55 protein-coding genes, 1 tRNA gene, 1 pseudogene and 1 riboswitch (1 of these 58 only partly in view) are annotated in these 55,722 nt (G+C 70.1%); of the genes and pseudogenes, 44 read left to right on the top strand and 13 right to left on the bottom strand.

Translation table 11 applies throughout. The annotated features are described in order from the left end of the window. The 5 genes from E4F61_RS00285 to metK form a co-directional block, all read left to right on the top strand. Positions 1 to 770 carry the 3' portion of a nucleoside permease gene (locus E4F61_RS00285; RefSeq protein WP_133477335.1) on the top strand. 511 nt of this gene lie to the left of the window's left edge, so 770 of the gene's 1,281 nt are visible here — the last part of the coding sequence; the start codon falls outside the window, past its left edge; it ends in the stop codon at positions 768 to 770. Position 771: 1 nt separating this feature from the next. Beyond that, positions 772 to 1,740 (top strand): ribokinase, encoded by a 969-nt coding sequence (locus tag E4F61_RS00280; RefSeq protein ID WP_133477334.1) that lies wholly within the window; start codon positions 772 to 774, stop codon positions 1,738 to 1,740. 36 nt (positions 1,741 to 1,776) lie between these two features. Further along, positions 1,777 to 2,772, top strand: coding sequence for a tRNA dihydrouridine synthase DusB (dusB, locus tag E4F61_RS00275; RefSeq protein ID WP_133477333.1), 996 nt, complete (start codon positions 1,777 to 1,779; stop codon positions 2,770 to 2,772). A gap of 81 nt (positions 2,773 to 2,853) precedes the next feature. Beyond that, a complete protein-coding gene (locus E4F61_RS00270; RefSeq protein ID WP_133477332.1) occupies positions 2,854 to 3,684 on the top strand; it encodes a class I SAM-dependent methyltransferase in 831 nt (276 codons plus the stop codon). Between the two features lie 106 nt (positions 3,685 to 3,790). Further along, positions 3,791 to 5,002 (top strand): methionine adenosyltransferase, encoded by a 1,212-nt coding sequence (gene metK, locus E4F61_RS00265; protein WP_133477331.1) that lies wholly within the window; start codon positions 3,791 to 3,793, stop codon positions 5,000 to 5,002. Between the two features lie 141 nt (positions 5,003 to 5,143). On the opposite strand, the gene E4F61_RS00260 is transcribed toward metK, so the two are convergent. Next, entirely contained in the window at positions 5,144 to 7,582 is a 2,439-nt protein-coding gene (locus E4F61_RS00260; protein WP_133477384.1) for a S9 family peptidase, read from the bottom strand. A 270-nt stretch (positions 7,583 to 7,852) separates the two neighbouring features. Continuing rightward, a riboswitch (S-adenosyl-L-homocysteine riboswitch) is annotated at positions 7,853 to 7,959 on the top strand. Positions 7,960 to 8,005: 46 nt separating this feature from the next. Between E4F61_RS00260 and ahcY the strand changes: the two genes are divergently transcribed. From ahcY to E4F61_RS00230, 6 genes are all read left to right on the top strand, one after another. After that, a complete protein-coding gene (gene ahcY, locus E4F61_RS00255; protein ID WP_133477330.1) occupies positions 8,006 to 9,436 on the top strand; it encodes an adenosylhomocysteinase in 1,431 nt (476 codons plus the stop codon). 219 nt (positions 9,437 to 9,655) lie between these two features. Further along, complete coding sequence (locus E4F61_RS00250; RefSeq protein ID WP_133477329.1) at positions 9,656 to 10,315, top strand: hypothetical protein; 660 nt, start codon at positions 9,656 to 9,658, stop codon at positions 10,313 to 10,315. 113 nt (positions 10,316 to 10,428) lie between these two features. Beyond that, positions 10,429 to 11,250 carry a methylenetetrahydrofolate reductase [NAD(P)H] gene (gene metF / locus E4F61_RS00245; RefSeq protein WP_133477328.1) on the top strand — a complete coding sequence of 274 codons (822 nt, stop codon included), beginning with the start codon at positions 10,429 to 10,431 and terminating at the stop codon, positions 11,248 to 11,250. 108 nt (positions 11,251 to 11,358) lie between these two features. Then, the gene (locus E4F61_RS00240; protein ID WP_133477327.1) at positions 11,359 to 11,994 is read left to right on the top strand and encodes a hypothetical protein; all 636 of its coding nucleotides are present in this window, start codon (positions 11,359 to 11,361) and stop codon (positions 11,992 to 11,994) included. A gap of 45 nt (positions 11,995 to 12,039) precedes the next feature. Beyond that, positions 12,040 to 12,621 carry a hypothetical protein gene (locus E4F61_RS00235; protein ID WP_133477326.1) on the top strand — a complete coding sequence of 194 codons (582 nt, stop codon included), beginning with the start codon at positions 12,040 to 12,042 and terminating at the stop codon, positions 12,619 to 12,621. A gap of 57 nt (positions 12,622 to 12,678) precedes the next feature. Further along, on the top strand, positions 12,679 to 13,596 hold the full coding sequence (locus E4F61_RS00230; protein WP_133477325.1) for a branched-chain amino acid transaminase: 918 nt from the start codon (positions 12,679 to 12,681) through the stop codon (positions 13,594 to 13,596). Between the two features lie 68 nt (positions 13,597 to 13,664). Here the strand turns inward: E4F61_RS00230 and E4F61_RS00225 are convergent, their stop codons facing one another. The 6 genes from E4F61_RS00225 to E4F61_RS00200 all read right to left on the bottom strand — a co-directional run bounded on the left by E4F61_RS00225 (position 13,665) and on the right by E4F61_RS00200 (position 19,465). After that, the gene (locus tag E4F61_RS00225; RefSeq protein ID WP_133477324.1) at positions 13,665 to 14,987 is read right to left on the bottom strand and encodes a sensor histidine kinase; all 1,323 of its coding nucleotides are present in this window, start codon (positions 14,985 to 14,987) and stop codon (positions 13,665 to 13,667) included. 74 nt (positions 14,988 to 15,061) lie between these two features. Beyond that, complete coding sequence (locus E4F61_RS00220; RefSeq protein WP_133477323.1) at positions 15,062 to 15,748, bottom strand: response regulator transcription factor; 687 nt, start codon at positions 15,746 to 15,748, stop codon at positions 15,062 to 15,064. 308 nt (positions 15,749 to 16,056) lie between these two features. Then, positions 16,057 to 16,965, bottom strand: coding sequence for a 30S ribosomal protein S6--L-glutamate ligase (rimK, locus tag E4F61_RS00215; RefSeq protein ID WP_133477322.1), 909 nt, complete (start codon positions 16,963 to 16,965; stop codon positions 16,057 to 16,059). Continuing rightward, the gene (locus E4F61_RS00210) at positions 16,962 to 17,426 is read right to left on the bottom strand and encodes an ATP-dependent zinc protease family protein (RefSeq protein ID WP_202908916.1); all 465 of its coding nucleotides are present in this window, start codon (positions 17,424 to 17,426) and stop codon (positions 16,962 to 16,964) included. Before E4F61_RS00210 ends, rimK begins: the two co-directional genes overlap by 4 nt. A gap of 65 nt (positions 17,427 to 17,491) precedes the next feature. Continuing rightward, positions 17,492 to 17,565 (bottom strand) — tRNA-Gly (locus tag E4F61_RS00205). A 55-nt stretch (positions 17,566 to 17,620) separates the two neighbouring features. Further along, positions 17,621 to 19,465, bottom strand: coding sequence for an autotransporter domain-containing protein (locus tag E4F61_RS00200; protein WP_133477321.1), 1,845 nt, complete (start codon positions 19,463 to 19,465; stop codon positions 17,621 to 17,623). 148 nt (positions 19,466 to 19,613) lie between these two features. On the opposite strand from E4F61_RS00200, the gene thiS reads away from it, so the two are divergent. From thiS to E4F61_RS00180, 4 genes are all read left to right on the top strand, one after another. Then, positions 19,614 to 19,826, top strand: coding sequence for a sulfur carrier protein ThiS (thiS, locus tag E4F61_RS00195; RefSeq protein WP_133477320.1), 213 nt, complete (start codon positions 19,614 to 19,616; stop codon positions 19,824 to 19,826). Positions 19,827 to 19,962: 136 nt separating this feature from the next. Then, positions 19,963 to 20,757, top strand: coding sequence for a thiazole synthase (locus E4F61_RS00190; RefSeq protein WP_133477319.1), 795 nt, complete (start codon positions 19,963 to 19,965; stop codon positions 20,755 to 20,757). Continuing rightward, positions 20,757 to 21,479 (top strand): tRNA (guanosine(46)-N7)-methyltransferase TrmB, encoded by a 723-nt coding sequence (gene trmB, locus E4F61_RS00185; RefSeq protein ID WP_133477318.1) that lies wholly within the window; start codon positions 20,757 to 20,759, stop codon positions 21,477 to 21,479. Before E4F61_RS00190 ends, trmB begins: the two co-directional genes overlap by 1 nt. A 65-nt stretch (positions 21,480 to 21,544) precedes the next feature. Next, a complete protein-coding gene (locus E4F61_RS00180) occupies positions 21,545 to 23,386 on the top strand; it encodes an SLC13 family permease (RefSeq protein ID WP_133477317.1) in 1,842 nt (613 codons plus the stop codon). Here E4F61_RS00180 and E4F61_RS00175 read toward each other — a convergent pair whose 3' ends face one another. After that, entirely contained in the window at positions 23,387 to 23,719 is a 333-nt protein-coding gene (locus E4F61_RS00175) for a Rieske (2Fe-2S) protein (RefSeq protein WP_133477316.1), read from the bottom strand. A 77-nt stretch (positions 23,720 to 23,796) separates the two neighbouring features. Between E4F61_RS00175 and E4F61_RS00170 the strand changes: the two genes are divergently transcribed. The 5 genes from E4F61_RS00170 (at position 23,797) to E4F61_RS00150 (ending at position 28,554) form a co-directional block, all read left to right on the top strand. Beyond that, entirely contained in the window at positions 23,797 to 24,105 is a 309-nt protein-coding gene (locus E4F61_RS00170; RefSeq protein WP_238382737.1) for a hypothetical protein, read from the top strand. A 1-nt stretch (position 24,106) separates the two neighbouring features. Beyond that, positions 24,107 to 24,829 (top strand): fumarylacetoacetate hydrolase family protein, encoded by a 723-nt coding sequence (locus tag E4F61_RS00165; protein ID WP_133477315.1) that lies wholly within the window; start codon positions 24,107 to 24,109, stop codon positions 24,827 to 24,829. A gap of 9 nt (positions 24,830 to 24,838) precedes the next feature. Further along, positions 24,839 to 25,261, top strand: coding sequence for a large-conductance mechanosensitive channel protein MscL (mscL, locus tag E4F61_RS00160; RefSeq protein ID WP_133477314.1), 423 nt, complete (start codon positions 24,839 to 24,841; stop codon positions 25,259 to 25,261). Positions 25,262 to 25,327: 66 nt separating this feature from the next. Next, positions 25,328 to 26,758 (top strand): M28 family peptidase, encoded by a 1,431-nt coding sequence (locus E4F61_RS00155; protein WP_133477313.1) that lies wholly within the window; start codon positions 25,328 to 25,330, stop codon positions 26,756 to 26,758. Between the two features lie 56 nt (positions 26,759 to 26,814). After that, positions 26,815 to 28,554 (top strand): EAL domain-containing protein, encoded by a 1,740-nt coding sequence (locus tag E4F61_RS00150; RefSeq protein ID WP_133477312.1) that lies wholly within the window; start codon positions 26,815 to 26,817, stop codon positions 28,552 to 28,554. A gap of 76 nt (positions 28,555 to 28,630) precedes the next feature. Here the strand turns inward: E4F61_RS00150 and E4F61_RS00145 are convergent, their stop codons facing one another. The 4 genes from E4F61_RS00145 to flgA form a co-directional block, all read right to left on the bottom strand. Beyond that, positions 28,631 to 29,830: an ATP-binding protein gene (locus tag E4F61_RS00145; protein WP_162301347.1), complete on the bottom strand. Its 1,200-nt coding sequence runs from the start codon at positions 29,828 to 29,830 to the stop codon at positions 28,631 to 28,633. 53 nt (positions 29,831 to 29,883) lie between these two features. Beyond that, positions 29,884 to 30,252 carry a flagellar protein FlgN gene (locus E4F61_RS00140; RefSeq protein ID WP_425480081.1) on the bottom strand — a complete coding sequence of 123 codons (369 nt, stop codon included), beginning with the start codon at positions 30,250 to 30,252 and terminating at the stop codon, positions 29,884 to 29,886. Between the two features lie 4 nt (positions 30,253 to 30,256). After that, positions 30,257 to 30,571 carry a flagellar biosynthesis anti-sigma factor FlgM gene (gene flgM, locus E4F61_RS00135; RefSeq protein ID WP_133477310.1) on the bottom strand — a complete coding sequence of 105 codons (315 nt, stop codon included), beginning with the start codon at positions 30,569 to 30,571 and terminating at the stop codon, positions 30,257 to 30,259. A 99-nt stretch (positions 30,572 to 30,670) separates the two neighbouring features. Next, positions 30,671 to 31,357: a flagellar basal body P-ring formation chaperone FlgA gene (gene flgA / locus E4F61_RS00130; protein ID WP_238382736.1), complete on the bottom strand. Its 687-nt coding sequence runs from the start codon at positions 31,355 to 31,357 to the stop codon at positions 30,671 to 30,673. A gap of 91 nt (positions 31,358 to 31,448) precedes the next feature. On the opposite strand from flgA, the gene E4F61_RS00125 reads away from it, so the two are divergent. The 23 genes and pseudogenes from E4F61_RS00125 to E4F61_RS00015 all read left to right on the top strand — a co-directional run bounded on the left by E4F61_RS00125 (position 31,449) and on the right by E4F61_RS00015 (position 53,133). Then, on the top strand, positions 31,449 to 32,390 hold the full coding sequence (locus E4F61_RS00125; protein ID WP_133477309.1) for a chemotaxis protein: 942 nt from the start codon (positions 31,449 to 31,451) through the stop codon (positions 32,388 to 32,390). 168 nt (positions 32,391 to 32,558) lie between these two features. Beyond that, positions 32,559 to 32,927, top strand: a complete 369-nt coding sequence (flgB, locus tag E4F61_RS00120) for a flagellar basal body rod protein FlgB (RefSeq protein ID WP_133477308.1) — start codon at positions 32,559 to 32,561, stop codon at positions 32,925 to 32,927. Between the two features lie 13 nt (positions 32,928 to 32,940). Further along, a complete protein-coding gene (flgC, locus tag E4F61_RS00115) occupies positions 32,941 to 33,348 on the top strand; it encodes a flagellar basal body rod protein FlgC (RefSeq protein ID WP_133477307.1) in 408 nt (135 codons plus the stop codon). A 20-nt stretch (positions 33,349 to 33,368) separates the two neighbouring features. Continuing rightward, complete coding sequence (locus E4F61_RS00110; protein ID WP_133477306.1) at positions 33,369 to 34,025, top strand: flagellar hook assembly protein FlgD; 657 nt, start codon at positions 33,369 to 33,371, stop codon at positions 34,023 to 34,025. A 38-nt stretch (positions 34,026 to 34,063) separates the two neighbouring features. After that, on the top strand, positions 34,064 to 35,284 hold the full coding sequence (flgE, locus tag E4F61_RS00105) for a flagellar hook protein FlgE (protein WP_133477305.1): 1,221 nt from the start codon (positions 34,064 to 34,066) through the stop codon (positions 35,282 to 35,284). 142 nt (positions 35,285 to 35,426) lie between these two features. Further along, positions 35,427 to 36,173: a flagellar basal body rod protein FlgF gene (locus tag E4F61_RS00100; protein ID WP_133477379.1), complete on the top strand. Its 747-nt coding sequence runs from the start codon at positions 35,427 to 35,429 to the stop codon at positions 36,171 to 36,173. A 12-nt stretch (positions 36,174 to 36,185) separates the two neighbouring features. Next, positions 36,186 to 36,971, top strand: a complete 786-nt coding sequence (flgG, locus tag E4F61_RS00095) for a flagellar basal-body rod protein FlgG (protein ID WP_133477304.1) — start codon at positions 36,186 to 36,188, stop codon at positions 36,969 to 36,971. Between the two features lie 9 nt (positions 36,972 to 36,980). Beyond that, positions 36,981 to 37,748: a flagellar basal body L-ring protein FlgH gene (locus tag E4F61_RS00090; protein WP_238382735.1), complete on the top strand. Its 768-nt coding sequence runs from the start codon at positions 36,981 to 36,983 to the stop codon at positions 37,746 to 37,748. Between the two features lie 115 nt (positions 37,749 to 37,863). Then, positions 37,864 to 38,961, top strand: a complete 1,098-nt coding sequence (locus E4F61_RS00085; RefSeq protein WP_133477377.1) for a flagellar basal body P-ring protein FlgI — start codon at positions 37,864 to 37,866, stop codon at positions 38,959 to 38,961. Between the two features lie 168 nt (positions 38,962 to 39,129). Then, positions 39,130 to 40,074: pseudogene (gene flgJ / locus E4F61_RS00080) on the top strand (flagellar assembly peptidoglycan hydrolase FlgJ); the annotation flags it as partial. A 6-nt stretch (positions 40,075 to 40,080) separates the two neighbouring features. After that, complete coding sequence (flgK, locus tag E4F61_RS00075) at positions 40,081 to 41,955, top strand: flagellar hook-associated protein FlgK (protein ID WP_133477302.1); 1,875 nt, start codon at positions 40,081 to 40,083, stop codon at positions 41,953 to 41,955. 13 nt (positions 41,956 to 41,968) lie between these two features. Further along, complete coding sequence (gene flgL / locus E4F61_RS00070; protein ID WP_133477301.1) at positions 41,969 to 43,159, top strand: flagellar hook-associated protein FlgL; 1,191 nt, start codon at positions 41,969 to 41,971, stop codon at positions 43,157 to 43,159. A 64-nt stretch (positions 43,160 to 43,223) separates the two neighbouring features. Then, entirely contained in the window at positions 43,224 to 43,970 is a 747-nt protein-coding gene (locus tag E4F61_RS00065; RefSeq protein WP_133477300.1) for a flagellar brake protein, read from the top strand. 607 nt (positions 43,971 to 44,577) lie between these two features. After that, the gene (locus E4F61_RS00060; RefSeq protein ID WP_133477299.1) at positions 44,578 to 45,786 is read left to right on the top strand and encodes a flagellin; all 1,209 of its coding nucleotides are present in this window, start codon (positions 44,578 to 44,580) and stop codon (positions 45,784 to 45,786) included. 70 nt (positions 45,787 to 45,856) lie between these two features. Further along, a complete protein-coding gene (locus tag E4F61_RS00055; RefSeq protein ID WP_133477298.1) occupies positions 45,857 to 46,171 on the top strand; it encodes a flagellar protein FlaG in 315 nt (104 codons plus the stop codon). A gap of 79 nt (positions 46,172 to 46,250) precedes the next feature. Then, positions 46,251 to 47,582: a flagellar filament capping protein FliD gene (fliD, locus tag E4F61_RS00050; RefSeq protein ID WP_133477297.1), complete on the top strand. Its 1,332-nt coding sequence runs from the start codon at positions 46,251 to 46,253 to the stop codon at positions 47,580 to 47,582. 20 nt (positions 47,583 to 47,602) lie between these two features. Continuing rightward, entirely contained in the window at positions 47,603 to 48,022 is a 420-nt protein-coding gene (fliS, locus tag E4F61_RS00045) for a flagellar export chaperone FliS (protein ID WP_133477296.1), read from the top strand. Then, positions 48,019 to 48,312 carry a hypothetical protein gene (locus tag E4F61_RS00040; RefSeq protein WP_133477295.1) on the top strand — a complete coding sequence of 98 codons (294 nt, stop codon included), beginning with the start codon at positions 48,019 to 48,021 and terminating at the stop codon, positions 48,310 to 48,312. The genes fliS and E4F61_RS00040 overlap by 4 nt, the downstream gene beginning before the upstream one ends. Continuing rightward, a complete protein-coding gene (locus E4F61_RS00035; protein WP_133477294.1) occupies positions 48,309 to 48,872 on the top strand; it encodes a PilZ domain-containing protein in 564 nt (187 codons plus the stop codon). Before E4F61_RS00040 ends, E4F61_RS00035 begins: the two co-directional genes overlap by 4 nt. A 71-nt stretch (positions 48,873 to 48,943) precedes the next feature. Next, positions 48,944 to 49,609: a response regulator transcription factor gene (locus E4F61_RS00030; protein WP_133477293.1), complete on the top strand. Its 666-nt coding sequence runs from the start codon at positions 48,944 to 48,946 to the stop codon at positions 49,607 to 49,609. Between the two features lie 250 nt (positions 49,610 to 49,859). Then, a complete protein-coding gene (rpoN, locus tag E4F61_RS00025) occupies positions 49,860 to 51,266 on the top strand; it encodes an RNA polymerase factor sigma-54 (protein ID WP_133477292.1) in 1,407 nt (468 codons plus the stop codon). A 14-nt stretch (positions 51,267 to 51,280) separates the two neighbouring features. Beyond that, entirely contained in the window at positions 51,281 to 51,676 is a 396-nt protein-coding gene (locus E4F61_RS00020; RefSeq protein WP_133477376.1) for a response regulator, read from the top strand. Continuing rightward, positions 51,673 to 53,133: a sigma-54 dependent transcriptional regulator gene (locus E4F61_RS00015; RefSeq protein ID WP_133477291.1), complete on the top strand. Its 1,461-nt coding sequence runs from the start codon at positions 51,673 to 51,675 to the stop codon at positions 53,131 to 53,133. The genes E4F61_RS00020 and E4F61_RS00015 overlap by 4 nt, the downstream gene beginning before the upstream one ends. 24 nt (positions 53,134 to 53,157) lie before the next feature. On the opposite strand, the gene E4F61_RS00010 is transcribed toward E4F61_RS00015, so the two are convergent. Beyond that, the gene (locus tag E4F61_RS00010; RefSeq protein ID WP_238382739.1) at positions 53,158 to 54,108 is read right to left on the bottom strand and encodes an integron integrase; all 951 of its coding nucleotides are present in this window, start codon (positions 54,106 to 54,108) and stop codon (positions 53,158 to 53,160) included. Between the two features lie 599 nt (positions 54,109 to 54,707). On the opposite strand from E4F61_RS00010, the gene E4F61_RS00005 reads away from it, so the two are divergent. Continuing rightward, a complete protein-coding gene (locus E4F61_RS00005; RefSeq protein ID WP_133477289.1) occupies positions 54,708 to 55,181 on the top strand; it encodes a hypothetical protein in 474 nt (157 codons plus the stop codon). Positions 55,182 to 55,722 lie beyond the last annotated feature (541 nt).

The raw sequence follows: 55,722 nt of genomic DNA, 5'->3' as shown, positions 1-55,722 counted from the left end.
CGCTCGGCCTCTATTCGTTCACGCTGCCGCCCTGCCCGCCCAAGCTGCGCGCCGGCGACAACCGCTCGCTGGTCGACGTGCTCGGGCTGTCGTCGTTCCGCCTGTTCCGCAACCGCAACATGGCCGTGTTCTTCATCTTCGCGATGCTGTTGGGCGCCGCGCTGCAGCTCACCAATGCCTACGGCGGCACGTTCCTCGGCGAGTTCAGCAACAACCCGGCGTTCGCCGATCGGCTCGCGGTGAAGTACCCCGCGATCATCATGTCGATCTCGCAGATCAGCGAAACGCTGTTCATCCTGACCATCCCGTTCTTCCTGCGCCGGTTCGGCATCAAGACGGTGATGACGATCTCGATGATCGCGTGGTTCCTGCGCTTCGGCCTGTTCGCCTATGGCGATCCGGGCGCCGGCCTGTGGATGATCGTGCTGAGCTGCATCGTCTACGGCATGGCCTTCGATTTCTTCAACATCTCCGGCAGCCTGTTCGTCGAGCAGCAGAGCGATCCGGCGATCCGCGCCAGCGCGCAGGGCCTCTTCATGGTGATGACCAACGGCATCGGCGCCGTGCTGGGCAGCCTCGTGTCGGGCTACGTCATCGACGCGTTCTTCACCGCCCCGGGTGGCGCCAAGGACTGGCACGGCATCTGGTCCGCGTTCGCCCTGTACGCGCTCGCGATGGCAGCGCTGTTCGTGCCGCTGTTCCGCCATCGCCACGATGCCGGCGCCGTCCGCGTGCCCGTGCACGGCGGCACCGACGTCGCCAATCCCTGACATGGGCGGCTCGGTCGCGGTGGTCGGCAGCTTCAACGTCGACCACGTGTGGATGCTCGACCGCCTGCCCGCCGCGGGCGAGACGCGCTCGGGCCGCTACATGAGCGGCCCCGGCGGCAAGGGCTTCAACCAGGCGATGGCGTCGGCGCGCTCCGGCGCGGCGACGCGTTTCGTGTGCGCGCTCGGCGCCGATGCGGGCGGGCAGTACGCGCGCGCGCTCGCGGTCGCCGACGACATCGACCTGCGCGACGCGGCCAGCGACGCGCCGACCGGGTCGGCCGGCATCTTCGTCGACGCGCAGGGCCGCAATTCGATCGTGGTCGCGCCGGGCGCGAACGAGTCCGTCGACGAATCCCACGTGCGCGACGCGCTGGCCGGCGAATCGCCGGCCGTGGTGCTGGCACAACTCGAGACGCCGTCCGCCGCAGCCGCAACCGCCTTCGCGATCGCGCGCGAAGCCGGCGCGCTCGCGATCCTCAATCCGGCGCCGGCGAACGCGGAGGTGGCGGCCTCGCTGCTTGCGCAGGTCGACGTGCTGACGCCGAACGAGAGCGAGTTCGCGGCGTTGGCGAACGCGCACCTCGACACGCACCTCGACGGCGCGGCCGTCGCCGCCACGGCGGACGACGCCCTGCACGCGCTCTGCCGGCGGCTGCTGCCGGACGGGACGGTCGTGGTCACACTGGGCGCCGCGGGCGCCTTCGTTTCGCATGCCGACGGCGCCCGCCGCGGCGATGCCGACGGCCACTACCGCCTGCCGGCCCGCGCTGTCGACGTGCGCGACACGACCGGTGCCGGCGACGCGTTCAACGGAGCACTCGCCGCATCGATCGCCGGGCGGCCGCAGCAGCCGTTCGCGATGCATGTCCGCTATGCGATCGCCTATGCCGGCCTGTCGACCGAGCGGCCGGGCGCCGCACTGTCGATGCCGGCGCACGCGGACGTCACCGGCCGCTTCGCCGCCGCCTGATCCGGCGGCGGGGCCGCGCCCCGGTAAACTCGCCGCATGCGCATCGGCCCCCACGAGATCGCGCCCCGGGTGATCCTCGCGCCCATGGCGGGCGTCACCGACAAGCCCTTCCGGCTGCTCTGCAAGCGGCTGGGCGCCGGGCTGTGCGTGTCGGAAATGACGACGTCGGACCCGCGCTTCTGGTCCACCGCGAAGTCCCGCCACCGCATGGACCACGTCGACGAGCCCGCGCCGATCAGCGTGCAGATCGCCGGCACGGTGCCCGAGGTGATGGCGGAGGCCGCGCGCTACAACGTCGACCACGGCGCGCAGATCATCGACATCAACATGGGCTGCCCCGCCAAGAAGGTGTGCAACGCCTGGGCCGGCTCGGCGCTGATGCGCGACGACGCGTTGGTGGGCCGCATCCTCGATGCGGTGGTCAACGCCGTCGACGTGCCGGTCACGCTGAAGATCCGCACCGGTTGGGCCGCGGACGCGAAGAACGCGCTGGCCATCGCGCGCATCGCCGAGTCGGCGGGCGTCGCCGCGCTGGCGATCCACGGCCGCACGCGCGACCAGCAGTACACCGGCGTCGCCGAGTACGACACGATCGCAGCCGTCAAGGCAGCGCTGTCGATCCCGGTCGTCGCGAACGGCGACATCGACTCGCCGCGCAAGGCGGCCGAGGTGCTTGCCCGCACCGGCTGCGACGCGGTGATGATCGGCCGCGCCGCGCAGGGCCGGCCGTGGATCTTCCGCGAGGTGGCGCATTACCTGGCGACCGGCGAGGCACTTGCGCCGCCGTCGCTGCCGGAGATCCGCGACGTGCTGCTGGGGCATCTCGAGGCGCTGCACGCGTTCTACGGCGAGACCTCCGGCGTGCGCATCGCGCGCAAGCACCTGGGCTGGTACGCGAAGGACCGGCCGGAGAATGCGGCGTTCCGCGCCGTGGTCAACCGCGCGGAAACCGCCGAGGCGCAGCTGCGCCTCACGCGCGACTATTTCGATGCGCTGATCGCCGGCGTGGCGCCTGTCGCGCAGGCGGCCTGAGGCGCGGCTCGGAACCGGTGCCAGCCGTTGTCACCGTCGCTTAGCGCGCCGCGTCGATGATGGCCGCACCCGGAGTACGCCATGACCGACACCGCCGACACCGACCACGTCTACCTGCACGGCTTCTCGCGCACCGAGCAGGCCCGCCTGCTCAAGCAGGCGCGCATCGCCGAGTCCACCATCTTCTCCAACATCGACTACACGGGCGTGCGGCGCCTGCTGGAGGTCGGCAGCGGCGTCGGCGCGCAGACGGAGATCCTGCTGCGGCGTTTCCCCGAGCTGCAGGTCACGTGCGTCGACCTGAGCGATGCGCAGCTCGGCGCCGCGCGCGAACATCTCGGTGCCATGCCCTGGCTCGACGGCCGCTATACGCTGCAGCAGGCCGATGCCTCCGACCTGCCCTTCGAGCCGCGCAGCTTCGACGGCGCGTTCCTGTGCTGGGTCCTGGAGCACGTGCCCTCGCCCGCCCGCGTGCTCAACGAGGTCCGGCGCGTGCTCACGCCGGGCTCGACGGTCTACATCACCGAGGTGATGAACTCCTCGTTCCTGCTCGATCCGTATTCGCCTAACACGTGGCGGTACTGGATGGCCTTCAACGACTTCCAGCACGAGCACGGCGGAGATCCGTTCGTGGGCGCCAAGCTCGGCAACCTGCTGCTGGCCGGCGGCTACCGCGACGTCGCCACCGAGGTGAAGACGTTCTATTTCGACAACCGCGAGCCCGGCCGCCGCAAGGTGATGATCGCCTTCTGGGAGGAGCTGCTGCTGTCGGCGGCCGACAACCTGATCGAGGCGGGCGCCGTCACGCCCGACGTCGTCGAGGGCATGCGCCGCGAGATGCACCAGGTGCAGAACGACCCGAACGCGGTGTTCTTCTATTCCTTCATCCAGGCCCGGGCGACCGTGTTCTGAATCGACGTTGACCCGGCCGCGGCGGGGCCCTGCGCAGAATGCACGCGCCCGGCCGAGCCTGTATCATGCGCGGCCATCCTTTCATCCGAATACAAGGATATAGCCGATGTCCAGCTACCTCTTCACCTCGGAATCGGTCTCCGAAGGCCATCCGGACAAGATCGCCGACCAGATCTCCGACGCCGTCCTCGACGCGATCCTCGCGCAGGACAAGCGCGCCCGCGTGGCCTGCGAGACGATGGTGAAGACCGGCGCCGCGATCGTCGCCGGTGAAGTCACGACGTCGGCCGGGGTCGACATCGAGTCCCTCGCACGCAACGTGATCAACGCGATCGGCTACGACAACTCGAACGTCGGTTTCGACGGCCACACCTGCGCGATCATCAACATGCTCGGCAAGCAGTCGCCGGACATCGCCGCGGGTGTGGACCGCACGCACCCCGAGGAACAGGGCGCGGGCGACCAGGGCCTGATGTTCGGCTACGCCTGCGACGAAGCGCCCGAGTTCATGCCGGCGCCGCTGTACTACAGCCACCGTCTCGTCGAGCAGCAGGCCAAGGTCCGCAAGAACGGCACGCTGAACTGGCTGCGCCCGGACGCGAAGAGCCAGGTCACGCTGCGCTACGACGCCCACCACACGGTCGTCGGCCTCGACGCCGTCGTGCTGTCGACGCAGCACGACCCGGACATCGCGCAGAACGACCTCGTCGAGGCCGTCTACGAGGAGATCCTCAAGCCGGTGCTTCCGGCCGAGTGGCTGTCGGCGCTGCCGAAGCACAAGGTGCACATCAACCCGACCGGCATCTTCGTGATCGGCGGCCCGGTGGGCGACTGCGGCCTGACCGGCCGCAAGATCATCGTCGACACGTACGGCGGCATGGCCCGCCACGGCGGCGGCGCGTTCTCGGGCAAGGATCCGTCGAAGGTCGACCGTTCGGCCGCCTATGCCGCGCGCTACGTCGCCAAGAACATCGTGGCCGCCGGCATCGCCGAGCGCTGCGAGGTGCAGGTGTCGTACGCGATCGGCGTCGCCGAGCCGACCTCGATCTCGGTCACCACGTTCGGCACCGGCAAGATCTCCGACGAGCAGATCGAGAAGCTGATCCGCGCGCACTTCGACCTGCGCCCGTACGGCATCGTCAAGATGCTCGACCTGATCCACCCGGTCTACCAGCCGACCGCCGCCTACGGCCACTTCGGCCGCGCGCCGTACGAGCTGACCTACACCGGCCAGGACGGCAAGTCGGAGACGGCGACGGCCTTCTCGTGGGAGAAGACCGACCGCGCCGACGCGCTGCGCAAGGAAGCCGGCCTGTAAGGTCGACCTCCGCACCCCGCACCGTCGGGGCGAAAGAAAAAGGGCCGCGCGATGCGGCCCTTTTTCGTTGCGACGGTGCGATGGAATGTCGCCCGGTCCAGTTCGGGAATGCGGGAGGTGGCGCCGGCCGCCTCCCCGTGCTCATTTCGCGGTGGCCGCCCCCGTCGCCGCGGTCGGCGTCGCGTTCTTCACGTAGCGCGTCAGCCAGTCGTCCGACTCCGCGAGCATCGTCATGATCGACTCGCGTGCGCGGTAGCCGTGCGCCTCGCGCGGCAGCATCACCAGCCGCGCGGTGCCGCCCGTGCCCTTGATCGCCGCGAACATGCGCTCGCTCTGGATCGGGAACGTGCCGGAGTTGTTGTCGTCCTCGCCGTGGATCATCAGCAGCGCGTCCTTGATGTCCTTGACGTAATTGAAGGGCGACATGGTCGCGTACGTCTCGCGCGCGTCCCAGTAGTTGCGCTCCTCGGCCTGGAAGCCGAACGGCGTGAGCGTGCGGTTGTACGCGCCGCTGCGCGCGATGCCGGCCTTGAACAGGCGCGTGTGCGCGAGCAGGTTCGCGGTCATGAACGCGCCGTAGGAATGGCCGCCCACCGCGATGCGGCCGCGATCTGCGACGCCGCGTCGCACGACCTCGTCCACCGCCGCCTGCGCGCTCGACGTGAGCTGCTCGAGGTAGGTGTCGTTGGGCTCGCGGTCGCCTTCGCCGACGATGGGCATCGACGGATCGTCGAGCACCGCGAAGCCGCGCGCGAGGAACGGCAGCGGCCCCCAGTAGCTGACCGCGTTGAAGCGGTATGGCGAGCCGGTCACCTGCGATGCGGCTGCCGCGGATTTGAACTCCGCCGGATACGCCCACATCAGCAGCGGCAGCGGCTTGTCCTTGCCCGGCGTGAAACCCGGCGGCAGGTACAGCGTGCCGGTGAGCTCGACGCCGTCGGCGCGCTTGTAGCGGATCTGCTCCTTGCGGATGTCCTTGAGTTGCGGCGTCGGGTGCTTGAACGCCGTGAGCGCGCGCAGCGCGCCGGCGGCGTCGCGCACGAAGTAGTTCGGCGGATTGGCGGCCGACTCCTGCGTCACCAGCAAGCGCGCGCCGGCATCGTCGAGCACCGCGACCGGCGCGGTGTAGTTCGGCGCGTCGGAGCGGAACAGGCGCGTGGCGGCAAAGTCGACGAGGTTCACGCGGTCGACGAACGGGCGATCGCCCTCGGGCGACGCACCGGCACCGATGCGGAAGAACGCCGACCCGTCGCGGGTGAACTGCAGCCGCGGCAGGTAGCTGCCCGTGCGCGTGGTGACGGCGTTGCCGGGATCGGCGTAACGATCCTCGCTGGAGCCTTCATGCACGAGCCGCGGCGCCGTCGCGGGCGCGTCGGGCGCGACGAGCCACTGCTTCTGCTGACGCGTCTTCCACCAGTACTCGTCGACCAGCGCGACATCGCCGCGGCCCCACGTGACACCGGCGAAGCGCGTCGCCAGCTTCGCGAGGACCGCAGGCTTCGCCGAGAAAGGCGCCGCCTGCTGGTAGACGACGTCGCGCACGGCGGCCGCCTTCGCCGGGTCGCCGCCGTCCTGCGCTTCGGCCCAGACCAGCGTCGCCGGCGCATCGCTGCGCCACTCGATGTCGCGCACGCCGGTCGGCACGGCATCGTTGCCATTGGGCAGGCCTTCGAACAGCGGCAGCTTGGCGATCGTGCGTTCGCTGCGGCCGTCGAGGCCGATCACGTCGATGCGGCGCGGAAAGTACGACAGCGGCACGATGTAGGAATACGGCCGGTCGATCGATTGCGCGAGCAGGTGGCGGCCGTCCGGCGACGGCGCGAGATCCACGTACTTCGCGGGTTCGCCGATGCGCGTGACGCTGCCATCGAGCGACACGAGGGCGGGCTGCACGGTGAGGTAGTGGTCGAGCACGCGCGCGTCCTGCTCGCTGCGCAGCATGTCCTGGTACGTCCGCAGCTGGCGCACGGTGCCCGTGCCCGCGGTTTCCTGCACGTTCGGACCCGTCGGCGCGGTGTCGCCGGCCGGCGCCTCGCCCTGCCCCGTGGGCCGCAGGCTCACGAGCAGCCGCTTCGAATCCGGCATCCAGCGCGGCGCTTCCATCACCGTGTTCAGGCCGCTGGCGACACGACGCGCCTTGCGCGACTGCACGTCGACGACCCACAACTCGTTGGCGCCGCTGACGGGATCCTGCTGGTTGAGCGCGAGGTACGACTGGTCGGGCGACCACGTGGCGCCCGCGAGCGACAGCGGCTCCGGCAGACCGTCGATGCGGATGTCCTTGCCGGTCGCGACGTCCTTCAGCCAGAAGTCGCCACCGAACGAGAAGCGGCTCGGCGCATAGCTGCGGGCGTTGATGCGGATGCCGGCCAGCTTGAGCTCCGGCTGCGCGACCAACCGGATCGAGGGCAGCGGCGGCACCTGCATCATCGCGGCGAGATCGCGCTGCGGGCCGAGGATCAGCTGCGGCGGGCGCGGCGCGTCGACGATCGCCTGCAGCGCCGGCGCGGGCAGGCGGTAGCCGCTGTCGGCCGTTGGCGCGGCCGCTGCCGGCGCGGGCTGCGCCGCCAGCGTGCCCATGCAGGCGAGCGAGATCAGTGTGGGAAGAACGAGGCGGCGCAGGACGGGAGCAGCGGTCGGCACGGTCGGATCCGGAAGTCGAACGAAGCCCCGATGCTTCGCGTACCGCCGCTTCGGTGTCAATGCGCCGGAAGTGCCGGTCGGGCGACGGGCGTCGAGGTTCGGGACGTCGCATGCCGGAAAGGCCCGCACGTGAACGCCTCGGCACGCGGCGGCGCTGCCGATGCAACGGCGAGCCTCCGTCGATCGCGGCGCGGTACAATCGCCGGGCCCATCGAGGGGCGCTGCGACCGTCGCGCGGGCATCCGCGCCGAGCCTTCAACGAAGGCGAAGACGGCCAGGCTCGATGGCGATCTTTCCAACGGCGCCCGTGCAGGAACCGGATGCATCCACTGCCGGTTCCCCACGACCACGGAGCTACCCATGAACGCTATGCCCAAGACCTTCTCCACCGAAGGCGATTACAAGGTCGCCGACATCTCGCTCGCCGACTGGGGCCGCAAGGAACTCGATATCGCCGAGCAGGAGATGCCGGGCCTGATGTCGATCCGCCGCAAGTACGCATCGAGCAAGCCGCTCGCCGGCGTGCGCGTCACCGGCTCGCTGCACATGACCATCCAGACCGGCGTGCTGATCGAGACGCTGAAGGACATCGGCGCCGACGTGCGCTGGGCGTCCTGCAACATCTTCTCGACGCAGGACCACGCCGCCGCCGCGATCGCCGCGTCGGGCACGCCGGTGTTCGCGTGGAAGGGCGAGTCGCTCGAGGAGTACTGGGACTGCACGCTCGACGCGCTGACCTTCCCGGGCGGCCTCGGCCCGCAGCTGGTCGTCGACGACGGCGGCGACGTCACCCTGCTGATCCACAAGGGCTACGAGCTCGAGAACGGTTCGACGTGGGTCGACGAGCCGGCGTCCTCGCACGAGGAGCAGGTGATCAAGAACCTGCTCAAGCGCGTCAAGAGCGAGCGCCCGGGCTTCTGGCACACCGTCGTCAAGGACTGGAAGGGCGTGTCCGAGGAGACGACCACCGGCGTGCACCGTCTCTACAAGCTGGCGGAGGAAGGCTCGCTGCTGGTGCCGGCGATCAACGTCAACGACTCGGTCACCAAGTCGAAGTTCGACAACCTCTACGGCTGCCGCGAGTCGCTGGCCGATGGCCTGAAGCGCGCGCTCGACGTGATGCTCGCGGGCAAGGTCGCGGTGGTCTGCGGCTACGGCGACGTCGGCAAGGGCTCGGCGGCGTCGCTGCGTGCGTACGGCGCGCGCGTCGTGGTCACCGAGATCGATCCGATCAACGCCTTGCAGGCCGCGATGGAGGGCTTCGAGGTCAACACCGTCGAGTCCACGCTCGGCCGCGGCGACATCTACGTCACCACGACCGGCAACAAGGACGTCATCACGCTCGATCACATGAAGCGGATGAAGGACCAGGCGATCGTCTGCAACATCGGCCACTTCGACAACGAGATCCAGGTCGACGCGCTGTACCAGTCGGGTGCGCAGCACACGAACATCAAGCCGCAGGTCGACAAGTACACGTTCGAGAACGGCAACTCGATCTTCCTGCTCGCCGAAGGCCGCCTGGTGAACCTGGGCTGCGCGACGGGCCATCCGAGCTTCGTGATGTCGAACTCGTTCTCGAACCAGACGCTCGCGCAGATCGACCTGTGGGCGAAGAAGGACGAGTACGAGGCGAAGGTCTACATCCTGCCGAAGAAGCTCGACGAGGAAGTCGCGCGGCTGCACCTCGAGAAGATCGGCGTGAAGCTGACCGTGCTCACCGACGAGCAGGCCGAGTACCTCGGCGTGGACAAGGACGGCCCCTACAAGCCGGACCACTACCGCTACTGATCAAGGCAGCGGTACCGCGACACGGAACGGGCGCCCACGGCGCCCGTTCCCGTTCCGGGGGCGGCGTCGGCCAGCACGCGCCGGATGATCACGGGATGAAATCCCGGACCTTCTGCGCACCCCGAGACGTTCAGCATTCGAATTCTGCGACTGCGCGCACGGAGCGGGACTACGGGTGCGCGACGATGGGACCGGGGATCCCGTTCGGACTGACAGGCTGTGAATCGTTTTCTCGTCGCGGCGACGGCCGCACTTCTCGTGGCCGCCGGCGGGGTGCACGCGGCCGGTATTCCGGACGCCGAGGTCGACAATGCCGCCGTCCGGGTGTCGCCCACCGAACAGGCGTTGCGGGTGGACGGTGTCATCGGCCCGCGTTTCGAGGCGGACGTGCGACGTGCGCTGGACGCGAATCCCGCGGTAAGACGGCTGATCGTCACCGGCCCGGGCGGGATGCGCGCGCAGGCCTTGCGCGTCGCGGAGCTTGCCAATGCGCGCGGCCTGACCGTCCGGGTCGCGGGTCGCTGCGCCAGCGCCTGCGCCCTGCTCTGGGCGGCCTCGAAGTCGCGCGAGATGACCTACGACGCCGGGATCGGCCTGCACCGCAGCGGGCTCGACCCGTCGCTGGGCCTGCCGGAAGGCGTGCGCGCGATGCTCATGGCGCGCAACGACCGCCAGACCGACGACGTGCTGCGCCAGGCCGGCTTTCCGGAGCGCGTGATCGCAGCGGGCGCGTCGACGCCCGCCACGTCCATGAGCTGGTTCAGTCCCTACGAACTCCGGACCGGCGGTGTGCCGTTCGACCTGGTGGACGCCGCCGGCCGCACCGCGTCCCTGGATCGTCGGACGGGGCGCGTCGTCGGGGCGACGGTATCGCGCTGATCGGCATGGCCGGTGCGCTGGCCCATGCGGCCGGCGCGGCTGCACGGCGGAACTTAGGTTTCTATCCATCGCGATAGAAAGATAGAATCAGCGCTTCCGACGCCGGGGGTGCCATGGTTCCGATCAGCTTCGAGTTCTACCCTCCGAAGACGGCCGAGCAGCACGCGCAGCTGGACCGGACCGTGGCCAAGCTGCGCGACGCGGGTCCGGACTACGTCAGCGTCACCTTCGGGGCCGGCGGCTCGACCCTGAGCCACACGCCCGAGACCATCCAGAAGCTGCGCACCGGCGGCCTCGACGCCGCCCCGCACATCACCTGCATGGGCGGTTCGCGCGAGGAAATCCGGGGCCTGCTCAAGCTCTACCGCGCGCTCGGTGCCAAGCGCCTGGTCGCGCTGCGCGGCGACCTGCCCTCCGGCATGGTCAGCGCCGGCGAGCTGCGCTACGCGGACGAACTGGTGCGCTTCATCCGCGAGGAAACCGGCGACCACTTCCACGTCGAGGTCGCGGCCTACCCCGAGATGCACCCGCAGGCGCGCGATTCGCAGGCCGACCTGCGCAACTTCGTGGGCAAGGTGCGCGCGGGCGCGAACGGCGCGATCACGCAGTACTTCTACAACGCGGACGCCTATTTCCGTTTCGTCGACGATGTTCGCAAGCAGGGCATCGACATCCCGATCGTGCCCGGCGTCATGCCGATCGCCAACTTCAGCCAGATCCGCCGCTTCTCGGACCTGTGCGGCGCCGAGATCCCGCGGTGGATCACCCAGCGCATGCTCGCGTACGCCGACGACGCCGACAGCATCCGGGCGTTCGGCGCCGAGGTCGTGGGGCAGCTCTGCCGCCGCCTGGTCGATGGCGGCGCGCCGTCACTGCACTTCTACACGTTGAATCTGTCGAAACCGACGCTAAACGTGTTGTCGCATTTACGCTGAAAACCCGGGTTTCGTTCGGAACCGGTTCATTCCCGGCCACTTCGTCACACTTCGCGTTGACGAAACGACGTTGAGCATTTCACGCATCCGCTGACGCAGGTGCGTGCCATGAAAACTTCGATGTCCGTGTTCACGTTCGCGCTCGGCCTCGGCCTGCTGATGCCGGCGTCGCCGGACGCACATGCGAGCTTTACCGGCATCCAGAAGTGCCGCGCGCCGGACGGCACCAGCGTCTACACCGACAAGCCGTGCAGCTTCGTCGGCGCGAAGGCGTCGGACATGTCCGCCGACCTCGGCATGCGGCTGGCGAGCGAAGCCGCCCGCGAGCCCGAGGCCTATGCCGACGCGGCGATGTCCGATGCCGTCGTTTCCGCTTCACCGGCCGGTCGCCGCTCGCTGCAGGCGGGGTGCGCGCGCACGCCGACCCAGCTCGCGATGGACATCGAGGGCTCGATCGGGCTTCGCGACGTCAACCGCCTCGCCGAGAGCTGGCAGTGGGCCGGCATGACGCAGTCGCAGGCCACGCCGGTGATGAAGCGGCTCGAGCGCCTGGCGAAGTCGAACGTGCAGTCGACGCGCTATTTCGACGCGCAGATCGGCTTCGGCATGCAGCTGGCGTCGGCCGACAACGACGTCGACGGCCGCGCCGGCATCCTGCAGGTCAGCGTGGGCGGCGAGAACGGCATGCACGCGCTGGAACTGAACGTGGAACGGTACGCGGGCTGCTACTTCGTCCACTTCTGACAGCGGTCGCGTGCCGCGACGCGCCGGCGGCCGTACGCTAGGCCCATGCTGCGCCGCCTGTTTCCGCTCCTCGCACTGCTGCCGCTCGCCACGCCGTCGCCGGTATCCGCGCAGGTCCGGCGCTGCGTGCTCGACGACGGCACCACCGTTTTCACCGACCAGCGCTGCGACGTGATCGGCGCCACCGAGCGCCCCACGTCCGGCGCGTCGACCGCGCAGCTGCGCTCGTACCGCCCCGCGTGCCCCCGCACCCTGCGCGACCTCGCCTTCGAGGTGTCGTCCGCGGTGGAGTCGCACGACGTGAACCGCCTGGCGGGCGTGTACCTATGGACGGGCATGGGGACGCACGCGGGCTATGCGCTGATGGACCGCCTGCAGGCCGTCGTCGACCGTCCGCTGGTCGACGTGCAGCCGATCTGGCCGGGTGTCGACGACGAGCCCTACCCGACCACCGTGCCGACGCGCCCCCCGGTCGGGCTGCGGCTCGAGCAGACCTCCAAGCGCGGCAGCACGCCCGTCCGGACCGTGTTCGCCCTGCGCAAGCAGCTGGACTGCTGGTGGATCGTGGAAGGCGGGGCTCGACGCGCACCCGCGCCGTCGAGCGAGCCGGTCGAGGTCGTGGACTGACGGCGTACGGCCGCCTCATGGGACAATGCGCCGTTTCCCACTCCCCGGACGCCGCGCATGCAATACCCCGAATGGATCTGGCACAACGGCTCGATCAAGCCCTGGGCCGAGGCCACCACCCATGTCATGTCGCATGCGCTGCATTACGGTTCGTCGGTCTTCGAGGGCATCCGCTGCTACGAGACGCCGAACGGCCCGGCGATCTTCCGCCTGACCGACCATAACCGCCGCCTGTTCGCCTCCGCACGTATCTACGACATGGTGCTGCCGTACTCGCTCGACGAGCTCAACGCCGCCTGCCGCGAGGTGATCCTGCGCAACGGCCTGACGCGCGCCTACCTGCGCCCGCTGGCCTATCGCGGCCTTGGCGGCTTCGGGCTGTCGGCCGAGACGCCGATCGACGTGTCGGTGGCCTCGTGGTTCATGGGCCCGTACCTCGGCGAAGGCGTGCTCGAGCAGGGCATCGACGCCTGCGTGTCGAGCTGGCAGCGCTTCGCGCCGAACACCATACCCGCGGGCGCGAAGGCCGGCGGCAACTACCTCTCGGGCCAGCTCGTCGCCCGCGAGGCGCGCCGCCTCGGCTTCGGCGAAGGCATCGCGCTCGCATCGACCGGCCTGCTCAGCGAAGGCGCCGGCGAGAACCTGTTCCTCGTGTTCGACGGTGCGCTGCACACCACGCCGGTCAGTGCCGCGCTGCTCAACGGCATCACGCGCAACACGATCATGACGCTCGCGCGCGACGCCGGCATTCCGGTGATCGAGCGCGACCTGCCGCGCGAGTACCTGTATCTCTGCGACGAGCTGTTCATGTGCGGCACGGCCGCGGAAATCACGCCGATCCGCTCCGTGGACGGTCGCCAGGTCGGCAACGGCCAGGCGGGCCCGCTGACGCGCCGGATGCAGTCGATGTTCTTCGGGCTGTTCGAAGGCACGACGCCCGATCGCTACGGCTGGCTGGAACCGCTGCAGGGCTGAGCCGTACGCAGGACGAAAAGGCCGGCGAAATGCCGGCCTTTTTCATGTTTCGAGGCGGGCCGCTGCGCTCAACCGAATGTCAGCGTCGCGACCACGCCGCGCACGTCGCCCGGCGTCACCCGCACGTCCCAGCCGTACAGCTCGCACAGGCGCCGCACGATCGACAGGCCGATGCCGCCGCCCTGCGAGTGGCCGGCATGCGTGCCGCGATAGCCGCGCTCGAACAGCCGCGCCGCGTCCTCCGCGCTCAGCCCCGGCCCCGAATCGACGACCTCGACGGACCTGGGCTGCAGCCGAACCACGACTTCGCCTTCGGCCGTGTACTTCACCGCGTTGCCGATCAGGTTGTTCAGCGCCACCGTGACGGCGGCCTCGGGCGCGTCGGCCATCAAGCCGCGATTGCCCTCGATGCGCAGCGTCACCGGCTTGCCGCCGAGCTGCGCGCGGTGCGCGTCCAGCAGTTGTTCGGCGACGCGCGCGACGTCGGTCGTGCCCTGCCCGCGCTCGTTGCGCGAGAGCAGGAGCAGCGCGCTGATCAGGTCGGTGCACTGCTGCTCGGCGCGCTGGATGCGCAGCAAGCGGTTGCGCGACTTCTCGTCGAGGTCGGACTTGGCCAGCAGCAACTCGATCGCGCCGCGGATCACCGCCAGCGGCGTGCGCAGTTCGTGGCTCACGTCGGCGTTGAATTCGCGGTCGCGCTGCACCACGTGCGTGAGCCGGTTGGAATATTCGTCCAGCGCGGCCGCGAGCTGGCCGACCTCGTCGTCCGCGAAGTCGTTCGCCAGCGGTTCGCTGAGTTCCCCGCGCGAGCGCTTGAGCCGGTTCGCGAGCTCCAGCACCGGGCTCATGACGCGCGATGCGGACCACCAGCCGATCACCAGCGACAGCGCGGTGAAGAACACGACCACGCCCGCGAGTTCGCGATTGGTGCGGCGCCGGCCTCGCTCGGCCTCGGTCAGGTCCATCGCGAGGAAGAACCACGCCTGCGGCGTCTTGCGCACGGCCAGGCGGTAGGCGAACGGCGTGCCGTCGTCGTTGTTGCCGCTGACGGTGTGGATGCCGTCGCCCAGGGCGAACCACTCCGGCTGCTCCTCGCGCAGGCGCTCGAACTTGTCGGGCGTCACCACGCGCGCGCGGTACTGGTTGACCGGAACTTCCGGCTCGCCGGTCGGGTTGGCGAAATAGAGCCGCCCGATCTCGTCGATGTTGCGGTTCATCACGTCGGTGACGAGTTCGTCCTCGACGCGGTCGCGCACCGAGTTGGTCGCCAGCGCGAGCATCAACGAAAGGCCGAAGCCCAGCAGCACGAAGCCGAGGATGATTCGGCTGCGCAGGCGCCGGCGGTATCGGGTGCGCGCACGCGGGCGCGCGGACGGGCTGACGTCGGCCATCGTCGATCGGGTCGGGCGGAAGCCGCCAGTCTAGGGGCTCGCACCGGCCGCCACGAGGGCCGGTGCGATCGTCGTCAAACGGTCGACCCTTCGGGCGCCGCGATGCGGTAGCCGATGCCGTGGCGCGTCTGGATCAGCGGATTGCCGAACGGCTTGTCGACCACCGAGCGCAGGCCGTGGATGTGCACGCGCAGCGAGTCCGAATCGGGCAGTTCCTCGCCCCATACGCGCGTTTCCAGTTCCTGCCGCGTGACCACCGCGGGCGAGGCCTCCATCAGCGCCTGCAGGATCTTGAGCGCGGTGGGGTTGAGCTGGAGCAGCTTGCCGCCCCGGCGCACCTCGAGCGTGTCGAGGTTGTACTCGAGGTCGGCGACGTTGAGCACGCGCGTCTGCACGCCACGACCGCGACGCGAGAGCGCCGCCAGGCGCACCTCGACTTCCTGCAGCGCGAACGGCTTGATCAGGTAGTCGTCGGCGCCCGAGTCGAAGCCGGCGAGCTTGTTGTCGAGCGAATCGCGCGCCGTGAGCATCAGCACCGGCGTCTGCTTGCGCGCCTCGTTGCGAAGTTTTCGGCAGACCTCGAGGCCGTCGAGGCCGGGCAGGTTGAGGTCGAGCACGATGGCGTCGAAGTCGTGCACCACCGCGAGGTGCAGGCCGGTGATGCCGTCGGCGGCGAAGTCGACGGTGTGGCCGCGGTCCTCGAGGAAATCGCCCAGATTGGCGGCAATGTCGGGATTGTCCTCGATGACAAGGATTCGCATGGAGGTTTCCTGGGGCTGGAGCCGGCTGCCGCCCGTCGCGGCGGGCGACGGCGTCTGGGCGGGGCGTGGGTCGTGGGTGCGCATGTGCATCGCTCGATTGTGTCAGACGGCTGTTCATGCATCGTCTTCACATCGGACCGGCGGCGCGCAAAAAAGTGCCCGGACGCAGGCGCCCGGGCAAAAAGTGTTACCCCGATTACCGCGGCCCGCCGAGGAGCCACCCCGGGATGAGCTGCGGAACGGGCACGCTACGCCCGAAACCCTTAAACGATGGTTAAGGACTGTCGGGGATTTTCGTTAGCAATTCGTTATTTCCGACGGCGGGCACGGGCCGGCTTCGACGGCCGCCCTCCCTGTGCAACAAAGGCCACGATTTCGCCCGCAATGTCCTTTTTCGAGGCACTTTCGATGCCTTCGAGGCCGGGCGAAGCATTCACCTCGAGCACCAGCGGCCCGCGGTCCGAGCGGATCAGGTCGACGCCCGCGATCCCCAGCCCCAGCACCCGCGTCGCCCGCACCGCCACCTCGCACTCCGCATCGGTCGGCTGGACGCCCACCGCGCTGCCGCCGCGATGCAGGTTCGACCGGAACTCGCCCGCCGGCGCCTGGCGCCGCATCGCCGCGATGACGCGGTCGCCGACCACGAAGCAGCGCAGGTCGGCGCCCTTCGCCTCCTCGATGAACTCCTGCACGAGGAAATTCGCGTACAGCCCGCGCAGCGCCTCGGTGATGCCGCGCGACGCGGAGAGTTTCTCCGCGAGGATCACGCCCGTGCCCTGGGAACTTTCGGTCAGCTTGATCACGTGCGGCGACGGACCGAGCAGCTTGAGCAGGTCGCCGGTGTCGTCCGGGTTATCGCCGAACACCGTCACCGGCATGTGGATGCCTTCGGACGCGAGCAGCTGGTGCGCGCGCAGCTTGTCGCGCGCCTTGAGAATGGCGTCGGACGGGTTGGGCGTGCGGGTGCCCATCAGCTCGAACTGGCGCAGCACCGCGGTGCCGTAGCGCGTCACCGATGCGCCGATGCGCGGGATCACCGCGTCGACGCCCGTGAGCGGTCGGCCCTTGTAGTGCATCGCGAAGTCGCCGCTGGCGATGCGCATGTAGCAGCGCAACGGGTCGAGCACGCGAACCGTGTGGCCCTGCTCGCGGCCGGCCTCGACGAGGCGGCGCGTGGAGTACAGCGAACTGTTGCGCGAGAGGATCGCGAGCTTCATGGACGGGCCGTGGGTGGAAGCGGCCGGCGGGGCGCGCGGCCGTGGAGGAAGGAGCGTGCGGGATCGACGGTGAAGTGACCGGACAGCGCCGTGCGGCCCACGAGCATCGCGAAGCGCATGCCGCGGCGATCGGCCAGGTTGACCTCGATCATCCGTTCGACGCCCGCGAGCCGCAGTCGCGTGCGCAGGAATACGCGCAGGCTGCGATGGCCGCCGGAATCGACGACCTCGCGCTCGTCGTGCACGGGGGCATGGACCTCGACGGCCTCGCGACCGCGCGGGGTCAGGCGGAACCCGACCCATGGCGCACCGGCTTCGACCGTGCGCCACTGCGCATCGACGTGCAACGCAGACGACCGCGCGCCCGTGTCGACCTTGGCGCGCAGCGCCGGAAGCCCGAGGTCGGGCAGCGCGATGCACTCGCGCCAGCCGACCAGCGTGGAGGACGACGTCGTGCTCACTGGGGTTCCCCGGGCGCGGAAAAAGAAAACGGCGACCAGTGTGACCGGTCGCCGTTGCGATTCTGTGGAGCGGGTGATGGGAATCGAACCCACGTTAGCAGCTTGGGAAGCTGCAGTTCTACCATTGAACTACACCCGCGCGGGGCGAAGTCTAGGCCGCGCGCGTGCCGGTTGGCAACGCGCGCGGCGTTCGATCAGAAGCTGCTTCCGACGGTCACGTACAGGGTCGCGTCGTTGCCGCCCTCCTGCATCTGCGTGAGGCTGGCGCCGACGTCCGCGTTGAGGCCGAACACGCTCGTGCGGGCGCCGAACTGCAGCGTGGCGTACGTGTCGTCGAACGCGACGCCCGGCACGGCGTAATCGCCGGCGGTCGAAAGCGTCTGCGAGCGCGCGAACGCCTCCTCGGGCTGGTCCTCGAACTCGCGGTCGACGGTGAGGCGGGCATACGGCGTGACGCTCCCCGCGTCGACGTGCGCCTGCCAGCCGACCTTGCCGATCAGCGAGTTGAAGGTCTGGTCCGGGTAGGCCAGCGCGGTCGACAGCGTGCCCTGGTCCTCGGCGAAGCCGTCGATGTCGATGCGCTGCGACAGCACGCCGACCACCGGGCCGTGCTTCAGCGCACCGCTGCCGAACTCCCAGCCGCCCTCGGCGCCGACGGTCAGCACGTTGCCGCTGGTATCGCCATGGTGGACGCGGGTCGCCTGACCGAGCTCGACGCGACGGTCGAGGTCGTACGTGTTGCGGCTGTAGCTCAGCTGGCCGTCGACCCAGGCCGCGCCGCTGCGCCAGCCCACGTAACCGCCGAGGGTGGCGTCGCGCTGGTCGAACTCGCCCATGCGCTGGCCCCAGTCGAACGAGCTGCGGCCGAAGCCGGCGAAGCCGCCATAGACGAGGTTGCCGGACTTCCAGTCGACGCCCGCCGTGAGCGCGGGACCGGCGCCGTCGTAGACGTCACCCTTGCCGTAGCGCTGGAAATCGCCGCGCACGTTCGCCCACCAGCGCATGCCCTCGCCTTCGCTCGTCGAGCGGGCCATGGCCTGGCCGCCGACGACATCCGCGCGCGCACGGTTGATCACCGAGGTGGTGTGCGTGAGCAGCTGCACCTGGCGCGGCGCTTCGAGCACGGAGATCGCGTAGTCGCCGAGGATCTCGTGGCCCGCGAGCGACGGATGCACGCCGTCGGCGAACAGGTAGGTGTACGGCGAATTGGGGTTCGCGTAGGTGGTCGGGTTGCAGGTCAGCGACGACGCGGTGATCTGCGGGTTGCACGCCGTGCCCGTGACGTTGGCGATGCCGAACTGCGACGGATTGGCGACCACCTCGCCGAGCAGGTGGAAGGTGTCCAGCGGGATCACCCGCAGGCCGGCGCTCGACAGGCCGCCGAACAGCGCGGTGTTGTACTGCGTCGAGAGCGCGGTGAGCGTCGCGCGCGCGGTCGCGCCCTGCGCGATGGCCGACGGGGTCGAGCCGATGTCGGGCAGCGTCGGCACGAGGATGTAGCGGGCGCCCGCGCTGCTGAGCTGCTTCACCAGCGCGACCTGCGTGGTCACCGCGGTACCGAGCGTGGCGTTCGCCGGTGCGCCGGCGGCGATCGCGAAGATGTCGTTCGCGCCGCCCCACACCGTGTAGAGCGCATTGGCGTCGGCACGGCCGCCATTGGCGGCGAGGTAGGCGTTGACCTGCGTCTGCAGCGACGGCACAGCGCCGAACGGGCTGCTGTTGGTCGTCGCCACGCGGGCGCCGCCGACCGCGAAGTCGGTCCCGGCGGGGTTCTGCACGCTGCCGTTGGCGCCGTAGTACGGATTGGCGGCGGTGCCGTAGAAATCGGCGAGGTACTCGGCCCAGAGCAGGCCCGGGTTGGTGGTGAAGCGGCCGAGGATCGCCGCCGACGGGCCGGCGGTCTGCACCAGCGCCGGGCGGAACGCGCCGGTGTCGGTCAGCGAATCACCGAAGAAGATCGTCTGCGAGTACGTCTGCGCGAAGGCCGGCATCGCGGCGAGGGCAAGCGCGGCGGCCAGGGCGGTACGGACAGGTTTCATTTCGTTGCGTCCTTGAAAACGTTGGGAAACCGCCGGCGTACGCGGGCGGATGGCGGCATCGAAGCATGTGAAGGAGCCGTTAGCAAGCGGCGAACGGCAGGGGCGCCGAGGGGTGCGGCCGGGCGCCCGGCGGGGCGACAATGCCGCCATGGGACCCAAACTCCGATTGCTGCTCAACGGCGAGCCCCGAGAACTGCCGGCCGGCGCCGACGTGTCGGCCCTGCTCGAGACGGAAGGCCTCGCGACGCGGCGCGTTGCCGTCGAGGTGAACGGCGACATCGTGCCGCGCAGCCGCCACGCCGGCCATCGACTCGCCGACGGCGACCGGGTCGAGATCGTGCACGCGCTCGGCGGCGGATGAGCCGCGGGTTGCCGCATCGCGGGTCCGACCGCCTTGCGCTTCGCGCGATCGCGGCCGCGCGGGCTTGTCGTCGGACGCCGCCCCGCTGCGCCACGACGACCCCGGCCGCGGCCGGCGACGATGCGATAATCCCGGCATGACCGATTTCGCCTCGTCCGATCCGCTCGTCATCGCGGGCACCCCGTTCACCTCCCGCCTCCTCACCGGCACCGGCAAGTTCGCCGACCTCGAGCAGACCCGCCTGGCCACCGAGGCCGCCGGCGCGCAGATCGTGACGGTCGCGATCCGCCGTACCAACATCGGGCAGAACCCCGGCGAGCCGAACCTGCTCGACGTGCTGCCGCCCGACCGCTTCACGATCCTGCCCAACACCGCCGGCTGCTACACCGCCGACGACGCCGTGCGCACCTGCCGCCTCGCGCGCGAGCTGCTCGACGGCCACAAGCTGGTGAAGCTCGAAGTGCTCGGCGACCAGCGCACGCTCTATCCCGATGTCGTGCAGACGCTCGCGGCCGCTGAAACGCTGGTGCGCGACGGCTTCGACGTGATGGTCTACACGTCCGACGACCCGATCCTCGCCAAGCGTCTCGAGGACATCGGCTGCGTCGCCGTGATGCCGCTGGCCGCGCCGATCGGCTCCGGCCTGGGCATCCAGAACCGGTACAACCTGATCGAGATCATCGAGAACGCCAAGGTGCCGATCATCGTCGACGCCGGCGTCGGCACCGCGTCCGATGCGAGCATCGCGATGGAGCTCGGCTGCGACGGCGTGCTGATGAACACCGCGATCGCCGGCGCGAGGGATCCGGTGCTGATGGCGCATGCGATGAAGCTGGCCGTCGAGGCCGGGCGCGCCGCGTTCAAGGCCGGCCGCATCCCGCGCAAGCGCTTCGCGAGCGCGTCGTCGCCGGTGGACGGGCTCATCGGCTGATGACGGAGCCGCACGTCCCGCACGCCAAGCCGTTCACGGTCGAGGAAGGGCATCGCCGCATCCGCAGCTTCGTGCTGCGGCAGGGGCGTTTCACCGATGCGCAGCAGCGCGCGTTCGACGAGCAGTGGCCGCGCTACGGCCTCGACTACGCCGGCGCGCCGCGCGATTTCGACGCCGCGTTCGGCCGCCGCGCGCCGCGCGTCCTGGAGATCGGCTTCGGCAACGGCGAGGCGCTGCGCTTCGCCTGCGCCAACGACCCGGCGCGCGACTACATCGGCATCGAGGTGCACGCCCCGGGGGTCGGCCGCCTGCTCAACGCGCTGGCGGCCGACAACGCGCAGAACGCGAAGCTCTACCACCACGACGCGGTCGAGGTGCTGGAGAACGAGATCGCCGACGGCTCGCTGCAGGAAGTGCGCATCTACTTCCCCGACCCGTGGCACAAGAAGCGCCACAACAAGCGCCGGCTCGTGCAGCCCGCGTTCGCCCAACTGCTCGTGCGCAAGCTTGCGCCCGGCGGCCTGCTGCACCTGGCGACGGACTGGGAGGACTACGCCGAGCACATGTGGGACGTGCTCGACGCGACGCCCGGCCTCGTCAACCGGGCCGGCCCGCGCGGGCCCCTGCCGCGGCCGGAGTGGCGTCCGGACACCCACTTCGAGACGCGTGGCGTGAAGCTCGGCCACGGCGTGTGGGACCTGATGTACGACCGCCTGGGATGAGCGCCCCCGTCGCCCCTGCCCGCCCCGCCCGCGCCCCGTGCGCGACGTCGCGAGCCGGCTGAGCGATGGACGACACCGCCCTTCCGCTGACGCAGGACATGGTGCTGGTGCTGGCGATCGCCGGCTTCACCATGATCATGTTCCTGTTCGAGCGCATCCGCGCCGACGTGGTCGCGCTGGTGGTGCTCGTGCTCCTCGGCCTCACGGGCCTCGTCGATCCGGAGGCGCTGTTCGGCGGCTTCGCCGGCAACGCGGTGATCTGCGTGATGTCGACGATGATCCTCGGCGCCGGCCTCGATCGTACGGGCGCGCTCAACCGGCTGGCGGGCTGGCTGCTGCGTCGCGCGCACGGTGACGAACGTCGTCTGCTGCTGCTCGCCACCGCGGCGGCCGGCGTCAATTCACCGCTGATGCAGAATCCGTCGATCATGGCGCTCTACATGCCGGTCGCGGCGCGGCTGTCCTCGCGCACCGGCCTTCCACTGTCGCGGTTCCTGCTTCCGATCGCCGCCGCCATCGTGATGGGCGGCGGGCTGACGATGGTCGGCAACACGCCGCTCATCCTGCTCAACGACCTGCTGCTCGCCGCCAACGCGAACCTGCCCTCGGGCGCCGGGAGCCTGAAGCCGCTGCGCATGTTCGCGCCGATGCCGATCGGCCTCGCGCTGCTCGCCTCGTCGCTCGCGTACTTCTACTTCTACGGCTATCGCCGCCTGCCGGATACGGAGGGCAAGGGCGCCACCCCCGGCCGCACGCAAAGCTACTTCGCCGAGGCGTACGGGATCGACGGCGACGTCTACGAACTGGACGTGGATGCCGCCAGTCCGCTCGCCGGGCTCACGGTCGGCGAGGTCGAGCGCATGTCGGGCGCGCCGCTGCTGCTCGCGCTCAAGAACGGGGACGAAGTGCGCATGGCGCCGCCGGCCGACTCGCGCATCGTCGCGGGCAGCGTGATCGGCGTGATGGGCACCGAGCAGGCCGTGCGCGATTTCGCGCAACTGCACTTCCTGTGCGTGGCCAACCGCCTGCGGACGTTCGCCGACAGCTTCAACCCGTCGCGCTCCGGCATCTCCGAGGCGGTGGTTCCGGCGACGTCGCGCTACATCGGACGCACCGCGGCCGAGCTGCAGCTGCGCCGCCGCTACGGCCTGAGCCTGCTGGCGATCAACCGCGACAAGGACGTCATCCGCGACGACATCCGCAACGTCTCGCTGCGCGCCGGCGACATGCTCGTGCTGCACAGCCTCTGGTCGGAACTCGCGCCGGTGAACCGCGAGCGCGACCTCGTCGTCGTCACCGACTACCCGAAGGCGAAGCAGCGCCCGCACAAGCTCAAGGCCGCGCTGGTGATCTTCGCGATCACCATGCTGCTGGCGCTGTCGTCGCGGCTGCCCGTGTCGATCGCGTTGATGGCGGGCGTGGTGGGCATGCTGCTGGCCGGGGTGATCGACATCGACGAGGCGTATGCGTCGATCAGCTGGCGCACGGTGTTCCTGATGGCCTGCCTGATCCCGCTCGGCTGGGCCATGGATTCCAGCGGCGCCGCGGCTTGGCTCGCCGGCCACATCAGCGCCCTGCTGCCCGCGTGGATGCCGCCGTGGATGCTCGAGCTGGTGATGGCCATCGGCACGGCCGCGTTCTCGATCGCGATCGGCAATGTCGGCGCGACGATCGTGATGGTGCCGCTGGCGATCAACCTCGCGCTCGCCGCCGGCGGCAACCCGACGGCGTTCGCGCTCACGGTGGCGGTGGCGGCGTCGAACAACCTGGTGACGCCGTCCAACGCGATCATCTCCATGATCACCGCGCCCGGCGGCTACACGGCCGGCGACCTCTGGCGCGTGAGCGGCCCGCTGTCGTTGATCTACGCGGCGGTAACCGTACTGGTCGTCAACCTGATGTTCTGATCAGGGCGCGAGGCGGACGCCGCCTTCGGCCACCTCGACCGCCACGCGCCGCAGCGCATCGCCGCGGCAGGGCCCCGCGACGCAGGTGCCCGAGGGCAGTTCGAAGGACGCGCCGTGCGCGGCGCAGACGAGCAGCCCGTCCCGGCTCAGCAGGAACTTGCCCGGCGCCCAGTCGAGCCGGCGGCCGGCATGCGGGCAGACGTTGAGGAACGCGTCGACGCGCTCGCCCGCCCGAACGAGGATCAGCGACTCCGGCTCGCCGTCGACGATCGCCTCGGCCTCGACGGGTTGGCCTTCGGGCAGCGTGTCGAGGCGGGCGAGCACATCGTTCATCGGATTAACACTTCCCTCACACGGTGGCCGGAGCCGCGCCGGATACTCCGTCGCTCGCAATGCACGGCCAGTTTCTCATGCGACCGACGTTCCTGTTCCGCCTCATCGACCTCTCCGCGCGCTTCGAGCGCCCGCTGCGCGGCGCCGCGCGCGCGGTGCTGGAGCCGCGCAAGCCGCGCCACCGCCTGCTGCGCGTGTTGCTCGCGCTGGCCGGCCTGGTGCTGCTCGGCGTGTTCGTGGTGGCGGCACTGGCGATCGGCGCCGCGATGATCCTCGGCGGCCTGGGCTGGAAGCTCCTGCGCCGTGCACCCGCCTCGCCCCGCGCGGACGATCGGGTGATCGACGGGAGCTACCGCGTCGTCGCACGCCCGCTTCTGTCGCGCTGACATGGGCGACGTCGTTCCGGCGCACGCCCCGGTTCGCATCCCGGTCGACGGCACCGGCGGCCACTTCCCCGTCCGGCGCGTCTACTGCGTCGGCCGCAACTTCGCCGACCACGCCCGCGAGATGGGCGCGGCGGTGGCCGCGTCCAAGGCGGACCGCGGTACGCCCGTGTTCTTCCTCAAGCCGGCCGACGCGCTCGTGCTCGACGGCCAGGTGCCCTATCCACCCGCGACGCAGGACCTGCACCACGAGGTCGAGCTGGTCGTGGCGATCGGCCGCGATGCACCGCCCGGCGTGGTGGACCCCGCCGACGCGCTCGGGCTGGTGTTCGGCTACGGAATAGGCCTGGACCTCACCCGCCGCGACCTGCAGGCCGCGGCCAAGGCCAAGGGCCTGCCGTGGGATACCGGCAAGTCGTTCGACCATTCGGCACCGGTGAGCGCACTGGTCCCGGCCGCGCGCGTCGGCGATTACACGCAGCGCGCGATCGCCCTCGAGGTGAACGGCCAGCGTCGCCAGCACGGCGCGCTGCAGGACCTCGTGTGGAACGTCGAGGAGATCCTCCACGAGCTGTCGCGCTTCTACGCGCTGAAGGCGGGCGATCTCGTCTTCATGGGCACGCCCGCGGGCGTGGCCGCACTGTCCCCCGGCGACCGGTTCCACGCCTCGCTCGACGACGTGATCGCGCTGGACGGCCGCATCCTGCCTCCCGTCATCGCCGCCTAGGGAAACCGCATGAGCCTCGCGAGCGAGTTCCGCGCCTTCGTCGCACGCGGCAACGTGGTCGACCTCGCGGTCGGCGTCGTGATCGGCGCGGCGTTCGGCAAGATCGTCAGCGCGCTGGTCGACGGCGCGGTGATGCCGCTGCTGGCGATGCTGACGGGCGGCATCCGCGTCGACCAGTGGAAGGCGGTGCTCCGGCCCGCCCGGCTCGACGCCGCGGGCAAGGTCGCCACGCCGGAAGTCGCGCTGCACTACGGCTCGGTGCTGCAGGCGACGATCGACTTCCTGCTGATCGCGCTCGTGATCTTCCTCGTGCTGCGTGCCTACAACCGGCTCCGCGCGCCGTCCGAAGCGCCCGCGGCGCCACCGGAGGACGTGGTGCTGCTGCGCGAGATCCGCGACCTGCTGAAGGGACGCCCGTCACCCGTTCCGTGACGAACGCCATGCCCGGGAGCGCCGGGCGCGTTGTTAAGCTCCGGGGTTTCCAACGGGGAACGACGCATGCGCATCCGGCCGATCGTGGCGGCACTCACTCTGGGCCTGGCGACGCTGCCGGCGATCGCGGCCAATCCGCCCAAGCCCGTGCGCATTCCCGACGCCGCGATGAAGCAGGCGGCGACGCTGCGTGAGCAGGCGCTCGCGAGCGACCTCGCCTACCGCATCACCGAATCGATCACGACGGAAGTCGGGCCGCGCATGGCCGGCAGCGAAGGCGACGCGCGCGCCGTGGAATGGGCCAAGGCGAAGTTCAAGTCGCTCGGCTACGACAAGGTCTGGACCGAGCCGGTGACGTTCCCGAAGTGGGAGCGCCGCAGCGAAAGCGGCGCGGTGCTCGGCGCGAATTCGCAGCCGTTGAAGCTCACCGCGCTCGGCGGCAGTCCCGGTGGCACGGTCGAAGGCGAGGTCGTGCGCTTCACCGATCTCGCGTCGCTGGAGGCGCTGCCCGCCGGCGCACTGGCCGGCAAGATCGCCTTCATCGATTTCCAGATGCAGCCCAAGCGCGGCGGCGACGACTACGGGATGGGCTCGCGGATCCGCACGCGCGGCCCTACCACCGCCGCGACGAAGGGCGCGGTCGGCTACCTGATGCATTCGGCGGGCACCGACTCGCATCGCATGCCGCATACCGGCGTGACGCGTTTTGACGAGGGCGTGACGCCGATCCCGGCGGCCGCGCTGTCGGCACCGGACGCGCAGCAGCTCTCGCGCCTGGTGGCGCTGGACCCGCAGCGCGTGCGCATCGCGCTCGACTGCGGCTGGAATGGCGAAGCCACGTCGTACAACGTGATCGGCGAAGTGCGCGGGAGCTCTAGGCCCGACGAGGTCGTCGTGATCGGCGGCCATCTCGACTCGTGGGATCTCGGCACCGGCGCGATCGACGATGGCGCGGGCGTCGGCATCTCGATGGCCGCGGGCGCGATGATCGCCAAGCTGCCGAAGCAGCCGGCCCGCACGATCCGCGTGATCGCCTTCGCCAACGAGGAGCAGGGCCTGCACGGTGGCCGCGCGTACGCCGCGAAGTACCTGCCGCAGATCACGAAGCACCAGATCGGCGCGGAGAGCGACTTCGGCGCCGACCGCATCTACGGCTATGCGAGCTCGCTGCCCGAATACGCGCGCGAGGCCGACGAGCAGATCCTGTCCGCGCTCGCGCCACTCGGCATCACGCGGCTGGAAGCCGGCAAGGGCGAAGGCCCCGGCTCGGACATCGGGCCGTTCGCGCAGCAGGGCCTGGCCTGGGCGTCGCTCGCGCAGGACGGCACGCGCTACTTCGACCTGCACCACACGCCCGACGACACGTTCGACAAGATCGACCCGGCCGCGATCCAGCAGAACGCGGCCGCGTACGCGGTGTTCGCGTACCTCGCCGCATCGGCGGACGGCAGCTTCGGCAGCGCGCCCAAGCCGGCCACGGCCGCGGGCGGGCACTGAGCGGAACGGTCGCGACGCGCCCCACGCGTCGCGTCGCGACCGCCTAGACTCGCGCCATGGAGCAGCGCTACGACGAATACGGCAGCGTGCCGGTCGACCCCGTCACCGGCATCTACCGGCTCGGCGCGAACGGCCCCAGCCTCGCCACCGCCATCGCCGCCGCGGCGGCCACGCGCCGCAAGGTGGCGCTGCTGCACATCGACGTCGACATGTTCGGGTCGATCAACAGCAACATGGGCGAGACGGTCGGCGACCAGGTGCTGGGCGCGGTCGCGCAGCGCCTGCGCAACGCGATGCCGGCCGACGCCTGGCTGTGGCGGCGCGGCACCGACGAATTCATCGCGGGCATCGGTTACCGCGACGGCGAGCCCGACGGCGAGGCCCTCGCTGAACGCCTGCGCGACGCGTTCGAGGTGCCGCTGTCGATCCCACCGTACACGCTGCCGATCACGCTCTCGATCGGCATCGCCGTCTTCCCCGACCACGCGCAGAACGCGGCCGCACTGCTCGCCACAGCGGAGCATGCGCTGCGCCATGCGAAGCAGACGGGCCTCGACAACGTGGGGCTGTACAGCGGTCGGCCCGATCGCGGCCCGATCCATGACGGCTTCGCGCAGCGCTTCGCGGATGCGTTCGACCGCGACGAGTTCCGGCTGTTCTACCAGCCCTTCGTCAACGGCCACGACGGCTCGCTCGCCGGCTTTTCGGCGCTGCTGCGCTGGAACTCGGAAAGCAACGGTCTGCTGCGGCCCAACCGCTTCCTCGACATCGTCGAGCGCGTGGGCCTGTCGGCGCGGCTGGGCTCGTGGGTGGTGGAGGCCGCGGCGCGCCAGCTCGCGCAATGGCGCGACGAAGGCATCGACTACCTCACCATCTCGATGCACCTGCCGACCACGCTGCTATCGCAGCCCGACTGCCGCGACCGCATCGGCGAACTGCTGCATCGGCTTAACCTGCCGGGCCGGTCGCTCGAGTTCGAGGTGCCGGAAAACGCGCTTTCGCTCGACGCGCGACATACCTACGAAACGCTGGTCGGCCTGCGCGAACTCGGTGCCACGCTCACCGTGCAGGACTTCGGCCTCGGCGGCTTGTCGTTCGCGGCGCTCGCGCAGTATCCGCTCGACCGCCTGAAGATCGACCGCAGCTTCATCCGCAACGTCATGAGCGACACGCGCAGCGCGGCGATCGTGCGTGGCATCATCGCGATGGGCCACCGCCTCGACATGAAGGTCTGTGCGAAGGGCGTCGAGAGCGAAGCCGAGCTGGGTTTCCTGCGCCGCAACCACTGCGACTTCTTCCAGGGCTACATCTTCAGCGCGCCGCAGCCGGTGGAAGCGCTCGCCGAGCTCATCCGAAAACGCTTCCTGCTGCCCGAGGCGTTCGCGCAGACGCGCCCCGAGCGCACGCTGCTGCTGCTGGACGACGAGGAAAACGTGCTGCGCTCGCTGGTGCGCCTGTTCCGGCGCGACGGCTACCAGATCCTCACCGCCAACTCGGTGCGCGAGGCCTTCGACCTGCTCGCCAGCAACCGCGTGCAGGTGATCGTGTCGGACCAGCGCATGCCCGACATGAGCGGCACCGAATTCCTGGGCCGCGTGCGCGATCTCTATCCGGACACGGTGCGCATGGTGCTCTCGGGCTACACGGACCTGGCCACCATCACCGAGGCGGTGAACCAGGGCGCGATCTACCGCTTCCTTACCAAGCCGTGGAACGACGACGAGCTGCGCGAGCACATCCAGGCCGCGTTCCGCGCGCACGAGCGACGCGCGGCGGGCGAGGAAGTCGGGTTCTGATGCCTGCGCCCTTGCCCCGGCCTAGCGCCGGGGCGCTTCCATGGCTTCAACTTGGTGCAGCGCTGCGCGCGAAGCGCTAGACGGCTGCGACGCGCGCGTCCGCCGGCTGCGTCACCGGCAGCACCACGCGGAACGTCGTGCCCTGCCCGACCGTGCTCTGCACCTCGATGTGGCCGTGGTGCTTCTCGACGATGCGGTAGCAGATCGCCAACCCGAGCCCGGTGCCGCGGCCGATGGGCTTGGTCGTGAAAAACGGGTCGAAGATGCGGCCCAGGGCGTCCTCGGGGATGCCGCAGCCGGTGTCGGCCACGCTGACCCAGGCCTCACCGTTCTCGGTGCCGCAGGCCAGCGTGATCGTGCCGCGCTCGGCGATCGCCTGTCCCGCGTTGATCAGCAGGTTCATGAAGACCTGGTTGATCTCCGACGGCAGGCATTCCACCGGCGGCATGTCGCCGTAGATCTTCTCGAGCTTGACCTTGTACTTGAGGTCGTTCCACACGATGTTGAGCGTGGACTCCAGCCCCTTGAGCAGGTCGGCCGGGCGCATCGTCTCGTTGCGGCCGACGTGCGAGAACTCCTTGAGGTCCTGCACGATGCGCGTGACGCGCTCGATGCCTTCGCGCGACTCGTCGAGCAGCTGCGGCAGGTCGCCGAGGATGAAGTCGATGTCGAGCTTCTCGCGCTGCGCGCGCACGTCGTTGCGGTAGATCAGCGGGTCCGGCGCCGCGAGCGCGCTCGAGTACGTCTCCAGCATGCCGAACAGCGCGCCCATGTACTCGCGGAGCGTGCCGATGTTGCTGTGCACGTAGCCGATCGGGTTGTTGATCTCGTGCGCGACGCCCGCGGCAAGCTGGCCGATGGACGCCATCTTCTCCGACTGCAGCAACTGCTCCTGCGCGCCCGCGAGCGAGCGGTAGGCGCGTTCGAGTTCGTCGTGGCGTTGCTGCAGCTCGCGCTCGCGCGCGCTGCGCAGCGAGATGTCGGTCAGGGCGAGGAAGCGCAGGCCGGCGTTGTCGCCCATGCCGCAGAAGGGCTCGACGGCCAGCGTGAAACCGGGCCGCACGTCGATGTCGCGGCGCGAATGGCCCTGCGCGCAGGCGAGTTCCCAGTCGGTGTCGTTGGCGAGCGCCAGCAGCGCGTGCAGGCCTTCGCGCTCGTCCAGCGATTCGTCCAGGCGTGCGGCGAGCCGCCGTGCACTCGCGTTGGCGTAGTGCAGGCCGCCCGCGTCGTCGAGCAGCAGTACCGCCATCGGGGCGACGTCCGCCGCCCAGCGCATCTGCGCGCTCCAGTGATTCGTCGTACCGGAAGTTGACGGAACTTCGTTCGCGCTCATCCCACGCCCAGGCATCGCGACTGCGGGCGCATGCCCGCATGACCTCCGGCATCGTACACGCCGGAGCTCTCCACGCGACCCAGGTGGCGCAGCGCCCACGACACCTCGCGGCGACGGCGCGCCAGCAGGATCCCGTTGGCGCGATTGAGTTCGGACAGCGCCGTCACGCGCGGGGCCTCGGCCTGACCGGGCTGCAGCGTTTCGGCGCAGCGGAGCGCGACGATCTTGGCCTGCGTCGAACTCAGCAGTGCCTCGGCGTCGTTGTCGATCAATGCACGCCGTTCGTCCTGCAGTGCGCGCTCGAGCGCGTCGAGCGCGTCCCCCACCTGGGCGGGCGACGGTGCGTTCAAGGACATGGCGTGCATGCGATCACCCCTTCATCTGGCGCTCGAGCGCGACCAGGCGGTTCGCGATCTCCTGCGGATTCACCTGGTAGCTGCCGTCGGCGAGCGCGGCCTTCACGGCATTGACGCGCGCCATGTCGAGCGGCGCGCCGCGGCCGAGCTGGTTCTCGACGGCGGCCTGCAGGCCGGTGGCTTCACCGGTCAGGCGAACGCTGTCGGCCGCCGGCGCGGCGCCGACGGGCTGGTTTCGGTCCGTCCCGGCACGCGCGGTCGCGGCCGTTGCGGTGGTGTCCACGACCCGCGCCGCGGACGGGCTGGGGCCATCGATCTTGGTGGTCATGACGAACTCCGGGGTTGAGCGGTCAGGGCCAGTAACGGCGACCCCCGCCCGGACTTGAGGCGCACGCCACAGATTTTTCGCCGCGGTTCAGACGAACGGTCACTGCAGCACCTCGACCACCCCGTCCGCGACCAGGCGCCCCCGCACGATCCGCTTCGACGCGAGGTTTTCCACCGCGACCACCGCCCCGGCCACCGCGCCGCCGAGCGCACGGCCCCCCGTGCGGACCTCGATGCCGCCTGCCCGCGAGACGATCACCACCGGATCGCCGCGCTTCAGCGCCCCCGCGCCGTCGGCGAGGTCGCCCGCGCTGACCACCGTGCCCGCGGGCATCGAGCGCCGGGCGATGTGCCCCGCCACCTGCGCCGGGTCCGACATACCCACCCCGCTGCCACCGGCCACGTCGCGGCGCTGCACGGCGAGCTGCGCGGCCTCGATCGCGGTGCCCCCCTGCACCGGCGCCAGCAGCACGACGACATCGGCATCGCGCCGCACGCGGGCCGGCACGGTCAGGCGCCAGCCGGGCGCATCGGGACAGCGGACCTCTGCCATGCGCGGCCCCAGCGCCACCCCCGTGAGCGGCTGGGAACACGCGGGCATCCGCACCGCGGCGTCGACGGAGGCCTGCACCTGCGCGCCGCCGCCCCCCAGCGCGGCCTCGGCGGTCCTCAGGATGTCGGCGACGGGCGTGGTCGCGGGCGCCGCACGCCCCACGTAGACCACGACCAGCAGCATCGTGGCGACGAGATAGCGGAGCAGCGGCGACGGGCGGACGGAACGGTGCATGCGCGAGCCGTAGCAATCGCCGTGCCGGCGCGGCAACGCTGCACGGTCGCGGCGGCTCAAGGAACCGACGCCACCCGCCGACAACGCGGGCATGAGCCGCGACCTTCTCGACCGCATCGACCAACGCACGCGCCTGGCCGGCCACACCCGGCTGGCGCTCCTGCTGTTCCGGCTGGGCTCGCGTCAGCTTTTTGGCGTGAACGTGTTCAAGGTGCAGGAGGTGATCCCGCGCCCGCCGCTGTTCACCCTGCCCCAGCTGCCGCCCGCCTTCGCCGGCGCCGCCGACGTGCGCGGCCGCACGGTCCCAGTGCTGGACCTCGCGCGCGCGGTCGGGCACGCCTCGCCGGCGGGCAGTCCCGAGCCGCCCTACCTCGTCGTGACCGAGTTCAACCGGACCGTGCAGGGCTTCCTGGTCGCCGGGGTCGAACGCATCGTCAACATCGCGGTCGAGGACATCCAGCCGCCGCCGGACCTCGGCGGCGAATGCCATTACCTCACCGGCGTGACGCGCTTCCACGGCGAGCTGATCCAGCTGCTGGACGTCGAAAGCGTGCTCGCCGAGTCCTCGCCGCGCGCCAGCGAGATGGGCGGCGTGCAGCGCCTCGACATCGCCGCGGACCTGCCGCGCGAGGTGCTGGTGGTGGACGACTCGCGCGTCGCCCGCAACCAGATCCGCCAGCTGCTCGACCAGCTCGGCCTGGGCGCGACGCTGCTGTCGGACGGCCGCCAGGCGCTCGAGCACCTGCAGCAGCTCGCCGAGGGCGGCCAGTCGCCCACGCAGCGCTACGCCATGGTCATTTCCGACATCGAGATGCCCGCGATGGACGGCTACACGCTGACGACGGAAATCCGGCGCTCGCCCGCCCTGCGCGGCCTGCACGTGCTGCTGCACACCTCGCTGTCGGGCGTGTTCAACCACGCGATGGTGGAGCGCGTGGGCGCCGACGACTTCGTGCCGAAGTACTCCGAGCGCGAGCTGGCGAGCCGGATCGAGGCGCGCGTCCACGCCCTGCAGCGGCAGCGCGCCGCCTAGCGCGCCCGGCCGCCCATCGCGGCGGCGCGGCTTCCCCTGAGCACCGGGCCTCCCCCGGCCCTCGCGGCGGCGCCTCGTGCCCGGCGGACGCCCGTCGGCCGCGCCCCGCGCCCGCTGGCACACCCCTTGCCTGCCCCCTCCGACACTCCCGCCCCTCGGAGGGGCCCCATGTCCACCGAATCGTTCCTCGGGATCCACGGCACCGCCCTCGCCCTGCGCGAGCAGCGGCTGCAGCTGCTGTCGGCGAACATCGCGAACGCCGACACCCCCGGCTTCCGCGCGCAGGACATGGACTTCGCCAAGGCGCTGAACGCTGCGCTCGCGCCGGCCGCGGGTGCCGGCGCCGATCCGCTCGACGCCGCCGCGCAGGCCGCCCGTTTCGACGCGCCCTCCAGCCAGCCCAGCCTCGACGGCAACACCGTCGACGCCGAGCGCGCGAAGGCCGCGTTCGCGCAGGCCTCGCTCGAGTACCGCGCCTCGCTCAATTTCGTCGAATCCAAGGTGCGCACGATGCTCACCGCGATCACCGGGCAGTGAGGCCGCATAGACCATGAGCAACCTGCCCATCTTCGACGTGGCCGGCAGCGCGATGACCGCGCAGCAGGTCCGCCTGTCGACCGTCGCCTCCAACCTCGCCAATGCCGACTCGGTGTCGGGCAAGGCCGAGGACACCTTTCGCGCGCGCATGCCGGTGTTCCAGGCGACCGCGGTGGAGGGCGATCCGTCGCTCGCCGGCGTGCAGGTGCAGACGGTCACCGAATCGACCGCCGCGCCGCTCAAGCGCTACGAGCCGGGCAATCCGCTGGCCGACGAGAAAGGCTACGTCTACGCGCCGGACATCGATCCGGTCGCGCAGATGGTCGACATGATTTCCGCCTCGCGCAGCTACCAGGCGAACGTCGAGGTCTTCAACACCGCCAAGGAACTCGCGGTCGCCACGCTCAACCTCGGCCGCTGAGGCCGTAGAGGATTCCCGACATGACCACTGTGGGTTCCGCCACCGACGCGCTTTCGCAGTACGCCGTCGGCTCGGCGACGAAGAAGAAGGAACTCGGCCAGGCCGATTTCCTGCGCCTGATGACCGAGCAGCTCAAGAACCAGGATCCGCTCAAGCCGCTGGAAGGCTCGCAGGTCCTCGGCCAGCTCGCGCAGTTCTCCACCGTGCAGGGCATCAGCGGCATGCAGGACGCGCTGGGCGCGGTGGCGAACGTGATGGAATCCGACCAGACGCTGCGCGCGGCGTCGCTCGTCGGCCGCGACGCGCTGGTCGATACCGGCACCGTGCAGCTCGACGCGGGCACCGGCATGAACGGCGAGGTCGTCGCGACCGCCGCCGGCACGATCACCATCGAGATCGTCGATGCCGCGGGCCAGGTGGTCGATCGCGTGCCGGTGGAAGCGCCGGGCGCCGGCAGCGTCGCCTGGGGCTGGGACGGCAAGACGGCCGACGGCCGCACCGCGCCGGCCGGCACGTACTCGATCCGCGCGACCACCGGCAGCGGCAACGCGACGCAGGCGCTGTCCACGCGCATCGCCGCGCACATCGACAGCGTCTCCATCGAAGCCTCCGGCCTGGTGCTGAACCTGCACGGCGTCGGCCCGCAACCGCTTTCGGCCGTGCGGCGCATCGGCTGATCCACTGAACACGTCGCACGCATCCCAGGAGTGAATCCATGAGCTTCCGCATTTCGCTGAGCGGCATGAACGCGGCCCAGTCCGACCTCAACGTCACGTCGAACAACATCGCCAACTCGAACACGACGGGCTTCAAGCAGTCGCGCGCCGAGTTCGCCGACGTGTATCCGACGTCGGCCTACGGCCTGTCCAAGAACACCATCGGCGCCGGCGTGCGGCTGCAGCGCGTGGCGCAGCAGTTCTCGCAGGGCATCGTCGAGAACACGGGCAAGGCGCTCGACCTCGCCATCAACGGCAAGGGCTTCTTCACCCTTTCCGACGGCGGCTCGTTCGTGTATTCGCGCGCCGGCAACTTCGGCACCGACAAGGACGGCTACGTCGTCAATCCGTCGGGCCAGCGCCTGCAGGTCTACCTGCCAAGCGCCAGCGGCACCGGCTTCGACACCGGCCGCGTGAGCGACCTGCAGCTGGCGTCCGGCGATTCCGCGCCGCAGGCCACCTCGAGCGTGGGCGTCGGCGCGAACCTGCCGGGCAACGCGGTCGCACCGGCCACCACGCCGTTCAGCGCGACCGACCCGACGTCGTACAACTACACCACGTCGCTCACCGTCTACGACTCGCTCGGCGCGCCGCACAGCCAGTCGATGTACTTCGTCAAGACGGCGAATCCGAACGAGTGGCAGGTCAACACGTTCGTCGACGGCACCGCGGTGGGCACCGCGCAGACGCTGCAGTACTCCAACATGGGCGCGCTGACCTCGCCGTCGCCGGGCCGCATCACGCTGCCGCCGTACACGCCGACCACCGGCGCCGCGCCGATCGACATCACGCTCGACGTCTCGAACTCCACCCAGTTCGGCAGCGGCTTCAGCGTCTCCGGCCTGACGCAGGACGGCCATACGACGGGCCGCCTGACCGGCATCGAAGTCTCGTCCGAAGGCATCGTGCAGGCGCGCTACACCAACGGCGTGTCCACGCCGCTGGGCCAGGTGGTGCTGACCAACTTCGCCAATCCGCAGGGCCTGCAGCCGCTGGGCGACAACGCCTGGGCCGAGACCGCCGAATCGGGCCAGCCGCTGCGCGGCTTCGCCGGTTCCTCGGAGTTCGGCAACGTGCAGGGCGGCGCGCTCGAGTCGTCGAACGTCGACCTCACCGAGCAGCTGGTGAACATGATCACGGCGCAGCGCAACTTCCAGGCCAATGCCCAGATGATCACCACGCAGGACCAGATCACCCAGACGGTGATCAACATCCGCTGATCGAGACATCCTGTGGGAGGGGTGAGTCGGTCGTCGCCTTCGGGCGGCGGCCGATTTTTTTTTGGCGTGCGGGGCGGCTGGAACGGCTCTTGCCTAGCTCTCGCATCGGCCCGATGGCCGCCCGCAGCGGGTTCTCCCGATGATCGACAAGTCGCTCTACATCGCCATGACCGGCGCCAGCGCCTCGCTGCGCGCGCAGGCGAGCGTGGCGCAGAACCTCGCCAATGCCGACACCGTCGGCTTCCAGCAGCAGCTGGTGGCGACCAAGGCGGTGCCGGTACTCGGCGACGGGCTGTCCTCGCGCGTGGCGGCCGCGCCGACGATGGCGGGCGTCAGCGCCGCGGCCGGCCAGCTGATCAACACCGGCAACGAACTCGACGTCGCGCTGCACCAGGACCGCTGGCTCGCGGTGCAGGCGCCCGACGGCACCACCGCCTATACCCGCGCGGGCGATCTCAAGCTCACCGCGAACGGCCTGCTCACGACCGCCGGCGGCCTGCCCGTGCTCGACGCCGGCGGTGCCCCGCTGTCGATCCCGCCGTACCAGACGCTCACCATCGCCGGCGACGGCACGATCTCGATCGTGCCGCAGGGGCAACCGGCGTCGACGATCACCGAGTCGGGCCGCATCAAGGTGGTGGAGGCGCGCACGGCGGATCTCGTGCGCGGCGACGACGGCCTGATGCGCGCGAAGCCGGGCGCCGATGAGCCGCCGCAGGCGGCCGGGCCCGCGCTGGTCAGCGGCGCGGTCGAAGGCAGCAACGTCAACCCCACCGACATGCTGGTCTCGATGATCCAGTACAGCCGCCAGTTCGAGACGCAGGTACGCCTCTTGCAGAGCGGTGACGAGAACGCCCGCAGCGGCAATTCGCTGCTTTCCTCGAAGTAACCGGAACCCGTCATGACCCAGGCACTGTGGATCGCCAAGACCGGCCTCGACGCGCAGCAGACGCGCATGTCGGTCATCTCCAACAACCTCGCGAACGTGAACACGGCCGGCTTCAAGCGCGACCGCGCGAACTTCGAGGACCTGCTCTACCAGACCGTGCGCCAGCCCGGCGGTTCCACGTCCGAGCAGACGCAGCTGCCGACCGGCCTGCAGATCGGCACCGGCGTGCGCGTGGCGGCCACCGCGAAGAACTTCTCGCAGGGCAATCTTTCCAATACCGGCAATGCGCTCGATGTCGCGGTGAACGGCCGCGGCTTCTTCGAGGTGCTGATGCCCGACGGCACGTCGGCCTACACGCGCGACGGCTCGTTCCAGATCAACTCGCAGGGCGAGATGGTCACCAATTCCGGTTACCCGGTGCAGCCCGGTCTGCAGCTGCCGCAGGGCACGCAGAGCGTGACCATCGGCGCCGACGGTACGGTCACCGCGCAGGTGCCCGGTCAGGCCGATGCGGTGCAGGTCGGCTCGCTCACGCTGGTCGACTTCGTCAATCCCGCGGGCCTGCAGGCCAAGGGCGAGAACCTCTACGCCGAAACCGGTGCCAGCGGCCCCGCGCAGCAGGGCACGCCGGGCACGAGCGGCCTGGGCACGCTGATCCAGGGCTCGGTTGAAGGCTCGAACGTCAACGTGGTGGAAGAGCTGGTGTCGATGATCGAGACGCAGCGCGCGTACGAAACCAACGCGAAGGCGATCTCCACCGTCGACAACATGCTCGGCTACCTCAACCAGAACCTGTAAGGCATCGCGATGAAGACGCTCGCCCTGCTCTGCGTACTCGTGTCGGTTTCCGGCTGCGCCACCGCCATGGGCGACGTGCGCACCTTCAAGCAGGACACGACCGTGCCGACGCCCGCGCAGGTCCATGCGCAGATGGCCGCGCAGGCCGCGCTGCGCGCGCAGTCGCAGGCGCCGGTGCTGCAGCCGGTGGCGCTGGCGAGCAACGCGGGCAACGGCGGCGGCTCGATCTACGGCGGCGCGGCCGCGACCGGCACGCACACCATGCGGCTGTTCCAGGACAACAAGGCGCGCGAGGTCGGCGACATCCTGACGATCATCCTGGTGGAAACGACGACCGCGTCGACCAAGGCGTCCACGGCCGTCAACAAGCAGTCGAGCATCGACCTCGCGGCGCCGACGATCGCCGGCCAGTCGGTCACCTACAAGGGCAAGAACATCCTGCAGGTGGGCATCGACGGCAAGCGCGGCTTCACCGGCAGCGGCGACACCAAGCAGAGCAACTCGCTCGACGGAACGGTGTCGGTCACCGTCGTGCAGGACCTCGGCAACGGCAACCTGCTCGTGTCCGGCGAGAAGAAGCTGCGCCTGAACCAGGGCGACGAAGTGGTGCAGGTGCAGGGCATCGTGCGCACCTCCGACATCGCCGCCGACAACACCATCAGCTCCGAGCGCGTCGCCGACGCGAAGATCGTCTACGGCGGTCGCGGCACGATCGCGCGCAGCAACGCGATGGGCTGGCTCGGCCGCTTCTTCAACTCCGCGCTGATGCCGTACTGAGGCCGCGACGATGACCTTCTTCCAACGCCGCCGCCCCGTGCGCGCTTCCTTCGAGCTCGACGCCACGCGCGATGCCGAATTCGGCGTCGAGCGCGCGCGGCGCCACCCGGCCGCGATGACGTTCGTGCAGTCGATCTGCGCGATCGTCGCGCTGTTGATGGTCGGCGCGCCGGCGCATGCCGAGCGCATCAAGGATCTCGCACAGGTCGCCGGCGTGCGCGGCAACCCGCTGGTGGGCTACGGACTCGTCGTGGGCCTCGACGGCTCGGGCGACCGCACCTCGCAGACGCAGTTCACCGTGCAGTCGCTCAAGTCGATGCTCGACCAGCTCGGCGTCACCATTCCGCCGGGCGTGAACCCGCAGCTCAAGAACGTGGCGGCCGTGGCGATCAGCGCCGAGCTCCCGCCGTACGCGAAGCCGGGCCAGAACATCGATGTCACCGTGTCGTCGATCGGCAACGCCGGCTCGCTGCGCGGCGGCACGCTGCTGATGGCACCGCTCAAGGGCGCCGACGGCCAGGTGTACGCGGTCGCGCAGGGCTCGCTGGTGATCAGCGGCTTCGGCGCCGGCGGCAAGGACGGCTCGCGCATCCAGGTCAACGCGACGAACGCCGGCACGATCCCGAACGGCGCGATCGTCGAGCGCGCGGTGCCCGGCAATCCGCAGGGCGGCAACGTCACGCTGAACCTGCACGAATCCGACTTCACCACCGCCGCGCGCATCGTCTCGGCCATCGACCGCAGCTTCGGCCCCGGCCATGCACGCGCGCTCGACGGCGTCACCATCGAGATCGCGCCGCCGACGATGGATCGCGTCGCCTTCCTCGCGCAGCTCGAATCGCTCGATGTCTCGCCCGGCGAGTCGGCCGCGAAAGTCATCGTCAACTCCCGCACCGGCACCGTAGTGATGGGCGGCAACGTGAGCGTGCTGCCGGCGGCGGTGTCGCACGGCTCGCTCACGGTGTCGATCACCGAGAACGCGCAGGTCAGCCAACCCAACACTTTCGGCCGCGGCGACACGGTGGTCGTGCCGCAGACCACGATCCAGGCCAGCCAGACCGGCGGCCGCATGTTCAAGTTCGACGGCGGCACTTCGCTCGACGCGATCGTGCGCGCCGTCAACGCCGTCGGCGCCGCGCCGGGCGACATCGTGGCGATCCTGGAAGCGCTCAAGCGCGCCGGGGCGCTGCGCGCCGAACTCGAGGTGATCTGACGCCGCCGATCGGCGCGCCGGTCAAGCCACCGCCGCGCCGGCCGATAGCCGACTGGACACGCCCGCCGATGGATCGCCGCCGCTGACCCGCCCCGCCCCGGGCACGCCGCTTGCAACGTGACCGCCATGCGCCTGCAGACCGCCATCGCCCTGGACCACGCCGCGACGAAATCGACGTCGCGCCCCGCCATGGAAAAGGCGGCCCACGAGCTGGAGACCCAGTTCGCGAGCATGCTGATCAAATCCATGCGCGGCACCACCGGCGGCGACCCGCTCGCCGGCGGGGACACCACGTACCGCGAGATGTACGACAGCCAGCTCGCCAAGGAGCTGACCAAGGGCCGCGGGCTGGGCCTCGCCCCGATGATCATGCGTCAGCTCGAGCGCAGCACCGGGCAGTCGGCCGCACCCGCGCCGGCGCTCGGCCCGCTTCCGCTGTCGCGACCCGGCACCTTCATTCCGCTCGCGCAGCCGTCGGGCGTCGCGCCGATGAAGCTGGGTGCGCCGCTGACGCTCGCGCCGTCGAGCAGCGGCGTGTCGATGGCCCCGCTGTCGCCGATGCCGGCGCCCGCCGCGACGCCCGTCGCCGCCGCGCCCGGCCCCGAGGCCTGCGGCCCGCTCACGCCGATGGACTGCAGCAGCCCGGAGGCGTTCGTGAAGTCGCTCTGGCCGCATGCGAAGAAGGTCGCGCAGGAACTGGGCGTGTCGGCAATGGCGCTGGTCGCGCAGGCGGCGCTGGAGACGGGTTGGGGACGGCGGCTCGTCGGCGGCAACGGCAACGTGTCGCACAACCTGTTCGGCATCAAGGCCGGTGGCAGCTGGTCGGGCGACCGGATCGCGTCGGCCACGCATGAATTCGTCAACGGCGTGCGCCAGAGCGCGCGCGCCAGCTTCCGCGCCTACGCCTCGCCCGCCGACAGCTTCGCCGATTACGCACGCCTGCTCGGCGGCAACCGCTATGCGCAGGCGCGCGGCACCGGCGAGGACGCCCACCGCTTCGCGTCGGCGCTGCAGCACGCGGGCTACGCCACCGATCCGTCCTACGCCAACAAGATCACCGCGATCGCCAACGGCGCGACCATGCGCCGCGCGCTCGCCGCGCTCGGGAGTTCCTAAGCGATGAGCGTGCTTTCGACCGGCTCGTCCGCCCTGCTCGCCTTCCAGCGGGCGCTCGGCACCGTCAGCCACAACGTCGCGAACGTCAACACGGAAGGTTATTCGCGCCAGCGCGTCGACCTCGCCGCACGGCCGGGCCAGAACACCGGCGTGGGCTACGTCGGCCAGGGCGTCGCGGTGCAGCAGCTGCAGCGCTTGGCCGACGGCCTGAACTTCGCGCGGCAGGTCGACAGCAGCGGCGAGCTCGGCCGGCTGACGCAGCTCGGTGCCTATGCCGACCGCCTCGACGGCCTGCTCAGCAATACCGCGACCGGCCTCGCCAAGCCGTTCGCCTCGTTCTTCAGTGCCGCGCAGGGCGTGGTGGCCGAGCCCGGCTCCGCGATCGCGCGCCAGGCGATGCTCGACTCCGCCGACCAGCTGGCCGCGCGATTCCGCAGCGTCGACTCGCAGCTCGTGGCGATGGGCAGCGAGGCCGACCAGCGCCTCGCCGCGACGGTCGACACCGCCAACCAGCTCGCCGGCGAGATCGCCAAGCTCAACCAGCAGATCGCGTCGTCGGGCAGCAACGCCAGCCCCGACCTGATGGACCAGCGCGACCTGCGCATCCAGAAGCTCGCCGGCCTGACGGGCGCGCAGGTGGTGCCGCAGGACGACGGCTCGCTCAACGTTTTCAGTGGCGGCCAAGCGCTGGTAGTCGGCACGCGCGCCGGGAAACTGACGCTCGCGCCCGACCCGTACCGCCTCGATCGCAAGGTGCTCTCGCTCGACACGCCGGCCGGCCCGGTAAAGCTGCCGTCGGGCGCACTGTCGGGCGAGGTCGGCGGGCTCATGGAATTCCGCGAGCGCGTGCTCGACCCGGCGCGCGCCGACCTCGGCCGCATGGCCACGGCCTTCGCGTCGACGATGAACGCGCAGAACCGCGCGGGCGTCGACTACACGGGCGCCGCGGGCACCGACCTCTTCGCCATTCCGGCACCGCGCATCGACGGCCACGCCGCGAACACCGGCACGGCCACGTTCACCGCGTCGATCGCCGACGTGTCCGCGCTCAAGGGCCCGGACATCGAGATGCGCTACGCGGGCGGCACGTGGAGCGCGGTGCGCGCCGGTAGCGGCGAGCCGCTCGCGATGACCGGCACCGGCACGGCGGCCGACCCGTTCGTGGTCGAGGGCGTGTCGCTGGTGGCCGCTGGCGCGCCCGCCAACGGCGATCGCTTCCTGCTGCGTCCGACGTCCGAGGCCGCCGCCGGCATCGCGCTGGTGCAGCGCGACGGCAACCGGATCGCCGCCGCCGCGCCGCTGCGCGCGCAGGTCGATCCCGCCAACCTCGGCAATGCCAAGCCGGGCGCGCTGCAGGTCACCGATGCGACGCAGTTCGCCTCGTTCACCACCGCGACCGTCGAATTCATCGACGCCAACAGCTACACCATCGATGGCGGCGCGCCGATCGCGTACGCGCCGGGCGCGACGATCGCGGGCAACGGCTGGTCGATGACGCTGGAAGGCACGCCGGGCGCGGGCGACGGGTTCACGCTCTCGCGCACGCCCGCGCGCTCCACCGACAACGGCAATGCGCGGCAGATCGCGGCGCTGGACGCGAAGTCGGTGCTCGACGGCGGTACCACCGACATCACCACCGGCCTGAGCCGCATCACCGCGCGCGTCGGCGCCGAATCGCAGCACGCGCAGATGAACCTGGACGCGCAGCAGGTGCTGCACGACCAGGTCGTCGCCGAGCGCGATTCGGTGTCGGGCGTGAACCTCGACGAGGAAGCCGCCGACATGCTGCGCTACCAGCAGGCCTACCAGGCCGCCGCGCAGGTGATCGCGACGGCGGACTCGATGTTCCAGACCCTGCTCGGCGCCGTGCGTCGCTGAGGCCGGAGGACCCATGCGCATCTCCACCGCCGGGCTGTACCAGCAGGGTCTCGCGTCGCTCATGCGCCGCGAGACCGACGCCGCGAAGACGCAGCAGCAGCTCACCACCGGCAACAAGCTCGCGCGCGCGGCGGACGATCCCGCCGGGGCCGCGCAGGCGCAGCGCCTGGACCACGCGCTGGGGCGCCTCGCGGAATACGGCAAGAGCGCGGGCCTGCTGCAGGGTCGCCTGGAAGCGCAGGAAGCCGCGCTCAGCGACGCTACCGACTACCTCGACCGCGCGCGCGAACTCACCGTGCAGGCGAACACCGGCACGATCTCGGCCGAGGATCGCAAGATCATCGCCGCCGAGATCCGCCACCTGCGCGCGAGCCTGCTCGACGTCGCGAACCGCGGCGACGGCAACGGCCGTGCGCTGTTCGCGGGCCAGCGCGACGGCGTGACGCCGTTCTCGCAGGCCGGCGGCGTGGTCGCCTACAACGGCGACGACGGCCGCAACCGCGTGGACGTCGCGCCGGGACTGGCGGTGGCCGACACCGATCCCGGCAGCGACATCTTCATGCGCGTCGCCACCGGCGACGGCGTGATCCGTGGCACGCCGGGCAGCGCCAACACCGGCACCGGCGTGATGCAGTCCACGCGCGTCACCGATTCGGCCGCCTGGGCCGGCCGCAACCTCACCCTCGAATTCACCTCGCCCACGGACTGGCGGGTGATGGACGGCACGACGGTCGTGGGCAGCGGCACGTATGCCCCGGGCGACGCCGTCGACATCGCTGGCGTGCAGACGCGCCTGACCGGATCGCCCGCTGCGGGCGACAGCTTCGCGCTGCAGCCCTCCCCGCGTCGCGACGTGTTCGCCACGCTGCAGTCGCTCGCCGACGCGCTCGAGGCCCCGGCCACCACGCCGACGCAGAAGGCCACGCTCGCGAACGCGCTGGCGGGGTCGCTGTCGGACATCGCCTCGGCGCAGGAGCACTTCGTCGGCGTGCGTGCCTCCACGGGCTCGCGGCTCGCCTCCATCGACCAGTCGGCCGACGACCGCGCCGAGTCGACCGTGACCCTCAAGGCCACGCTCTCGGGCCTGCGCGACGTCGACATGGCGGAGGCCGCGAGCCGCCTGAGCCTGCAGCTGACGGCCATCGAGGCTGCGCAGAAGACCGTGGTCCGGGTACAGTCGCTGTCCCTGTTCGACAAGCTGTAAAGTCCGGACGCATGCAGACCCCGACAACGCGGCGACGCCCGGCCGCCCTTCCGGACGCACACGCATGACCGAGGCGCGCACCGCCGAGGGCGACGGCATGTACGAGAAGTACATGCTCCACCACCCGGCCGACATCCGCGGCTGCCTGAAGCAGCTCGTCGAGAAGCACTGCGTGCTGCTGGTGCACGCCGCCGGCACCGAGAACGCCGTCAGCGTCGCGCTGGCGGTCGGGCCCGGCAGCCTGTGGATCGACGTGCCGCGCGATGCCGCGCTCACCGCGCAGCTGCTCGCCGCGGACCGCCTGCGCTTCGAGAGTTCGATCGACCGGATCACCGTCCGCTTCGCCACCGGCGCCGCACGCGAGGCCAGCCACGACGGCCTGCCCGCGCTCGAAGTCCCACTGCCAGTGAAGGTGATGCACCTGCAGCGTCGCGAGTACGTGCGCCGCGAGCCACTCGGCACGATCTCCTGCCTGCTGCCGACCCATGCCGACGGCGGCGCGCGCCGCACCATCCGCGCCGGCATCGCGGACATCGGCGGCGGTGGCCTGGCCGTGCTCACCAGCGACGACAGCTCGCTCGACCTCAAGTCCGGCGACCTGTTTCCCGACGTCACGCTGGAGCTGCCCGACCAGGAGCCGATGACGGTCACCCTGCGCGTGCAGCATGCACAGAAGGTCGACCAGCACGGCCGGCGCGTCTGGCGCGCGGGCTGCAGCTTCGTCGACCTGACGGTGGGCGACCAGGCGCGACTGCTGCGGTACGTGATGCAGCTGGATCGCCTGCATATGGCGAAGATGCGGGAATTCTGAGAACCGCTTCTTCGTTCGTCGCAGCTGCAGTCCTTTGTCTGCTCGCGAATTTCTGAAGCCAAAGCGTTTCGTGCGCTTACGCGCCCGAGTCACTTTTCTTTGCTGGCACAAAGAAAAAGTCACCAAACGAAGGTGCCGTTCCCGAGTTCGAGCAACGCTCGCGACCGGAACGGTCGGGCGCCGCATGCACACTCGGCATCCTGCCTCGGGTGCATGCGACGCACATCGATGTGCGCCGCCCTCCGGGCCGGACGCTTGGCAGGCTGTCGAAGAGCGACTGTCGACACCTCGGCCTTCAGGCGTGACGCCTGACGCCTGCACATATTCGCGCACGCGAACGGTTGGCTGCCTCGTGCTTCCGCGCGCCGAGCGCTGCGCAAGCGCCGCTAAAGTTTTCCCTGGCCGCGCCGACCGCGCGTGCACGGCCAGCGCGACCTTCATCACGTTCCCGCAAAAAAGTCCTTGACGCATGCAAGCGGCCTAAAGGGCGCCACGGCAGTGCCGTTACTCCTCACAGCAGCGGCGAAGGCAATCCCGCCGAACCCTGCAGAAACCGGCTCGAAAGGCTTTCGCCGCCCCGCCGGATCCTCTACCAGGAGACAAGCAAATGTCCGTCATCAATACCAACGTGATGTCGCTGAACGCGCAGCGCAACCTGTCGACGAACAGCGCCTCGCTCGCCACCAGCATCCAGCGCCTCTCGTCGGGCCTGCGCATCAACAGCGCCAAGGACGACGCCGCCGGCCTCGCGATCTCCGAGCGTTTCACCACGCAGATCCGCGGCATGAACCAGGCCTCGCGCAACGCCAACGACGGCATCTCGCTCGCGCAGACCGCCGAAGGCGCCCTCGGCGAGATCGGCAACAACCTGCAGCGCATCCGCGAGCTGGCCGTGCAGTCGCGCAACGCCACGAACTCGCAGGACGACCGTGACGCGCTGCAGAAGGAAGTCTCGCAGCTGAAGTCGGAAATCGACCGCGTCGCGAACACGACCACCTTCAACGGCACCAAGCTGCTCGACGGCTCGTTCACCGCGCAGGCCTTCCAGGTCGGTGCGAACCAGGGCGAGACGATCACCGTCGCGTCGATCACCGATGCGAACATCGACCAGCTGGGTTCGTGGACGTCGAAGGCGACCACGACCACGACCACGACGTACGCCGGTTCGGCGTCGGGTACGGGCGCGGACTTCAGTGCGTTTGCAGGCATCGCGGCCGGCGACTTGACCATCAACGGCGTCGACATCGGTGCCATCGCCGCCGGTACCGACAACAGTGGCGTCATCGCCGCGATCAACGCCAAAACGTCTTCGACCGGCGTCACCGCGTCTGACAACGGCGGCCAGATCAAGCTCGACCTGAGCTCGACCACCGCGCAGAACCTCGTGATCGGTGGCGCGTCGGGCAACCAGGCGGCCACCGAAGCGGCCCTTGGCCTCACCTTCGGCAGCACGGCCGGCACGGGTACGACCGCGACCACGACGACCGCCGGCTCGGCCCAGACGGGTTTCTCGACCCTCGACATCTCGACGGTCGACGGCGCCGACAACGCGATCCTCGCCATGGACGCGGCGCTGAAGTCGGTCAACGGCGCCCGCGCCGACCTCGGTGCGGTGCAGAACCGCTTCCAGTCGGTCATCTCGAACCTCAACACGACGTCCGAGAACCTGACCGCCTCGCGCAGCCGCATCCGCGACGCCGACTACGCCAAGGAGACCGCGGAGCTCTCGCGCACGCAGATCCTGCAGCAGGCCGGCACCGCGATGCTCGCGCAGGCCAACCAGGCGACGCAGGGTGTGCTGAGCCTCCTGCGCTGATCCAAGCAGCGTAGGAAACCCCGCCCGGGACGCGGTCCGCCGCGTCCCGGGTGCTTCCGGATGAACGACGATGACCGACATCGCATCCGTCAAACCCGCAATGCCCGCCGCCTCGACGCCCGCCGCCGGGGTTTCGTCGTTTCAGGGCCCCACGCCCGCACCCGCGCCGCCGTCCACGCCCGAGCGCCTGCAGCAGCAGCTCGACGAGGCCATCGCCGACAGCGACACCTCGCTGCGCTTCCGCGTCGATCGTGACGCCGGCCGCATCGTCGTGGCGGTGCTGGACCATTCCGGCGCGCTGATCCTTCAGATCCCGAGCGAAACCGCGCTCGCCATCGCGCGGCGCCTCGCCGCCACCGGCGCGCTGCTCGACATCCGTACCTGAACGACGCGGCTCAAGCCGCACGCAAGCCGGTCGATAACGTCCCCGGGAAAGCGCCGCGCCGCGGCTGTCCGGAGGATGCATGGCCACGATCTCAGGCGGTTCGATGATCGACGTCAACACGCTCGTCAGCCAGCTGGTGGCCGCCGAACGCGCGCCGACCGATACCCGCTTCAACAAGATCCAGACCACGACGCAGGCGCAGATCTCGGCGTTCGGGCAGATCACGAGCGCGCTGTCGGGCCTCGACGGCTCGCTCAAGCGCTTCGACGGCGAAGGCGCCCTGCCCGGCCGCAAGGCGACCGTCGCACCGGATGCCGGCTACGCCGCCAGCGCGGGCACCAAGGCGCGCATCGGTAGCTACTCGATCAGCGTCGAACGCCTGGCGACGGCGCACAAGCTGCAGTCCGCGCCGCTGGGCGCGTCGACGCAGCTGGGCTACGGCCGCATCAGCGTGCAGGTCGGCAGCGGCACGGCGGTCGACGTCGACATTCCGCCGGGCGGCGGCACGCTCGCGAAGATCGGCGACGCCATCAATCGCGCGCTGTCCGGCAAGGGCGTGAGCGCGACGATCGTGCACGGCGACGACGGCGACGTACTCACGCTTGCCGCCACGGCCACGGGCACCGCGGGTCGGCTCACGGTCACCACCAGCGGCGGCGACGGTGGCCTCGCGGCGCTCGCCAGCAGTGGCGGCACGATGACCGAGGTGTCGCAGCCGGTCGACGCGAAGGTGGTCATCGACGGCGTCACGCGCACCTCGAGCTCGAACAGCATCGCCGACGGCCTGGACGGGGTGACGCTCACGCTCACCAAGGCCGCGCCCGGGACGACGTTCAAGCTCGACGTCGCGAACGACTCCAGCACGCTCAAGGCGCAACTGCTCACGTTCGTCAGCAGCTACAACACGGCGCTGTCGCAGATGCGCGCGCAGAGCGCGGTCGGCGCGGGCGGCAAGGCCTCCGGCACGCTCGTCGGCGATTCCGCGCCGCGGTCGATCATGCAGGGCCTGCGCTCCACCGTCGCGGCCAGCTACGGCGAGCTCGCGAAACTGGGTTTCAAGACCGCGGTGGACGGCTCGTTGAGCCTGGACGGCACGAAGTTCGACACCGCCATCGCCGCCGATCCCGCGGCGATCGATCGCCTGCTCGGCAGCAACGGTACGCTCGGCAAGACGCTTCGCGGCGCGATGTCGTCCTACGTCGGCAGCGGCAGCATGCTCGATTCGCGCACCGAATCACTCAACAAAAGGCTCAAGGATCTGGGTCGGCAGCGCGATAACTACGAGGTACGCATCGAACGGCTCACCGCGCAGTACCGCACGCAGTTCTCCGCACTCGATGCGATGGTGACCCGGCTGCAGAGCACCAGCTCCTACCTGTCGCAGCAGCTGGCCTCGCTGTCGTCCTCCTGATCGAATTTCCGAGCATCGCCATGAGCATCCACGCCTACGCCAGCCAGTACCGCCAGACCGCCGTTTCCAGCGCGGTGCTCGATGCCGATCCGCATCGCCTCGTCGCGCTGATGTTCGCCGGCCTTCGCGAGCGCCTGCAGCTGGCGGCCGCGTGCATCGATGCCGGCAACGTCGCGCGCAAGGGCCAGGCGATCACCGAGGCGTCGACGATCGTCGGCCACCTCGACGGCTCGCTGAACATGGAGGCTGGCGGCGAGATCGCACAGAACCTGTCCGCCCTTTACGACTACGTGCAGCGGCGCCTGCTCGACGCGAACATCCACAACGACACCGCGGCCCTGCACGAATGCGACGGGCTGATCGGCGACATCCAGTCGGCATGGGCGGCGATCGCGCCGGGCCCGGCCGAAACCGCGCGCATGGCGGGAGCCGGCGCGTGACCGTCGAGGTGCCGGCACTGCCGGTCGCGGCCATCCGCACCTGCATCGCCGCCGGCGATTTCGACGGCGCCAACGCGCTGCTCGCCACGCACGAGGCGCAGCTCCGCGCCTCCTTCGACACCGGCTCCGAGGCCGAGAAGGGCTGCCGCCAGGCGTGGCTCGAGCTGCTCGCCGCCCAGCGCGGCCTGATCGAGGAGTTGCGCAATGCCCGCGACGACGCGGCACGCGCGCTCGATCGCATGGGCCGCGACCGCCGCGCGGTGAACGCTTACTTGCAGGACGCCGGATGAGCGTCGAGGTCGCGCGCGAATCGCTGTTCGGCGAGTCGATCGCCAGCGAGGACACGCGACCGCTCGCCCTGCTGGCGCCGTTGCCCGAGGCCCGCCAGCGCGCCGCGCTCGCGCGGGCCGAGACGCTGATGCGCGCACTCGCGCTGCTCGACGAGGCACGGGGCGACGAGCCTGAGTCGACCGATGGCGACCCCGCGCTGCGCCGGCTGGAGTCGAAGGTGGACCTGCTGGTCGGCATGGTGGGCGCGCTGCTGCAGCGTGACCAGCCGGTCGATCCCGTGCGCGCGCTGCACTGGTCGGCGCGCGGCGCGATGCTCGAACTCGACGACGCTCCGGTGCCTTCGCCGGGCGACGCGGTCGCGCTGCGCTTGCAGCCGTCGGACACGCTGCCCGAGGCACTGGTGCTGCCCGCGCACGTGCTGGCGGTCGAATCGGTCGGCGACGGCCGCCGCGCCTGGCTCCGCTTCGATCCGCTTCCCGCGGCGCTCGAGGCGCTGCTCGAACGCCATCTGTTCCGGTTGCATCGCCGCGCCGTCGCCGAGCGTCGCCGCCAGCGCTGAGCGCGTTGCGGCTTGGCGCACTACCGTCGCTCGGCTAAGGTGCGGACGACTTCCGACCGGGCCTTCGCCGCGTGCGCGTCCTGATCTGCGACGACCACAACCTGATCCGCGCGGGGCTGCGCCGGCTCGTCGAAACCTTCGACGACATAGAGGTGGTCGCCGAAGCATCGAGTGCGGATGAAGCGGTGGCGCGCGCGCAGGCGTCGCAGCCGGACGTCGTGCTGCTCGATCTGTCGATGCCCGGCCGCAACGGCTTCGACGCGCTCGACGACCTGCGCCGCACGAACCCCGGCGTCGCGGTCGTGATCATGTCCATGCACGACGACACCGGGCACGTCCGCGAGGCGCTCGCGCGTGGCGCGCGGGGCTTCGTGGTGAAGGAAGCGGCGCCGGCGGAACTCGAGATCGCACTGCGCGCGGCGTGCTCCGGGCGCATGTTCCTGAGCCCGCAGGTGTCCGGCGCGATGCTCGCCGACGCGGGCGCACGCATGCGGCGCACCGCCGATCCGTCGAGCCTGCCGCCGCGGCAGCGCGAGATCCTCGCCGCGCTCGGCGCGGGACGCACGACGAAGCAGATCGCCGCCGACCTCGGCATCAGCGTCAAGACCGTCGAAACGCACCGTGCGCGACTGATGGATGCGCTGGGCTGCCGCAACGCGACCGAGCTGGTCCGCGCGGCCGTGCAGTGGAGCGGGCGGGTCGTCGCGGCCGCCCCGCCGAGGCCCGCGGAGCCCTGAGCCGACCGCTCGCATGTGCCGTGGCCGGGCTTGGCCGGTGTTCAGGTACCCGACCGCGCGCCCCGCTGTTCTTCGGACCGATCCGCAGAATCGGTCGGAACTGTGAGCGCCGTCGTCGGGGGACCCCCGACCGCCCTGATATCCCTGTCGCGTGCCTGTCGGGATCGCCCTGATCCGGACCTTGGCACGCATCCTGCAGGATGGCTTGCAGGATTCATGCCGCACTAACAAACGGTCAGGGGGAGGCTCAATGAAGGCGTCGGTCCGCGCGCAGATGTCGCAGTCGCTCAACCTGACGCCGCAGTTGCTGCAGTCCATCCGCCTGCTGCAGCTCACGGCGCCGCAGCTGGAGATGGAGCTGCGCCAGGCGCTCGACCGCAATCCGATGCTGGAGCTCGACGAGGGGGACGAGGCCGGCGAAACGGATGCGGACACGCACGACGCCGCGGCGGACGAGGCGGCCTGCGAGGCGGCAGCCTGGGACGAGCTCCCGGATCCGCAGTTCCTGGGCGGCACCAGCGGCGGCGTCACCGTGGGGGATGACGACGCCACGCAGCGCATCGCGGACGGGGTGTCCAGCGACTGGCGCCTGCGCCTGCTCGACGAGCTGCGCCTGGACTGGAAGGCCGCCGACCTCGCGCTCGCGGCCTGGTGGCTCGACCGCACCGCCGACACCGGCCTGCTCGAGGGGGAGCGGGCCGTGCTGACGGCGGACGGCGTGGCCGAGCTCGGCGTCGACGCGCGCACGCTGGAGATCGTCCGCCAGCGCCTGCTGCATGGCGACTGGGCGGGACTGTGCGCCGTCGACGCCGCCGAATGCCTCGGCGCGCAGCTCGACCGCCTGCCCGATTGCGAAGGCCTGGCGCTGGCGCGCCGCATCGTCCGCGAGCATCTCGCCACCCTCGCCCGCCACGACGGCCGCGCATTGGCCGCCGCGCTCGACTGCAGCATCGAGGCCGCCGACCGCGCCGTCGCGCTGATCCTCTCGCTCGACGCCTGCCCTGTGCCGGACGCGCCGTCCCAGGGCGACGACCACATCGTCCCGGACGTCGTGGTGCGCAAGCTCGGCGGCGTGTGGCGCGTCTCGCTCAACGGCCGCACGCTGCCGAAGGTGCGCATCTCGCCGCACTGCGAGGCCGGCCTGTCGCGCGCGCCCGGCGACGTGAGCGCGCTGCGCGGGCTGCTGGACGAGGCGCGCTGGCTGGTCCGCGGCATCGCCATGCGAAACGACACGCTGATGCGCACCACGCAGGTGCTGGTCGAGCGCCAGCAGGCCTTTCTTGAACAGGGCGAGGAGGCGACCGCGCCGCTCACCCTGCGCGAGGTCGCGGACGCGATCGGCATGCACGAGTCCACGGTGTCGCGCATCACCACCGGCAAGTACATCCAGACCCCGCGCGGCACGTTCGAGCTCAAGCGCCTGTTCGCGGTGCGGCTGGAGGGGGCCGAGGTGTCCGGCGCGGCGGTCAAGGCGATGGTCAAGCGCCTGATCGACGCGGAGCCGCCGCACGCCCCGCTGGCCGACGAGACGATCGCCGGCCTGCTGGCCCGGCAGGGAATACGCATCGCGCGGCGTACGGTGGCAAAGTATCGCGACCAGCTGGACATCGCCCCCGCCCGGGCGCGCCAGCGGCCCGCGGCGGCCATCGCGCGATGACGGGGAAGGAGGAGATCCGAATGCTTAGCGTGCTGCTGGTCGACGACCACGAAGGCTTCATCAACGCCGCCGTGCGACACCTCCGCCGACTCGACTGGGTCAACATCGTCGGCTCGGCCGGCAACGGCATCGAGGCGATCGCGCAGTGCGAAGCGCTGCGTCCGGACGTCGTGCTGATGGACCTCGCCATGCCCGAGATGGGCGGGCTGCAGGCCACCCGGCTGATCAAGGCGCAGGACGCCCCGCCCTACGTCGTCATCGCCAGCCATTTCGACGATGCCGAGCACCGCGAACATGCGCTGCGTGCGGGCGCCGATGCGTTCGTCAGCAAGCTCTCCTACATCCACGACGTCATGCCGCTGCTGGAGAAGCTCGCGGGCCGGAACGTGGAGGCCGGAGCCGCCGAATGAGCGAGTCCCGCATTCTGGTCCTGGATGGCGACATGGCGCGCGCCGAGCGCCTCGCCACCCTGCTGGAATTCATGGACTTCACCCCGCGGCTCGTCGCCGACGCCGCGGACCTAGACCTCACGCGCGCGACGGCCAGCGACTGGGTCGCGCTCGTGGTCGGCGACGTCGGCGAACCCGACGCGTGGCTGAAATTCGTCGACTGGCTGTCGCGCCAGCCGCTGCATCCGCCGCTGATGGTGCTGCCGGGCCATGAGGAACGCGCCACGTGGCGCGCGCTTGTGCATCCCGATTCGGTCTGGCCCCTGGACATGCCGATCCGCCGCACGCAGCTGCAGGAAGCGCTGCGTCGCGCGAGCCTCAAGCGCATCGACGCGGAGGAGCGCCAGGAAAAGCAGAGCGTCGGCCCGACCGGCAGCTCGGAGGCGGTGACGCGCCTGAACCGAATGATCGACCAGGTCGCCGGTTTCGACACGACGGTGCTGATCCTCGGCGAGTCGGGCACCGGCAAGGAAGTCGTCGCGCGGACGATCCACGAGCGCAGCAAGCGCGCGGGCAAACCGTTCGTCGCGATCAACTGCGGCGCGATCCCGCCCGACCTGCTGGAAAGCGAACTCTTCGGCCACGAGAAGGGCGCGTTCACCGGCGCGTTGACCCAGCGCAAGGGCCGGTTCGAGATGGCCGAGGGTGGCACGCTGCTGCTCGACGAGGTCGGCGACATGCCGATGGCGATGCAGGTCAAGCTGCTGCGCGTGCTGCAGGAGCGGACCTTCGAGCGCGTGGGCGGCACGCAGGTGTACAGCTGCAACGTGCGCGTGGTCGCGGCGACGCATCGCAACCTCGAGGACCAGATCGCCAAGGGCGGCTTCCGCGAGGACCTGTTCTATCGCCTCAACGTGTTCCCGATCGAGATGCCCGCCCTGCGCGAGCGCAGCGAGGACCTGCCGGAACTGATTTCGGCGATCACGCGCCAGCTGGCCGACAGCGGCCGCGGGCGGGTCTCGCTGACGGGCGAGGCGGTCAACGTGCTCAAGCACTACCACTGGCCGGGCAACGTGCGCGAGCTGCACAACCTGCTCGAGCGCCTGGCCGTGCTGCACCCCGATTCGCAGGTGCGTGCGGGCGACCTTCCCGCGCGCTACCGCGCCGGCGTCGCCGAAATGCCCGTGGAACCGCCCGCGCGCGAGACCGTGCCCCCTGCGCCGGTGCAGGCCCCGCCTGCCAGCGCGGACGCCACGGCGCCGGTGGCGGATGCGGCGACGCTTTCCCCGCGCGCGACGCTGCCGCCGGAAGGGCTCGATCTCAAGAGCCACATCGCCGGCCTCGAGCTGGAACTCATCCAGGCGGCGCTTCAGCAGGCCAATGGCGTCGTCGCGCACGCCGCGCCGCTACTGGGCCTGCGCCGCACGACGCTCGTGGAGAAGCTGCGCAAGTACGGAATCGACCGCGACAGCGACTGACGGCGTAGCGCGAAATGCCGCTTGCTAGGCCTGCCGATCCAGCGGACTCAGCACCGCACCGGCGCCTCGCCCGAGCACATGCGTGTAGATCTGCGTCGTGCCGAGATCCTTGTGCCCGAGCAGCTCCTGGACGGTGCGGATGTCCTGCCCCGCTTCCAGCAGATGCGTCGCGAACGAATGGCGCAGGGTGTGGCAGGTCGCGGGCTTCGCAATGCCCGCGAGCACGCGCGCCCGCTTCACGGCACGCTGCAGCGAGCTGTCGTCCACGTGGTGTCGTCGCATGCGTGCGGTGCGTGGATCGACAGAACGCTGAGCCGACGGGAACACGTACTGCCATCCGGTTTCGCGCGCAGCGGTCGGGTACTTCTTCGCAAGCGCGTGTGGAAGGTGGAACTCCCCCAGGCCGTCCGCAAGGTCATGGCGATGCAGGACGCATGCACGCTCGATCGCGCGCTCCAGGTCCTGGCGCAAGGTGCGCGGCAAGGGCACGCGGCGGTCCTTGTCGCCCTTTCCCTCGCGCACTACGATCTCGTTGCGCTCGAAGTCGACGTCCTTGATCCGTAAGCGCGTGCATTCCATCAGTCGCATGCCCGTGCCGTACAGCAGCGAGGCCATGAGGCGCGTCGTACCGTCCATCGCACCCAACAGGCGATCGACCTCCCCGCGCGACAGCACCACCGGAAGACGCCGCGGCCGCTTCGCGCGTACGACGTCCTGCATCCAGGGCAGCTTCAGACCCAGCACCTCGCGATACAGGAACAGCAGCGCCGCCAGCGCTTGGTTCTGCGTGCCCGAGGCGACGTCATCGCGCGCCGCGAGGTCGGTGAGGAACCGTTCGACCTCGGCGCCACCGAGCTCCCGTGGATGCCTTCGACCGTTCGCGATGACGAACCGGCGCACCCAGCTCACGTACGCACGCTCCGTTCGAAGGCTGTAATGCCGAAGCCGCACGCGTTCGCGAACCAGCTCGAGCAGCCGTTTGCCGGCCGGCGGCGAGGTCGCGCCACCGTGCTCGTCGGAAGGCTCGTACGGATCGCCCAGCCAATGGATGGGCGGCGCAGAACCTCGCCGACGAGAAGCAGGTTCCTGCTCCGTCCGTCGCGGGTCTCGACCTGGATTTCTGGGCAGCGGGTTCGGTCGCGGTAGCTGGGTTCCGGACACCGCGCCGCGCGAGCGTCCACGATCGACCGGCCCGCGCTGACCGTAGCGGTCGTGACGGTCCTCTCGCACCTGCAATCCGAGCCTGCGACCGAGGCCGCGGTAAAGCATTCGCCACGCGTCCATACGTGATAACTCTTGAAGTTCTCAGGAGTGGCCAACCTATCCGTCGTCGCCGAAGACGGCAGTCGGCACTTCTGCTGGCTGGCCGTCGGATTCCTCTGAATCCGATCCGCCGCCTTGCCCGTGCTGCATGGACTCACAACCGGGTTACTAGGGGCCTCGTGGTGGTAACAGCGGTGGGGCAGCGAGCGATACTGTGGCGGCCGATGCAGGTACGGAATGTGGTGCAACGTTGCTAGCCTGAGGCGTTACCGTGGCGCTTCAAGAATCGGATCGGTGTTAGGTTGCACAGCATGTACTTCGGCAAGCCTACAAGAGTAAAGAACGCAGTTTTTGCCGCGCTTAGCTTCTTGCTGAGCGCCCTCATGTTCTACTCATGGGCCACATTCGATGGTATTCCGCCGCGTGCAGAGTTGCAGGCTGCGTCTGGCAAAGTTTCGTGGCAAGAGAGCGGTAGGTACGGCATCCGGTTCCGCCTTGAGGGCGAACCGAAAGCGTTTGACTATGCATCTAAGGGCAACGCCCTGGGTCTTGTTCAAAACAGCCTGTCACGTCGAGACCGCCCTGTCGTACATGTCTTGTACGACCCGAACAGCGCCAGCGGTCCCATATACTCAAAGGACACCTACTACAGCGTATACGAGCTCTCGGTTGCAGGAGAGTCGGTGCGGAGCCACGAGGATATCGCTAGGGCGTGGCGGTCGGACGAGGAAGTAGCGGTGTGGCTTGCCGCGCTGTTCGTTCTAAGCGGCCTCTACCTTTCATGAGCTGCACTTCGGAGCCGTCGGGGTGCAACCTGACAATTCGTCCAAGCCGACGCCGCTTTGCGGCGCGGCTTAACTCAGGTGTTAGGCCTCATGCGGACCATCATTAGGGTCTTGCTTGTCCTGGCGCTACTGGCAGCTAGCGGCTGCGCGTCGCTCGTTAATGGTCCGGATCGCGCGCTCGCCGCTACCGAACTGGTGGGTGTCTACGACTACGGCCATGCCGGATTTGCTGAAACACTCGAGTTGCGAGCCGATGGCTCCTACGAACGCACGTTGCACGGCCACTTGGGGCAAGGCCCCGCCCGTTTTTCCGGAACTTGGCGCATAGAGGGCACCGGCATCGCATTCACGGCTGCAGCCGGGGAGCCTGCGAGTTCCGCGCCAGAGCCCGCAGAAGCGTTCTTCCACCGTCGCCGCCCTGCGTTGGCGCCGCGTCGGCTAATACAATCGGGCACGGTGTCGGATTGGTTTGTATACCGGCCGCGGGTCTCGAAATGAGGCCTAACAATTCGCCCAAGCCGACGCCGCTTCGCGGCGCGGC

It is taken from the genome of Cognatilysobacter segetis, from assembly GCF_004359965.1.
GTDB classification, from domain to species: Bacteria; Pseudomonadota; Gammaproteobacteria; order Xanthomonadales; family Xanthomonadaceae; genus Cognatilysobacter; species Cognatilysobacter segetis.
This window is presented reverse-complemented; position numbering and strand designations above follow the sequence as displayed.

Excerpts from the sequence above, each read along its gene's own strand:
- E4F61_RS00280 (WP_133477334.1), top strand. The coding sequence starts at position 772 with ATGGGCGGCTCGGTCGCGGTGGTCGGCAGCTTCAACGTCGACCACGTG.
- dusB (WP_133477333.1), top strand. The coding sequence starts at position 1,777 with ATGCGCATCGGCCCCCACGAGATCGCGCCCCGGGTGATCCTCGCGCCC.
- E4F61_RS00270 (WP_133477332.1), top strand. The coding sequence starts at position 2,854 with ATGACCGACACCGCCGACACCGACCACGTCTACCTGCACGGCTTCTCG.
- metK (WP_133477331.1), top strand. The coding sequence starts at position 3,791 with ATGTCCAGCTACCTCTTCACCTCGGAATCGGTCTCCGAAGGCCATCCG.
- E4F61_RS00260 (WP_133477384.1), bottom strand. The coding sequence starts at position 7,582 with ATGGGCACGCTGGCGGCGCAGCCCGCGCCGGCAGCGGCCGCGCCAACG.
- ahcY (WP_133477330.1), top strand. The coding sequence starts at position 8,006 with ATGAACGCTATGCCCAAGACCTTCTCCACCGAAGGCGATTACAAGGTC.
- metF (WP_133477328.1), top strand. The coding sequence starts at position 10,429 with ATGGTTCCGATCAGCTTCGAGTTCTACCCTCCGAAGACGGCCGAGCAG.
- E4F61_RS00240 (WP_133477327.1), top strand. The coding sequence starts at position 11,359 with ATGAAAACTTCGATGTCCGTGTTCACGTTCGCGCTCGGCCTCGGCCTG.
- E4F61_RS00235 (WP_133477326.1), top strand. The coding sequence starts at position 12,040 with ATGCTGCGCCGCCTGTTTCCGCTCCTCGCACTGCTGCCGCTCGCCACG.
- E4F61_RS00230 (WP_133477325.1), top strand. The coding sequence starts at position 12,679 with ATGCAATACCCCGAATGGATCTGGCACAACGGCTCGATCAAGCCCTGG.
- E4F61_RS00225 (WP_133477324.1), bottom strand. The coding sequence starts at position 14,987 with ATGGCCGACGTCAGCCCGTCCGCGCGCCCGCGTGCGCGCACCCGATAC.
- E4F61_RS00220 (WP_133477323.1), bottom strand. The coding sequence starts at position 15,748 with ATGCGAATCCTTGTCATCGAGGACAATCCCGACATTGCCGCCAATCTG.
- rimK (WP_133477322.1), bottom strand. The coding sequence starts at position 16,965 with ATGAAGCTCGCGATCCTCTCGCGCAACAGTTCGCTGTACTCCACGCGC.
- E4F61_RS00200 (WP_133477321.1), bottom strand. The coding sequence starts at position 19,465 with ATGAAACCTGTCCGTACCGCCCTGGCCGCCGCGCTTGCCCTCGCCGCG.
- thiS (WP_133477320.1), top strand. The coding sequence starts at position 19,614 with ATGGGACCCAAACTCCGATTGCTGCTCAACGGCGAGCCCCGAGAACTG.
- E4F61_RS00190 (WP_133477319.1), top strand. The coding sequence starts at position 19,963 with ATGACCGATTTCGCCTCGTCCGATCCGCTCGTCATCGCGGGCACCCCG.
- trmB (WP_133477318.1), top strand. The coding sequence starts at position 20,757 with ATGACGGAGCCGCACGTCCCGCACGCCAAGCCGTTCACGGTCGAGGAA.
- E4F61_RS00180 (WP_133477317.1), top strand. The coding sequence starts at position 21,545 with ATGGACGACACCGCCCTTCCGCTGACGCAGGACATGGTGCTGGTGCTG.
- E4F61_RS00175 (WP_133477316.1), bottom strand. The coding sequence starts at position 23,719 with ATGAACGATGTGCTCGCCCGCCTCGACACGCTGCCCGAAGGCCAACCC.
- E4F61_RS00170 (WP_238382737.1), top strand. The coding sequence starts at position 23,797 with ATGCGACCGACGTTCCTGTTCCGCCTCATCGACCTCTCCGCGCGCTTC.
- E4F61_RS00165 (WP_133477315.1), top strand. The coding sequence starts at position 24,107 with ATGGGCGACGTCGTTCCGGCGCACGCCCCGGTTCGCATCCCGGTCGAC.
- mscL (WP_133477314.1), top strand. The coding sequence starts at position 24,839 with ATGAGCCTCGCGAGCGAGTTCCGCGCCTTCGTCGCACGCGGCAACGTG.
- E4F61_RS00155 (WP_133477313.1), top strand. The coding sequence starts at position 25,328 with ATGCGCATCCGGCCGATCGTGGCGGCACTCACTCTGGGCCTGGCGACG.
- E4F61_RS00150 (WP_133477312.1), top strand. The coding sequence starts at position 26,815 with ATGGAGCAGCGCTACGACGAATACGGCAGCGTGCCGGTCGACCCCGTC.
- E4F61_RS00145 (WP_162301347.1), bottom strand. The coding sequence starts at position 29,830 with ATGCGCTGGGCGGCGGACGTCGCCCCGATGGCGGTACTGCTGCTCGAC.
- E4F61_RS00140 (WP_425480081.1), bottom strand. The coding sequence starts at position 30,252 with ATGCACGCCATGTCCTTGAACGCACCGTCGCCCGCCCAGGTGGGGGAC.
- flgM (WP_133477310.1), bottom strand. The coding sequence starts at position 30,571 with ATGACCACCAAGATCGATGGCCCCAGCCCGTCCGCGGCGCGGGTCGTG.
- flgA (WP_238382736.1), bottom strand. The coding sequence starts at position 31,357 with ATGCACCGTTCCGTCCGCCCGTCGCCGCTGCTCCGCTATCTCGTCGCC.
- E4F61_RS00125 (WP_133477309.1), top strand. The coding sequence starts at position 31,449 with ATGAGCCGCGACCTTCTCGACCGCATCGACCAACGCACGCGCCTGGCC.
- flgB (WP_133477308.1), top strand. The coding sequence starts at position 32,559 with ATGTCCACCGAATCGTTCCTCGGGATCCACGGCACCGCCCTCGCCCTG.
- flgC (WP_133477307.1), top strand. The coding sequence starts at position 32,941 with ATGAGCAACCTGCCCATCTTCGACGTGGCCGGCAGCGCGATGACCGCG.
- E4F61_RS00110 (WP_133477306.1), top strand. The coding sequence starts at position 33,369 with ATGACCACTGTGGGTTCCGCCACCGACGCGCTTTCGCAGTACGCCGTC.
- flgE (WP_133477305.1), top strand. The coding sequence starts at position 34,064 with ATGAGCTTCCGCATTTCGCTGAGCGGCATGAACGCGGCCCAGTCCGAC.
- flgG (WP_133477304.1), top strand. The coding sequence starts at position 36,186 with ATGACCCAGGCACTGTGGATCGCCAAGACCGGCCTCGACGCGCAGCAG.
- E4F61_RS00090 (WP_238382735.1), top strand. The coding sequence starts at position 36,981 with ATGAAGACGCTCGCCCTGCTCTGCGTACTCGTGTCGGTTTCCGGCTGC.
- E4F61_RS00085 (WP_133477377.1), top strand. The coding sequence starts at position 37,864 with ATGACGTTCGTGCAGTCGATCTGCGCGATCGTCGCGCTGTTGATGGTC.
- flgK (WP_133477302.1), top strand. The coding sequence starts at position 40,081 with ATGAGCGTGCTTTCGACCGGCTCGTCCGCCCTGCTCGCCTTCCAGCGG.
- flgL (WP_133477301.1), top strand. The coding sequence starts at position 41,969 with ATGCGCATCTCCACCGCCGGGCTGTACCAGCAGGGTCTCGCGTCGCTC.
- E4F61_RS00065 (WP_133477300.1), top strand. The coding sequence starts at position 43,224 with ATGACCGAGGCGCGCACCGCCGAGGGCGACGGCATGTACGAGAAGTAC.
- E4F61_RS00060 (WP_133477299.1), top strand. The coding sequence starts at position 44,578 with ATGTCCGTCATCAATACCAACGTGATGTCGCTGAACGCGCAGCGCAAC.
- E4F61_RS00055 (WP_133477298.1), top strand. The coding sequence starts at position 45,857 with ATGACCGACATCGCATCCGTCAAACCCGCAATGCCCGCCGCCTCGACG.
- fliD (WP_133477297.1), top strand. The coding sequence starts at position 46,251 with ATGGCCACGATCTCAGGCGGTTCGATGATCGACGTCAACACGCTCGTC.
- fliS (WP_133477296.1), top strand. The coding sequence starts at position 47,603 with ATGAGCATCCACGCCTACGCCAGCCAGTACCGCCAGACCGCCGTTTCC.
- E4F61_RS00035 (WP_133477294.1), top strand. The coding sequence starts at position 48,309 with ATGAGCGTCGAGGTCGCGCGCGAATCGCTGTTCGGCGAGTCGATCGCC.
- rpoN (WP_133477292.1), top strand. The coding sequence starts at position 49,860 with ATGAAGGCGTCGGTCCGCGCGCAGATGTCGCAGTCGCTCAACCTGACG.
- E4F61_RS00015 (WP_133477291.1), top strand. The coding sequence starts at position 51,673 with ATGAGCGAGTCCCGCATTCTGGTCCTGGATGGCGACATGGCGCGCGCC.
- E4F61_RS00005 (WP_133477289.1), top strand. The coding sequence starts at position 54,708 with ATGTACTTCGGCAAGCCTACAAGAGTAAAGAACGCAGTTTTTGCCGCG.